The organism is Candidatus Melainabacteria bacterium, assembly GCA_003963305.1.
Classification (GTDB): Bacteria; Cyanobacteriota; Vampirovibrionia; order Obscuribacterales; family Obscuribacteraceae; genus PALSA-1081.
On sequence record RXJR01000017.1, the window covers coordinates 57,672 to 115,342 of the forward strand.

Sequence of the window (57,671 nt, forward strand, 5' to 3'; positions counted from 1 at the left end):
TCGCGTGCTTCTTCTAACTTTTTCTGGTCAGTGTATTGTCGGCCCAGTTCCAGGTATGCGGCTTCGTTGTATTTGTCCAACTGAATGGCAAGTCGTGCTTCTCGTTCGGCTTTCGGGTAATCTTTTTGCGCAAAATAAATCGATGAAAGAGTCTGATGAGCGTCTGATGACCAGGGCTTTCTTTTGATCAGTTCGTTGGAGATTTGCAATGCTTCTTTGTAGCGGTGTTCATTTCGTAAAAATGTGATGGCGCGAGCGCAGGCCCGTCCTGAGAAACGCCCCTGTAGAGCTAAATTGTATTGTTCTACAGCAGCACGTTTGTCACCTCTTGCGGCATAGCAATCGGCGAGATCATAGTGCCATCCGGGCTCATTTGGTTTGAATTTTCCAGCTTGCTTGAGCAACTCGATTTGTTTGTCAGCATTGGCTGCGATACGCTGTAACGTCGCAAGCAAAAGCGTTTTGATGTATTGATTGGGCATCTTCGCTGCTGCTTCGCCGAACTGAATTCTCGACTGTTCAGTTTGTCCGGTCTTACTCAAAATTTTTGCGTAAATGTAGTGCAGGTACGGATCATCCTTTCCGCCCGGTTGCGCCAGGGCAATTTCCATATAGTTTTTTGCGCTGTCCATATCTGCTGTTTTTGCCGCTTCCAGAGCCAAAATTTCTAGAGTGGTACGGGTTTTGTTTTTCTGCGCTTTCAACCACTGGTAATACGGCACTGACTCGGCCCTTAGCCCGCACCGGGTCAGACTGTGGGCCAGATAGGCGGTCGCCACCTGATCGTCCGGGTTCAGGGCGTGAGCAATGGAGAATGCCTGTGCTGCGGCTCGTTCGTTTTCATCGTATTGAAACGACCGGCCAATGAGAAGGAATATTTTCGATTTGGTGCTGTTTGGTGCCGATCTGACTGCAAGAAAAGCGCGGGAAAAATTGCTGATTGCCTTGCTTGGTTGGAAATCGTCTAAATCTTTCAAGCCTTTACTGAAGTAAGAGTCTTTCTCAATGCCATCGCTTTCGGTGCTGGTGGGTGCAGGCGGTGCACTTAATGCGTGGGGCATCGAAGCCGATAACATCAGCAGCAAGGACCAGATAACAGAGCTATTGTCGAATCGGGTTTTCATCGGTTAGTTTTGCGGGCGAAATAATCGACAAGTAGTTTGCGGCAAGCATCCTCTTCGACTCCTGCCAGTACTTCAGGAAGCGGGTAGATGCGCCCTTTGCAGAAAAGATTGAATTTCGAGCCGAGCGCTCCCGATACGTTGTCGTATGCGCCAAAAACTACCCGAGCGATGCGCGACTGAATAATGGCTTCTGCGCACATAGGACATGGCTCCAGGGTGGTGTAAAGTGTGGCGCCGGAAAGCCGCCACCCGCCAATTGCCTTTGCCGCCTGTCTGATTGCGACAATTTCTGCGTGCGCGGTCGGGTCGCCCGCCGACTCTCTTTCATTATGCCCCTGTCCGATGATTTCTGAGTTGAGAACGATTACGCAGCCCACAGGCACGTCATCGCCGCTTTGCTTTGCTTCTTGCAAGGCCCGGGACATGTATTGCAAATGATTTTCTGACTGATTCATAAAATGAGTAATCGTTAATCTAATTCGTGTCCAGAAATCAGATGCCAAGTATATAAGCGTACGTGAACAGGATGAGGTGAGGCGCAGACGAAGAATTCAAGGCAAAGGGGTGTTGCTAGTCTTCTTAAGAGTGCCAAAAACATCGAATCCACCATGTTCCGGACCTGACAGGGGTGACAGGTCGATTCTAAATCAACAACGTGAGAGTTAAAGCTAACCAGAGGTACAGATATCGAAACAACAATTTTGAAATTTTTTGCCACTTAATGGCTAGCAATCTGCTTTCTAAAAAGAGACCGAGAAATCGGTCTCTTTTCTTGTGTGCAATATACTTGTTTTGCGTCTGCTCTTGCGGCGGTTCTTTGCGTGGAACGATTCGGAAAAGTGCATCTTGGAAAGTTTTGACGGAGTCATTGATCGCCTCGATATCGCACCAGGCGGTAGGGGTGCGCTGAACGGTTTGAATTTTGCCGTCAAAGATATGTTCGACTTGAAAGGTCGCACTTGCAGTTTTGGTACACCTGACTGGAAGCGCACTCACGCACCTGCTGAGGAGACTGCACCTGCTGTACAGCGATTGCTTAACGGTGGCGCTCATCTGAAATACAACGCTTGTGCCGATGAACTGGCGTGCAGTCTCGATGGAATTAACATTCACTTTGGAACGCCGGTCAACGCTCAAGCACCCGACCGCATTCCCGGCGGTTCCTCTAGCGGTTGTGCATCGCTCGTCTCTCGTGGTGAAGTCGACTTTGGGCTCGGCACTGACACAGCAGGCTCGGTGCGTGTGCCGGCAAGTTATTGCGGCATCTTCGGTTACCGGCCTTCGCACGACTATATTTCTGCCGATGGTGTCTGCCCGCTTGGTGTCTCGTTTGACACGGTGGGTGTTTTCACTCGAGAGGCAGAACTTCTGGAGCGAGTCGCTGCTGTCTTATTGAAAGAAGAGATGGATTATTCCAATTCAGAGATCATGCCGACTAATCTCATCATTCCGTCAAATTTTGCATCAGTACTCGACCCCGCTATTGCACCGTATATGATGGCATTTGTGGACGAGGTGAAGAAGCGCTTTGTCACCGTAAAAGAACAAAATTTCTATCAGCATGCTCGCGATGTGTACGACATTTTCAGTGTGGTGCGGGCGCGCGAAGCCTGGCAGGCGCATGGTGAGTGGCTGGAAGCGGTAAAACCGAACCTGGCTGTTACTATTCGTCAGCGCATTTATTCCTGTCGAGAAGTCAGTGATGCCGCGTATCAACGCAGTCTTGCTGCCCGGTCTGATTTGCTCAGTCGCAGTGATGCAGTTGTGGATAGCAACTCCTTCGTTTGTCTGCCCACGACCTGGGGCTACCCGCCCCTGACGAGTGCCGGTGAAGGTGAACTGCAGGATAATCGCAACCGCAATATCGTCATTACGACCCTGGCCTCCTGTTACGGATTTCCTCAGATAACCATTCCCATACCGGCTGGAAAAATGAAGGCAGGCGTGTCGATTATGGGTGCTAAAGGCTCAGATAAAGCACTCTTGCGCTTTGTCAGAGATCTGACCACTTAATTGCGTCAGATCTGATCGGCTAGTTCTGACCACTTATTTACGCCAGTGCTGACCGGCTAACTCTGAAAAGTTAATGGCGGACGTCTTGGTCGCTACAGATATTTCTTGGTCACGCCCAGCTCGAGCGCATAGCGATAACCGATTAACTTGTAGAGCAGTTTGGCAACCAGAAAGTCTGGCGCGTGAAGATTGGCAATGGGCGCCAGTTCTACGATGTCTGCGCCGACTACGTTTTTGCGTATGCACAACACTTTGATCAGTTCGATCAGGTGATACCAGGTCATGCCGCCCGGTTCCGGAGTGCCTGTGGACGGCATAACAGATGAGTCGAGCCCATCTACGTCGATAGTCAGATAGACATTATCCGAAAGGGTATGGATGATTTCGTGGAAATTCCAGCGATCTTGCTGGCGCGCCCAGAATATGTTGATGTTTGGCTTTTCTTCTTCCAGCCATGTCACTTCGTCCTGGCTTATGTTTCTGATGCCGACTTGCGTTATTAGAGGCTGAGGCAGTGCCTTGTAGACGTGATAGGCGACCGAGGCGTGGCTGTAAGGGTTGCCTTCGTAAGACTTACGCAGGTCTCCGTGCGCATCGATCTGTAGAACCGAGAGGTCAGGATAACGCTGAGCGCAGGCCTTGATGGCGCCCAGAGAAAGAGAGTGTTCGCCTCCGATGACGATAGGAAATTTTCCTGTCTCAATGATTGGCGATATGGCATCTTGCAATGGCTGGAATGCTGTCGGGCTTTCTTCACCACCGACCGGTTCCATGATCACCGGCTCGTGAGTGTGGATGCCTATTTTGTGTGGCTCGATCCAGAGTTCATCGTCGAACAATTCCACTTGCTGGCTCGCTTCCAGAACTGCGGCCGGACCTTTGCTGGTTCCTTTGCCGTAGCTGACTGTGGCCTCGTAAGGAACGGGAACGATAACAACCTTTGAATTCTCCTTGTTGGAAAATTCGTCAGGTAAGCCAAAATAATTGGAGCTGTTGGTTTCTGCCATATTGCCAAGTGCTTTGAAGGGGCCGGTTGGCTGTTTATAGCATTTATTCAGCTAAGAATTAAACTGGCACAAAGAATCTTCAAGAGACTGTTTTGCGCTCACTGACGGATCACGACGGTTGATGATCAGTGGTGTTTGCAGTACATATTCTCGGTCGCCAAATTTTTTAGGTCTTCCGCCCGGCACAACTACTGCGTTTTCAGGCACTCTGCCGAAAAATTCTTCGCCTGTCTTGATGTCCACTATCGGCGTGCGGGGTGTGATGACTGTGCCCGCGCCGATGACAGCGTTCGCTTCTACTATACAGCCCTCGTAGATGCCGCAGCTGCCGCTTATGAAGGCATTGTCTTCGACAATTACGGGAGTGCCTTCAGGCGGCTCCAGAACGCCACCAATTATGGTGCCTGCGCCGATCTGCACATTCTTTCCAATGCGAGCGCATGAACCGACCAGTACGAGTGAATCTACCACGGCGCCCTCATCGACGTAAGCGCCTATGTTGACAAAGCTGGGTGCCATAATCACTACTTTCGGCGCTACGTAAGCACCTCTTCTCACGGAAGAATAAGGCACAATGCGGTGTGCCTCAGCTGAGAACGTGCGCAGTGGAATTTTGTCAAAGAAATGCCCCTCATCCATTTTTTTTACTGGTGAGATGCGGAAATAAAGCAATATAGCCTTTTTTACCCAGGCATTGGTTTCCCATTTGCCTTTGATTTTCTCTACTACTTTGATCGTGCCCTGGTCTAACCCTTCCATGACCATGTCAATCAGCATCGTTGTTTCAGGTGGTGTAGTTCTGGCTTCGAACAACTCGTCGATGCGTTTGGCAAGATCCGTGGGATCCTTTTTCACTTCCGGGTCTCCAGATGTTTGATCAATCTCTTCGCTGTTTCGGCTAGCACCGCTGTTCCAATCCACAAACCTGATTCGTCCAGGTCGAATGTGTCGCTGTGATGACTGCGGCGGTCGCCTGCGATTTCTCCACCGAGGAACATGAAAGCGCCCGGCACTACTTCTGCAAACATCGAGAAGTCTTCGCTCCAGGTACGTGGTTTGATGGCCAGGACATTGTCTGCACCAATCAAGTCGACGGCGGCCTGGCGCATTACTTCGGTTATCTCAGGGTCGTTTACGGTGGTCGGATATCCTAATTCATATTCGATTTTGTAGTCGCCACCCAGAACACGAGCGATCGAGCAAGCACGTTCCAGCTCTTGTTGAATAAGATCGCGCACTTCTTTGCTGAATGTGCGGAATGTTCCTTCCAGAGTAACCGAGTCAGAGATGATGTTGCCTCTGACGCTCGAGCTGTGGAAAGAGCCAACGGTGACGATAGCAGGCTCGAGGGCCGATATCCTGCGGGAGACAATTTGTTGGATGCAGCCGACGACCTGCGCTGCTACAACCACTGCATCGACTGTGGTTTCGGGATAGGCTCCGTGCCCACCGCGTCCCATGATGGTGATAACGAAACTGTCGGCTGCTGCCATGACCGGTCCAGGAAGTATCCCAACTTTGCCCGCTGGAATCGTGGCATCCATGTGCAAACCGATGATCGCCTCGACGCCATTGAGCGCATCGTCTTCCAGCATCTTGTACGCGCCTGATTTGCCGTCTGAGTCGGCAAATTCTTCAGCTGGTTGCATGACCATGCGGATGCTGCCGCCCAGGTCTGCACTTTGATTGGCCAGTATCTTGGCTGCGGCAAGCCCACAAGAAATGTGCGCATCGTGCCCACAAGCGTGCATCACACCTTTGTTTTTGGAGGCGTAGCTTTTCTGATTTGCTTCATCAATCGGCAAACCGTCCATATCGGCGCGAATCGCTACTCTGGTGCCTTTGCCGATGTCGCCGATGACGCCTGTTTTGCCGACGCCGCGCTTGATTTTGTAACCAAGAGAGTCGAGCTTGTTAGCGGAAAGCTCCGCAGTTTTGGTCTCGTAGAAGCTTAATTCCGGCTCCGAATGCAGATGTCGGCGCAATTCGACAATCTCGCCTTGCAATTTTTTCGCCTGGTCGAGCACTGAGGAGTTTGACATTAGTTGAACCTCAAAGGCATTTTTGTGTGTTGATGAGAATAGCTGATACGCACGCGGACTTACCGATTTCCGAAGATAGATTGCGCAGTGTCCCGGCGTCGAATCATCGGCGCGATCAATTTTCAGATTGAATTCTGTGTGCGCGAGATCGGTGTATTACCGGTGCCCGCCGCCGCCCATACCGCCGCTCGGACGCCACTGTGCGAGAGCTTCTTCAACCGTTGTGATGGCTATTCTGCTAACAAGCAAGCTCAATGCGTCGATTTGTTCTTCAGTAAATTGTGCGCCGGTTTCTTCTAGAGCGCGCCGTATTACACGTTCTGCTTCAGACTTGAGCATAACTTTCCTCCAACTGCAACTAATAACCTGCGGTCGAATCAGAGATCGCCGCGCCATGTGACGAAAGAGTTTAGCGCGAATTGCTGTGCGGTAGCGTACCGGTAGCTATGCTTTGCAACCAGGCATGCGTATTTAGACTTAAGCGCGAACCCAGGTTTTGCCAAGCTGTGAGAATTGATTGACCAGGCGATTTAGCCATTGTTTAGCTGAAGCCAGAACGCCTGGCTTGTCTGATTCATCTGACTCTGCGTTTGGTTTGAATGCTTGTGTTTTCAGAGTTATGCGTTGAGCTTCGCGGTCCATAGCTTCTTGCAACAGCTCGCGCAGAGTATCAACTTCGACTGTCGACTTTCTGTTTTTTGCTCTGAGCGCGGGAATTCTCGACAAGCTAGGCTCCTTGCTCCAGACTCGGGGAGCGTGGCTGTCTGCTGAGCGTCTTGGATACTCTGGTCTTGCGTATTCGTCTTCGTCTAGAGCGGGCCAATCGAAGTTGCGTTCCAGGCTTCTTGTGTCGACTGAGCTGGCGCGGAAATCCCAGGCAAATGGAGTTCTGTCTGGTGTCGTTGTCATTTCAATCTCCTCGCTCGTTGATTTTGCAGTGAAAGCTGGTTTGAACTCTCCGTTTTGGAAGAGTAGAGGTCTGGCGCAGGTTTCAGCCTGGCTGCCCAGGTTGACGAAAAAGCGATTGCCGTCCGCCAGTTCGACACCCTGTAGCGAGAGTGGGCGTTGCATCATGCGGCGTGACTGGTTCATCAATGTGAAGCCAGCCAGTTCGGGCACTCTCGCCGCTGTCTCTGCCTGGCTGTCGGATGACTCATAGAGCTCACTCATGCAATCGCTGAGATAAAGTCTTGTGCCGCGCAAATCCTTGAGTACGGAAGGAAGGGTCGATTGCATCTGCCATCACCTTGGAAGAAAAATCTTGTCGGGACTCTTGTATCTAATCCATGCCCTACTGACATTTCTCGTCAAACGTTGAAAAGCGGCAAAGGCGCCATATTTGATGTCAGTAAGGGGGTAGCTTGTGCTTGACTAGGGGTAGCATTAGACGCTGATAATAAATGCTCCAATTTGGCGATTGAGCTCGGTGTGGAATTCTTCGTGAAGCTGCGCCAGTGGTTGCGTCACTTGCTGCGAACTGCCTTCAATTGGCATTGCTAACTGCAAAATCCGCAACACTTCGCGCCTCTTGCTTATGTTGACATCGCGCCTGAAATGCTTTAGGGCAATCTTCATTGGCGCTAACGTCGCTATTTATGATTTCCTTATGATCCTGCTAATCTGCGTCCGATGGGGTTTTAAAGCATGTCTTGCCTGCCTCGTGTCTACCCCAAAAATATCTTTCCGAAATCCCGACAGGTATACGCTCGCAGCGCCCTGCCCGCGCGTCAGCCTGTGGTGATCAAGAGACAGTAGCTATTTCTAGCTCTATTAGAAGCTTTGTTGGCTTTCCAAGTGTAACTATGTATGTTTTAGACATTCTCTTCTAACTCAACTCAGGATTACGTACTCCACACAGGTAGCTCTCCCTTCTCCTCAACACATACGGCACCGCACCTCTTGCAAAGGAAGTATGCGTTCGCCCATGTGATTGAAGCATTGAGACAGCTAACGTAATCTTGAACAGACGGTGGTCGTTAACAACAACTCACTCGTCTCAGAAAGGAGCAAGTCATGACTAAAAGGCGTGTAAGCCTGGTTTTTCGTTCTGCTTTCCGCCGGCTCCCCAAGATGTTGAGGCGAGTTTTCGGTCGCAGATGCCGGGATTGCAAGAAGACTCATCTGGAAGTCGAACGCAAGTTCAAGATTTCCGCCGACGAGTTTCGCGCTCTCCCTGCCCGTCTTCTCTCTCAAGGCTTTCAGTTGAACGGTCAGGTGTTCATGACGGACACGTTCCTGCCCGTTCAGGTTGAAGGCGACATGATGCGTATCCGTGTCGAGACCATGAACGACATCACCAAGACGATTCTCACGCGCAAGCAGTGGGTGACCGTCGGTGGTGAGCGTGAACGGCAGGAGACGGAACGCGAGACCAACGAGCTTGCTGCGGGATGTTTGCTGGAACTCGGCGAACGGCTCGCAGGTGCTCCGCTTCCGTCGTTCAGCAAGGACCGCGACATGTACAGTCGCCTTGCTGAGGACGAACACCACCAAATCGTTGTCGCGCTCGACACCGCGGAAGGGCTGGGGGACTACTCTGGTCACTACATGGAAATCGAGCTTCTGGTACCCGTCGATGGCGATGTGCAAGCCGCAAGGCAGCAAATCGCTACCCTGGCAGCCAGTTTGCTTGGTGAAGAGCGTGCGTTCGAGCAGCTTTCCTACCAGGAGATGCTGAAGCGTTCCACGCGCTAACCAACCAAGTTCTATCAGGCGACTGGGTGTCGCCAATTCCCTGGAGCCGCTTACGTTAGGCGGCTTCTGTGTTTCATCGGCCACTACGGCCTAGGCGGCGCTCACAGCGTTGCTGATTCTAAACCGCCGGATCAGACCGGCACAAAGGAGTCTGTTATGTCTACTACCAAGAAAAGCAAGATGATCTTGCTCGACACCGAGCAAGTCAGTCCCCGTACCGAAGCCTTCATCGAGTACTTCGGTTCTCGCGTCATCGGTCAGCCTCAGGCGAATGCCATGGCTCAGATGATCTTCGAACGTTCCAACAGCCGTCTGCGCAACAAGAAGCAGCCGATCGCCGTCTGCGTCGCCATCGGTCCTTCGCGTACCGGTAAGTCGTACTCCGGCAAGGTGATTGCCGGCTTCATCCACAACGACGAAGACGCCGTCACCGTGCTCGAAGGCGCTGACTACGTCGAGAAGCACCAGGTGCTCGACCTCAAGGGCGCGCCTCCCACCTACGTCGGCGGTCTGTCGGCCAAGGAGAAGGCGGAGCTCAAGCCGGAAGACACCGACCCGCGCTCGCGTATCAGCACCCACAACCTGCGCCGCGTCCGTCTGAACTCGAAGAGCGACATCAACGTCGTCATCATCAACGAGTTCGAGAAGGCGCACCACGACTTCTACAAGTTCTGGATGGGCGTCTTCGACAACGGCTCCGCTGTTCTCGGTGACGGCGAAATCGTCGACTTCACCAACACCATCTTCATCCTGACCATGAACCTGGGCATGGACGAAGTGGAGCGGCTGGAGGAAGGCGGCATCGGCTTCATCGACCGCAAGCACAAGGCGACGCCCGAGGAGATCGAGGGCATCGTCACCAAGGCGATGAAGCAGCTCTACAAGAAGGAGTTCCGCAACCGTCTGGACGCCGTCGTGGTGTTCAAGCAGCACACCCGTGAAGACCTGCTCGGCATCGTCGACACGGAGCTGTCTCTGATCCAGCGTCGCAAGGAAGGAGCGCTCGAGGTCGGCGAAGCCTTCGAACTGGAGGTGGAAGCTTCGGCCCGGAAGTTCCTGCTCGATACCGCAATGGCCGACGGCGGCAGCGTCGCTGAGCTGAAGCGTGTGATCGAGAAGCACCTGGTGACGCTGGTCGACCGCGTCATGGACAACGGCCTGGTGGACTGCGGCGACAAGCTCGTTGTGTTCCACACCGAGGGCAAGGACAAGCTCTCGTTCGGGCTGCTCAAGGGCGAGGGCGACGTGGCTGAGGTGGACCGTATGGCTCAGCGTGGCGAGAGCCACAGCAAGGGCGATGCGGCTTCGTTCCAGCGCCGTCTGCACGCTGCCACCAGGGCGCACAAGAGCGGCGACAACCTGGCTGCCTACGCGGTGACTCTGGTCAGTGACTCGGCTGAGAAGCTGGGTCGGGCTGCCATCGCGCTGCAGCATGACCTGAAGGAGGTTTACGAGTTGACGATCGTGAACCAGTTCCTGCAGATGTCCGAGGCGCCGTTCATGGTCTCGGTCACCGTCCGCACCACCCCGGAGATGGCAGCGCTGATTGCCGAGAACAACCCGAAGGTGCAGGTGGTGAAGAAGGAGCGCAAGGGCTAATCTGTGAATTCCCAGTCCGATTTACCTTCTCGAGCTGGAGGATTGCCCTTGAAAGCTTGTTTAACTGCATTGGCTCGGCTCCGACCGCGCTCTTGCTTAAGGTCACGTCAATGGCCGGAAGAAGAGCGCGGCGGGGTCAAACCCGCTGCCTTTTCTTCTTGATTTTTATTACTATAAAGGGTAGTGATAAATGCGATTCGTGCAAGATTAAAGCTGCGGAAGCGGTGGCGTGTAGGGTAATTCCCGGTCTCAATAGCATGCGATTCATGCATATTCAAAGCAGCGATTTTTTGAGTTCGTATCGCGGAGGTGTAGAGATGACATTAGAACGCCGCAAATTTCTTCAACAGTTTACTGCAGCCTGTGGTGCGGGATTGGCTCGAATCATGGGATTTGGTATTGGTTCCGGGCTGATGTCGTCTTTGTCTGGTCCTAAGGCCGCGGCAGCCGAAGCTGTGGCACTGGGAGCCGGTTCCACCACGGTTCGAGCGCAGGTGCTGGCAGTAGTTGCGCGGCAGGCAATCAATGGAGCCCCCTGGAAGGAAATTTGTGCGGGTCCAATGCAGGTCAACAATATTTCGGTGGCGGAAGTGGAAACTGAGATTTTGCGACTCAAACGCCATACAGCTGACGGAAGTTGCTGGTGCGATTCATGTAGAGAAAAACGAGAAGCAGTTGTGGCTCGTCACGAGGAAAAGCTGAACAGCGTGGCTCATTCGCAGGCGGCACCGTGTGTTTGTGTTGAGTGTCGTTCATTTGTCGGAACTTTCAACGTTCAACAGAGACAGGCGTTGGTCGAAGAGTTGAAAGCAAGTGGTTTGTATGTAACTGGTCAACTGCCCACAAGGTGGGGCGGTCCGTAGTTTTCTTATATGCTTTAGTAGAATTCGTAAAAGTGAAAGGTGACAGAAATCTCGCTTGTTTGCGAAATCGCTGTCACCTTCACTCTGCTGTGTTTCCTGCGATCAGGAGGCGGTAGAGGTCTTCGTAAGACCGGCTCGCTTCCCGGCAGAGTGCCAGCTTGTCACCGCTGAGGAGACCTGACCTGGCCAGCTGATCGACTGCAGCACTGAAGCCCGAGAGCACAGCCGCTTCCTTCTGCTTGCGAGTCAGAGAGAACTCCAGCGAACCTCCAAGGTGTTCAACCCGGGGCGCGATGAAGATTTCAGCAGTGCGATTGTTCGGGTTCAGCTTTTGCGAGATGCGCCCCGAAATCAGTCGACCAACGGCAAAGAGCGCGCGACGCTGACGGGTCATTCCGCCTGAAACGTCGCAAGCAACGATGCGATTGGCGGGCGCCATGAAGTGACGCTGAACGATTCCAGTCGGGCAGTCACCGTAGTCGCTGAGCGCACCATCGAACAGTTGGCGTCCGCGGTACTCGATCGACTCCATAATGCCCGGCACAGCACAGCTGGCTCGAATTGCCAGACCGAGTGGGGCGGGCTTGTCGCTGATGCGAGTGGTGCGTCCCTTGTGAATCTGGAAAACACCGTGCGCGGTGAAGAGGATGTGATACTTGCCGCTCACAGCCATCGTCCAGAAGTTCTCGGGCCAGTCGGGCACGTGCTCATCGATGATGGCACCTAGCCCATCAGACTTCATGATTCCTTCGCGAATGGCGCGGCGCTCGATGGTCTTGGGGCGACGCGGCAGGTTGCTGCGAATCAGTTCGTAGAGAGTGCGGGTCTTGCTGAACAGTGTGGCGAAGTCGTAACTGATCACTTGTTCGACGAGCACTGGGGCTGGCATTCCGCCGGCGTAGAGGGCGCTGATGATCGAACCACCAGAGACACCGCCGATAGATTTCCAGGTCTTCACACCGGCGGTATCGCACGCGAGAATCGCACCGGCTCCGGTAAGGAACGCCCGAGTGCCTCCGCTGCCACACACGAGGTGCAGATTGGAGAGATTCGTCGCGTTCTTGTCGTGGTCTTGTATCGCGTTCATGACGAGCTCCTCCAATCTAGAGTGGTTGAATGAACGAGAGCTGCCCGTGTTAATACGTGACACCATTAGTGGTATCAATCGAGTGTTTGTGCTTGGGCAGCAGGGTTGTTTGAAGTTGTGGGGCTAAGAGAAGTTGTTGTGAATAGAGCAGGACATAAACTTAGCGCATGGCGTATATATCTCGAAAGCCGGAAACGCCCTATTTACGGGAGTTATCTCTGGCAGAAGGTTTGTTACTTCTGGCCAAGTTTGTGCAAATATTAAGCGCTCTTGACTTCCGGGTCAAAGTGTCACTGTTCTGGTATCTGGTTTGCCGTTGAAGTCGATTCGTAAGCTGTCAGAGTTTTCTTCGACTCAGCGGTCCAGAAACACAGCTGTCGCCGCAACACTTTGCACCGTTGCTGGAGAGACTCGAAAGTGCGAAATTCGCTGGGCCGGGTCGAATAATGTCACTTTTTAACGGCTTTCCGAATCGTTTTGACGAATTGATTGAGAACCGGATTTGTTTCATCAATCCAGATTGCTTTTACGCTAATGGATGCATTCAAGTCCGAAACCGGGATCAATACAACATCTTCTGGTTTTCTCGTCTTTGCTGTTTCGGTGATAAAAGTGGCGCCGATTTCGGCTGACACCAGGCTGAGGAGAGTGCTCTCATTAGTGCCTTCCTGAACCACATTGAGAGCGCAGTCCTTTTGTACGAAGCGAGAGAGGATCAAATCGTACAGAGATGGACTGCTGCTTCGCGCAATCCAGACCATTGGATAACTGTCCAGATCGGCTATACGGATGGACTTTCTGGATGCCAGCTGACTTGACTTGGATACTGCCAGCATCAGTTTTTCTTCTTCAAGTTCGATTGTGTTTACTTGTTGCTCGCGGGGCAGCCAATAGACAAATCCCAGGTCTAGCTCGCCTTTTGTAATCAGTTCTGCTTGCTCAATCGATGATGCCGGTACGAGATCGGTTACGACATTTGCGTTTACCTGGCGAAAGGTTTTCAGAATTTGTGAGAACGTTTTGTTGAACGTCACCCCATCAGCAAAGCCAATGCGCAGCAATCCAGCCTGTCCTTGATTGACGAGCTGGGTCAGTCGCACCATTTTTTCGCATTGAGAGAGCAGCTCTTTGCTCTGCGCCAGAAATACTTTTCCGGCGGCAGAAAGTCTGACTCCTTTAGAGAGCCGCTCGAACAGGCAGACGCCAAGCTCATCTTCCAGTTGCTTCATTTGACGGCTGAGTGCCGGCTGAACGATATTGAGTCGTTCAGAGGCTTTTCCGAAGTGTTCCAGTTCTGCGATCTGGACGAAGTACCTTAACTGTCTCAATTCCATGATTGATACCTTTTTGCTATCAATATGGCTTATTTTAACTATTGGACGTTATCAATGGCAAGGCGCAAAATGGTGGCATGTTCATAAGGGAGTGCAAGCGCGTGATTACAGTGAGTTCAATCGTTGTTAAACCATTTGAGTCCATTCACCAGGCATCTGTTGAAGCCCTGGTATTGCCGATTCAGCAAATCGAATTCGGTGTCAAGATCACACGGGAAGAGCAGCCTGATTTGATGTACATCGCTGATACGTTCTTGAGTGGCGGCGGCAATTTTTGGGTTGCACTCGATGGTGAGCGAGTTGTCGGCTGCGTTGGATTGGTCAATATGGGCAATGCCCAGGTGGCATTGAAGAAAATGTTTGTCGCTCGTGAGTATCGCGGTAAAGCAACAGGAGTTGCTCAAAGTTTGTTGGACACTGCCGTTCGCTGGTGCAGGAAAGGCGACATTGGGCAGATATTTCTCGGTACTGTAGAGCAGTTGCATGCAGCGCATCGCTTTTACGAAAAAAACGGTTTTGTGCAGTTGGCAAAGTCTGCATTGCCGGCGACGTTTCCGTTGGTTTCCGTCGACACCAGGTTCTACAAGTTGGATCTGGAGTGATAGCACGGATGTCCATGGAGCGCGCCCGTCCCGGGTGCACATGGCTCCGTCTGTCGTCGTGACCTGCACGGTCTGAACGACTTCGCGTCATACTATGTGATGTAGCAAGTCGAGCGAAAAGAAAGGGCGCTCTGGTTTCAGCCAGAAGTCGCCCTTGAGTAAAAATCGCCGTTTGTCTTGTCGAAGATGCCGCAGTGCTTTGCGCCGCCGATGTTACAGGCGATGCATCACTTTACTGTGAGGCATCCGCGTTACTTGCGATGCACCAGCGTGGCGAATACGTCGTTGATCGCCTTGATGCGGCGCTTGCTCTCGCGGTACTGCTTGTCGCTCAGCGTCTGGATGAGCGCAGGCAGGGCGTTCAGAACAGGCTGCAGCGCGGGCGTAAGTGCCTGCGTCGGTGTCGCCAGCGGCAGACCGGGACGATCGGGCGGCGGACCGTAGGTGATCAGCGCAGCCGACCGGCGCGCGTAGAAGATCGCCTTCGCCCAGTCAGACGGCAGGAGCCAGCTCAGTTCGTAGGCCGAGTTCGACATGGCGTCAGCGGCCGCGATGATCTTCTCGTCGGGCGTGAGCAGATAGAGCTCGGGCGCGCCGATCAGACCGGAGGCGTGAGTGACGATCGGGTCCAGGTGCTCGAACACGTCCTGGATGGACGAGGTCGAGGTGGGCAGCTCGTCTTCCGAGATCTGAGTGACCCGTTCGCGCAGGATGTTGGTGAAACCCTGGATGGCGAGTGCCACCATGAGCGGTATCTCGTTGCCGTCGCGATAGCTGTTCACGAGGCAGTCGGTCGATTCCGCGATGATGTCGGCGAGGGTCTTGTGCGCATGGGTGATGTTGCCGCAGTGCAGCGTCATCGCCTCGAACTTCGACGAGCAGACGAGGATGAGGGCGACGAACGACTCGCGCGACGTGGTGACGTTGGCGTGATCGTTGCTGGCGGCGGCGAGCAAAGCGCCCTGCTTGGCCCATACCAGCGCCTGTCCGAGAGAGTTGGTGCGCAGCAGCCCGTGGAAGTTGCGCATGGCGATGGTGAAGTGTGCAGAGGCGGCGGCGGGTTGATCGGTTTCGGTGGCAGTGAGCACGCCGTTGTTCAGACCGGAGCCAGTCGCGAGCACGTCAGCAGGCTGTCCGGAAGTAGAATCCGCAGAGGGAGTGCGACCTTGAGTCATGGAGAATCCTCAGGTTGAGGTTGATCATGCAGACTTCATGTTGACGATAGTCAACACGGAAATAAGGCTGAACTTAATTGAAATTAGAACTTTCGGTTAGTTGGCGACGCGGGGAAGAAAAAAGAAATTGCAACTGACGTTAGCAAAGGTCAGTGCTGCATTCCAAGCTTTCAAAGACAAAGAAATGTTTAGCGCAGTTCGAGGCAGATTAGGTGGTGCTCAGAAAGAACCGTATATGGTGCGCGAGGTTTCATGATTTACCACTATTTTTCTCTTGATAACCTGTCGTCTATATACACTCGTGTTGACTCGCGCAATCTGCGCTAGAAAGCTTTTCTTCCAGAGTAGTACCTCTTGAGAATCATGAGTTTTATTGAACGAAAGTCTCTATGGCAGGCGTTGTTAGCTTGTCAGGGTTTCCAGTAGCTTGGTAAGAGTATTTATCGCTTATTTCTACAAAGAACAAAGACTCTCTGGTTCAAACTCCTCTTTAAGTTCACCTCCCAGAAGTTTATTTGCGGAATTCATTCCGCGCGATTTGGTATCGCTTGCCCGACTGCCGCCGCCGCTCTCAGAGCTGTGCGCAGTTAGGTCAGGTGATTGTGACAACGCTTGTGTCAACGCAAGCTAAACGGAGATACCTATGCTCAAGTCACTCTCTGGAGTTTTTCGGAAGCTCTTTCCGGGAATTGTTTTGCTCACGCTGGCGTATCTCGCTGGAGGCACCGATGTCTTCAGCTCGACCGTCCACGAGCATTTTTCCAGGGCTCTGTCGGAATACGGCAGCAGCCTCGGTCCGTTCGCAGCGAACTTCCTCGCCGGCGCGCTCTTCTTCTGGGTGTGCTGGGCTGCGCATCCGCTGTTGAAGAGCTGGTACGAACGACTGCTCAATCGCACCGCGGCGTCAGATCGGCTCAAGGCTCTCGTCTCTCAGACGCTGAAGCTCAGCTACTGGTTCATCGCGGCCTTCGTGTCGCTGTCGTTCGTCGCACCTGACCTGCTCTCCAAGGTGTTCCTTGGTGTCAGCCTGTTTGGTGCGGCGATTGCCCTCGCTTTCAAGGACATTGCGCGAGATGGGATCTCGGGTTTCTTCCTCACCTTCAGTCCGCACTTCGGTCTGGGAGACACCATCGAGCTGGTTGGCACGACGATCAAAGGCAAGATCAGCGCCATCAGCTATGTCCAGACGAGCATCGAGACCGAAGAGGGCACCATCGTCGTACCAAATGGCGACATGTGGTCCAAGTCGGTCAAGGTGTACAAGGCGACGTCGGAGGCTGGACCTCGGTCTTAGCAACCGTTCTGAGCTTCGACCGTAATGTTATTCCGTGGGTGGTCTGCTAGAGTAAGCGCATGAATAAGCGTTTGAAAAAGCTCCAGAAGTCACTGGACACCCACGGAATCGACGGTCTCCTCGTTCGCACCGATGAAGGCGACAACCAGAACGTAGCTTACTTGAGCGGCTTCGGTGGGAGCACAGGCGTGCTTCTCATCACCGCCAAGAAGGCTTACATCATCACCGATGCGCGTTACTACACCCGTGCCACGGCTGAAGCTACCGACTTCAAGCTGGTGAAAGTGTTGCGCGGGAAAAAAGTGACAGAGCACATCAACGAAGCTCTCTCTCTGGCTGGTCTGAAAAAGGGCTGCAAAATCGGCTTTGAAGCCGCACACATACCTGTGCAGATAGCCAAGATCTGGAAAACTGATTTGAAGGCTAAGCTCGTGCCGACGGTGCATGTCGTCGAGAGATTCCGTCAGTACAAAGACGAGCACGAAGTGGAGCTGCTGCGTACGGCTTGCAAAGTCACCAGCCGTGTCTACAACGAAGTGGCGGCTTTGCTTGCTCCCGGGTTGACAGAAAATCAAGTCGCCTTCGAGCTCGACATGCGCTTGCGCAAGTATGGTGCTTTGACGAACAGTTTCTCTTCGATTGTGGCCAGTGGACCGAATTCGGCCGTACCTCATCACTCCACCGGCGATCGCAAACTTAGAGCTGGTGAGCCTGTGGTCATGGATTTCGGTGGTCTCTTCCCGGGCGGTTATTGTTCCGACATTACCCGCACTGCTTTCGTGCCAGGCAAGAAGCCAGACCCGAAGATGCAGGAGATTTACGAAATCGTTCTAAAGGCCAACAAAGCGGCTCGAAAAGCGCTTAAGGTGGGCATGCTCTATCGCGATTTCGACAAAGTCGCTCGCGATGTGATTCAGAAAAGCGGCTACGGTCAGTACTTCACTCATGGTCTGGGACACAGCCTCGGGCTGGTTGCACACGATCCCTACGACTATGAGAATGACCCATTCAAAGAGGGTATGGTCGTCACCGATGAGCCTGGCATCTACATCGATGGTTTCGGTGGAGTGCGCATCGAAGATGATCTTGTCGTCACCAAAGACGGTGTCGAATGTCTGACAAACGCCCCTTACTGGAAGTTTTAGACCGAGAATTCGGGACTAGGCTGGGATCAGTGAACGGCGCTCGCGCAGTTCCTGGACGAGTTTAGGTATCAAGTTATCGACGGGTCCGACTGTAGTGCCCAGGATGCCTCGGCGCCGCCGTTCCACAAGCCATTGTAGGAACAGCAGCCGACTCAATGTTTCTGCGTAAGGCAAAAGGGAGCGAACCTGGTCTGCGTTTCTGCCTGATTCATAGCAGTAAGAGTCGATTAGCTGCTCCCGGTAGTTGGCGAATTTGCCGTTCTTGTGATGGGTCATTGCCAGCGTGGCAAGGTCCATCAGAGGAACGCCAAGCACGGTGAACCAGGACCAGTCGATTATGAAAAGCCGCTCGTTGCGCACGATGATGTTTTCTGCGTAGAGGTCACCGTGCACGAGAGAGGTTGTTTCACCAGCTAATTTCGAGGCTAGTAGCGCTGCCAGTTGCTCCAGGAATTGCTGGTCAGCCTGGCTGGCGATACGCCATTCGTTCAGCAATCTGACCATGTCGCCCGTTAGTCGCTCGTAATCTGAGGGCAGCAACGTGCGCAACACATTGGTGTGAATAAGTTCGGCAGTTCTGTAGCTATATGCACGATGCAGCTTGGCAAGCTCTTCTCCGACCCGCCCGGCTAAATCGGATGTAGCTAATGTCTCCAGAAAACCGGTGCCGAGATCTTCCATGAACAGCGCTGTGAGCGGCCCATGAGTGGCTGTGAGATAGAGCTGGGCCGAATTGGAAATCGACGGTATCAGAATCTTTTCGTGCAGGTCCTGCTCGACATCCCACGGCGGCAGAACTTGCTTGTAGATGAGTGAGGAGGGCAACGCATCGTCGATGTTGAGCCTTTCCACATAAGACAGGTCTCGATGCCGCAGCAACTGTCGGCTCGAGATTTGTACAGGCTTCCCATAAAACTCAGACAGCCATGCGTCGAGCTTGTCTTCGGGCGCAGGCGTCAGAAGTGTGAGGCTTTGGTCTTCTTCTTGCTGAGTCAAACGAGTCACCGAGGTTGGTTTCTTCATTGTACTCCCGCATTACAACTCGGTTGCGGCGGGAGCGATGTCGACTGAGGTACTCGAACAACTTGGCTACAACCCGAGCGCAAGCTCGATTGGATTATCCGGGCAACTGCCCTAACAACGGAGGATTTTCTTATGGACGGTGATCACGGACATGGGGGTGATGGACATGGGCATAGTATGTCCCATGGTCATGTAGCGCACCATGCAGGCGGTGATGCGCATGGTGGACATGCGACTCACGAAGCGCTGCTCGTGGCCTTCAGCCACGGCGGCGATCACTCGGGTGTGCACAGCTTCGGTCATCATGCCAGCCATGCGCATCCTCACAACATGCAAGTCGTGCACATGGGTATGGGTCGGGAAGACACCAAAGGTGCCACCGATTCCAAGAGCGATGAAGAGCATCCTGGCGAGATTCGCACCTTCGTGGTGCACGTCGCGAACCACGGGCAGCCCAACATCCTCGAGGCGATCCAGCGCATCGCCCACAGGCACGACATGCTTCGCATCGACTTGTTCCGGCCGAACTTCGATCCGCTCGACGTTCTGAAGTACGAGCTGGCGGACTGGTCGGCGTACAGCGAGCCGTACCAGCACATCAATATGCCCGAGGGCTACTTCCCTGGAGCCACCGGGCGCACTCGCATCATTCGCCAGTACTGGCAGGTGGGCAAGCGTCCTCGCATGTTCGCGCTCAAGACCCTGCCTGTGTTCGACAAGGATGCGAGCACGTTCATCGAGCTCTCGGTCGTCCAGTGGCGATATGACTTCACTGGCGACTACGAGACCAAGCTCGTTCTCACCATCGGCTCTCTGCCCGTCTGGGACGAGGTCGCCTGTGCGTGGGGTTACAAGCGCACCCCGTTCGAGCTGCATCAGCGCGTCGCCATCAAGGTCTGCAATTACATCTTCGACTATCTCTCGGGGCTTGCTCCGACGAAGGCGTCGCAGATATTGCGGGCTCATGTGCGCGCGAAGTATCCGCCCGCGCCCGAAGACGACCGCCCTGACGGCGTCGTGGTCGGCACTCCGGCGGATGACGCTGATCTGTCGCACGGACGTCGAGAAGACCCCGAGAAACCGCCACCGCCTGCGACTCCGCCGGCTGACGATGGTGGCGGCGACGACTCTGATGGAGGTGAGGGAATCGCAGCACCGGAAACGGCAGGATTCGTCGCTTCAGGCGCGAACCTGGATGCAGTGGTCGGCCGCTCAGACGCTGTGCCCGCGAGCAAATCGCGTGCAGATGCGCATGGGAAGTCGGCGCTCGTCATCGAGCTCGATGACTGATTTGTCGGCGGAGACAGGAGTGCACCATCATGGTTGCGCCTGTCTCCGCCGTCTTTTTTTCTTTTTTCAGGCAGATAGCCTAAAATGTTTTTTTGCGCTATTAAATATTTGCGGTTCGGGACTTCTCTTCGCGTTCTTTCTTCAGTCTCTTGTTTGGCGCTTTCCTGCTTCGACTGAAAAATGTTGGTCAAACAGCCGAGATGAGAATACGAATGCGAAACATCGGCTTCAAGAAAGAGAACATGTTTTTCGCTCTGGAAGATTCTTCATGCTCCGATTGGGCTTTGGATCTCACCAGTCGCTCCAGTTCGTTGATGTCAATTCTCTGGAAATTCTTTTGAGTTGCTTGCTTTGTCATCGTTTTAGCCCTGCGCCACCGTTGATGCATTGAAGATAGCCTCACTTTTGTAAATAAAAACGGAATGGATTGTGACAACTTCAAATCGCTGGAACTAATCAAGAGCTGGAAAAGTGCAGAGGGAAGTGTGAATAATGGTGTCGAAATGACATTCATTGCCTCGACCTTAGTGCCCGCGGTCAATTACGCTCAGTGCATTCATGAATCCATTTCTAACCGAGCTACAGCCATATCCATTTGAGAAGCTCGCTGCCCTGAAAGCGGGAGTGAACCCGCCTGCGGGCAAAAGTGCCATCGTGATGTCTATCGGTGAGCCCAAGCATCCGTCGCCGAAGTTCATCAAAGACGCGCTCAGCGCCAATCTGGACGGGATCGCTGGTTATCCCACGACTGCCGGGCAGCCTGCACTTCGCCAGGCTATCGCCAACTGGCTTTGCCGCCGCTTCCATTTGAAGCCCGAGACGATGGACCCCGAGCGCAATGTATTGCCCGTAAATGGCACGCGTGAGGCACTTTTTGCCATCGCTCAATGTTGTATTGATGCGAAATCGGCTCCATATGTCTTGATGCCTAATCCTTTCTACCAGATTTACGAAGGAGCAGCTCTACTGGCCGGCGCTAAGCCCTGGTTCATCAACGTTTCGGAAGAGAGCCTCTTGCCCGATTTCGATGCCGTACCTGAAGATGTTTGGAGGCAGTGCCAGCTCCTTTATCTGTGTTCGCCGGGCAATCCAACAGGCGCAGTCATGTCGTCTGAGCTCCTCTGCCGGTTGATAGACCTGTCGCATAAATACAACTTCGTGATTGCATCCGACGAATGTTATTCAGAGCTTTATCCGCTTGAAGAAAATCCGCCCGTGGGAATTTTGCAAGCTGCCGCGGCGATGGGAGTGCATGATTATTCAAATTGTCTTGCCTTTCACAGTTTGTCGAAACGTTCATCAGTGCCTGGATTGCGCTCTGGTTTCGTGGCTGGAGATGCCAAAATCATCGAGCGTTTTCGCTTGTTCCGCACTTATCACGGTTGTGCCATGCCGCTGCCTACGCAGATGGCCAGCATCGCAGCCTGGCAAGACGAAGAACATGTTGTGGAAAATCGCGCTCTCTACCGTGAGAAATTCGCGCGTGCCATAGAAATTTTGCAACCTGTCACCCAGGTCGCCGAGCCTGAGGGCGCCTTTTACCTCTGGTTGAAGACCGGCGGCGACGATACTGCTTTTGCCCGTGATATGTTCGCAGAGCAAAATGTTACCGTTCTGCCTGGAAGTTATCTTTCTCGTCCCGTTTCAGGTATAGACCCGGGAGCCGGAAGAGTGCGCATCGCGCTTGTGCCTGGCAGAGACGAATGTCTCGAGGCAATAAGGCGAATCGCTGAATTTGTTGGGTCGCGTTAGAGCCGACCGGGCGCCTGATCTGAGATTCAGAAGTAACTAGAGTGTTCGACTAAGCAAAGTGAGGAGCAATGCAGAAGACAGAAACTATACAGGGAATCATTGAAGAAGCGTTCGAGAAGCGCGCGGAAATCACCCCGACAAAAGTGGACGCGCGGGTCAAAGATGCTGTAAATGAAGCCATTGCATTGCTTGATAGCGGAGCCGTTCGTGTGGCGGAAAAGCAAAGCGGCGAGTGGATTGTTAATCAATGGCTGAAAAAGGCTGTACTTTTGTCTTTTCGCATTCAAGACAATATGGTCATGGATGGCGGATATACCAACTACTTCGATAAAGTGCCGGCGAAATTTGCTGCTACCTCTGATGCGGAATTTCGTTCGGGCGGCATGCGTGTCGTGCCACCGGCAGCGGTGCGTCGCGGATCTTATGTGGCGTCAAGCGTCGTGTTGATGCCGTCTTTTGTGAACATCGGTGCTTATGTCGATGAGGGCACCATGGTAGACACCTGGGCTACGGTCGGCTCTTGTGCCCAGATTGGCAAAAATGTGCATCTCTCGGGTGGAGTGGGGATTGGCGGCGTTCTTGAGCCGATGCAGGCGAGCCCGACTATCATTGAAGACAACTGTTTTATTGGCGCAAGATCGGAAGTTGCCGAGGGTGTGATCGTCGAAGCAGGCTCTGTTATCTCGATGGGCGTCTATCTCGGGCAGAGCACGAAGATTTTCAATCGTGCTACCGGTGAGATTACCTACGGCAGAGTGCCTGCAGGATCGGTTGTCGTAGCAGGCAATTTGCCCGCCAAAGACGGCAGTCATTCTCTTTATTGTGCGGTAATCGTCAAGCAAGTGGACGAAAGAACACGCGGTAAAGTGGGAATCAATGAGCTTCTGCGTGATGTCTAGGAGAGTATTGTGTCTGTTCTCGAGCTGACAATTGATTTGATTAAACGCCAGTCTGTGACGCCTGAAGACGCTGGCTGTCAGGAATTGCTTGCGTCGCGTCTGGAGAAAATCGGATTTGTAGTCGAGCCGATGCAATTCGGTGATGTCAAAAATTTCTGGGCTCGTCGCGGAAAAACGGCACCTCTTTTCGTTTTTGCGGGGCATACAGATGTGGTGCCGACCGGTCCGAGCGAAGAATGGAAGGTGCCTCCGTTCGAACCAGCGGTTGAAGATGGGTATCTCATCGGGCGTGGCAGCGCTGATATGAAGGGCGGGCTCGCCGCGATGTTGCTTGCTGTTGAAGACTTCGTTGCGAAGAATGGGGACCATCAGGGCTCAATAGCATTTTTGATCACGAGTGATGAGGAAGGTCCAAGCGTTGACGGCACTAAGAAGGTCGTCGAGCGCCTGATCGAGCGCGGCGAGAAGCTGGACTATTGTCTTGTGGGCGAGCCGACCTCGGTGAACACAGTTGGCGACATGATCAAGAATGGGCGCCGCGGCTCGCTTACCGTGCATCTGACCATTCATGGCGTGCAGGGTCATGTTGCCTATCCCGAGCGAGTCGTCAATCCTATCCATCGATTTGCACCTGCTCTGACCGAATTGTGTGCGCAGGTTTGGGATAACGGTAACGAATATTTCCCGGCTACAACGATGCAAATGTCGAACCTCAATTCTGGAACTGGGGCAGATAACGTCGTTCCCGGGCATCTCAAGGCTGTATTCAATTTTCGCTTTTCTCCTGAAGTCACTGCTCAAGAGCTGGAATCAAGGGTTCGCGCTATTCTCGACAAACATAATTTGCAGTATGACGCTGTCTTCAAGCTCTCGGGCAATTCCTTCATGACTCCTAAAGGCACGCTGGTTGACGCCTCATGTCGTGCGATCAAAGAAGTTGCAGGCATTGATACTGAGCTTTCTACCACTGGTGGAACATCGGACGGTCGCTTTATTGCCCTGACGGGAGCACAGGTCATCGAGCTTGGACCGGTCAACGCGACCATTCACAAAATCAACGAATCAGTCCGCGTTGAGGATCTGGAGGCGTTGCGCAAGATCTACGCGAGAATTCTTGATTTGCTGCTCTGCCACCCGATTCAAGGTTGATTGTTTTAATACATCGCCGTGCGCATCTTTCACCATGGAGCGCGCGCGTCTCGCGTGCACTAATCTAGGTTTCCAATCATCTGCATTATTGCCCAACCAGGTGCCATGTTAGAGCGCTTAAGACCGGTGCGCTCGGTGTATAAGTCCCTCGGGACCCCGACATGAGCTGTTCAAGTGAGGTCGACAGGATGCACTTTTTTGTCCAGAGTTGGTTGCGTGAGCAGACTGAAGACGAACAGCTCGAGGTTTATTCCGTAGATTTGGGCGAGAAAGACGCACGGGACAGGCGTGAGTATTTAGTCACGAACGGCCTGGGCAGCTACGCTTCGGCGAACATCTGGGGAGCTAACACCAGGCGCTATCATGGGCTGCTGGTTGCTGCTTTGAAGCCGCCTGTGCAGCGAATGGTCTTGTTCTCTCGAATTGATGAGGTGGTCACTGTTCGGGGTGTTGAAACCAGTCTGGCCACGAACTACTGGAAATCAGGGGTTACATCTCCAACTGGATACGAGACGCTCAAGGGTTTCTCTCCCATACCTGTGCCTACATGGATTTATCAAGTCGACGGCGGGTTGTTGATCAAGCAAGTTGCGATGATGCCTGAAAAACAACAGGTGGCGGTCGGGTATACCTGGCATGCCGATCCGGTTCGTGGCACTGAGGCTGAATCCGCTCATCTGCGCCTGCATCTCCTCGTCAACTATAGAGACTTCCACAGTGCCACAGTGGGCTCGGATAGTTGGCAGTTCTCGCAACATCAAGACGGCGACCGGGTCCGCATATCAGCTTTTCCAGGCGCGCAGCCGCTGGACATCTACTTCGACAGGGGTACTTATACGCCGCTTTCGGATTGGTATAGGGATTATTACTGGCCTCGTGAGAGTGAGCGCGGGCTGGAGGATCGCGAAGATTGTTTTCACGTTGGTATGGTCAATGTTGAGCTGCGACCAGGACAGTCTGTCACCATATTTGGTGCTGTGGACAGCGTATTGTTGCGCAATATCGATGATGTGGTTAAGGTAAGCTGGGCTCACAAGAAAAGCCTTCTAGCATCTGCTGGGGCAGTTTCCGCGCCTATCGAACAGCAGGCGCTGATTCTGGCGGCTGATGATTTTGTTGTGCGCAGGCAGTCGACGAGAAGTAATTCGATAATTGCCGGATATCACTGGTTCTCCGATTGGGGACGCGATTCGATGATCAGCCTGCCAGGGCTGACGCTATCAACCGGTCGCCCGCAAGTTGCTCGCAGCGTGCTTGAGACTTTCGGTGCTTACTTGAGTGAGGGCATGCTGCCCAACTATTTCCCTGACGCGGGAACGGCTCCTGAGTACAATACAGCGGACGCGACGTTGTGGTGGGCTTTTGCCTTATTGCATTACTATCGCGAAAGTGGCGACGCGAATTTTATTCGTGAGCAATTACCGTTGCTCGAGAGTGTTGTTGAGTGGCATCAGAAGGGCACAAGGCATGGCTTGCGCATGGATCCCGTCGATTCATTGATTGCCGGTGGTAATGCTGGTGTTCAGTTGACCTGGATGGATGCGAAAGTTGGCGACTATGTCGTCACGCCTCGTTCGGGCAAGGCGGTGGAAATCAACGCTCTCTGGTACAACTTTTTAAAGACGATCGAGTTTCTCTACTGTGCCGTTGGTTCGGCGAGTCTTCTCGAAAACCCTCATGGGAAGCCCGGCTTGCTGGGGTCATCTAAGAAGTCGGAATACTATGCAGAAATTGCCGAACGGGTTCAGTCGAGTTTCAGTAAGTTCTGGAACGAGAAAGCAGGCTGCTTTCACGACTGCATACGCGATGATGGCACCACCGATTCATCTATTCGACCAAATCAGCTGCTCGCCGCCAGCCTCACTTTTCCTGTCGCTACGAAGGAACAAGCTCGGTCAATGTTGAAGATCGTGGAAGAAGAGCTGCTCACTCCCAAGGGCTTGAGGACGCTGTCTCCACACGACGCAAGGTATGCGGGAATCTATGGTGGTGGAAAAGTGCAGGCTAATCAGTACGATCGCGATATCACCTATCACCAGGGAACGGTCTGGCCATGGATGTTTGGACCATGGGTAGACTGCCGTATGTACGCTTATGGAAACGAGCCGGGGAATCATGAGCTGATTGCCGAAAAATTGCAGACCATTGTGCAACACATTTTTGGTGAGGGTTGTCTTGGTTCGATTTCGGAAATCTTTGATGGTGACGCGCCGCATGCGCCGCGAGGTTGCGTCGCTCAAGCCTGGAGTGTTGCAGAATTATTGAGAGTTTTGCGCACTTACCCCGAGCTTGTTGTTATTGATACCGCTTGTCATGAGAACTGCGAGTCAAGCGCTCGTGCTACATAGTTCAATCATTGCAATATTGCATCTGAGTGAATTATCACGTGCTGTGTAACTCGCGCAGCTGCGTCTATGGCAACGTCAACAGTTGAGAGGGCGTTCTGACGACACTTTCTGGCGAGGCTTGAAACACAACGTCATATTTCTGTTGATATTCCTTCACGCGCGAGACTTGTCTTGGCTTGTTATCAAACTTTAGGTCTAAAGATACTGTTTTGTTTCTTTCTTCATATCTTTTTCGAGCTTTTTAAACCTTTTGTCCCACTATCTCTACTGCTCTTTGATGCAATTGCGCATCGAGCACACTGACGTTCTCGAGCTTCTGGGAAATGATTCCCGGAAGGTCTACTCGGAGAGCGAATATCGGTCTAACTAACGAGAGACGACCATGACTAAATTCGCATCTGCAAAAAGAAAATCGCACCGCGTCAGAGACGAAGCCGTTCTCGAACGAGTGCAGCGAGCCACGTTTCAGTGGTTCGTCGATTGCCAGAATCATGACACGGGTCTGATCTGGGATCGCAGCCGTCCGGGATGCCCTGCCACCATTGCTGGTGTTGGCTTCGCCTTGACGGTATATCCGGTGGCGGTCCGTCGCGGTTGGATCAACCGCGATAACGCTGTTGCATATGCCGTCAAAGTTTTGCGCGTTCTTGCCAATGCTCCTCAGGGCGAAGGTAAGAGCGGCTACAGCGGTCATCGCGGCTTCTTCTATCACTTCCTCGACCCAGCTACAGGTTTGCGGGCTACGGCTCCGCAGTTCTGGGATTCCGAGCTTTCCACCATCGACACGGCATTGCTCATGGCTGGTGTGAGCTTTGCTCGTACTTACTTCAGCAAGCGAAACGGTCTCGAGAAGGAGATTCGCAGCCTCTGCACGGCGCTTCTCGAACGCGTCGAATGGTCCTGGATGATTCGGGCGGACAAGAAGATCCACCACGGCTGGACGCCGGAGAACGGCATCATCCCCCACGTTTACGGCGGCTACAGCGAGGCGCTCCTGCTCTACTTGCAAGCGCTGGCGCCGAAGAACCACCCCGCACCGGCGGAGTGCTGGACTTCTTTGCTGGACGGCGTGAAGGCTGAAAGCTTCGGCGGCAAGCCCTACATTGCCATGCCGGGCACGCCTCTGTTTTGCTATCAGTATCCGCATTGCTGGATTGATTTCCGGGGCATCGCCGATGATACCAATCGTCGGCTCGGCTTCGATTACTTCCAGAACAGCGTTCGGGCTACGAAAGCTCAGTATCGTTACAGCGTGGACAATCCAAACGGGTGGCGCGGCTACGATGAGCTCGACTGGGGGCTGACCGCCTGCGACGGTCCGGGCAACGAAACCAAAGTTGTCGACAATCGCGAGCGCACATTTCGCGGCTACAGCGAGCGTGGTTGCCCGCGGGGCTTCGATGACGGGACGCTGGCGCCGACGGCTGCAATCAGTTCGATCGTCTACACGCCGAGGCGATCGCTGCGCACCATGCGATTCTGGCTCAAGCATCGTCCCGAGATCTTCTCGGAAATGACCGGATTTGCTGATGCGTTCAACCCGACGTTTGATACGTCCAGATCGTCTGGCTGGGTCGGTTCGGACCGCGTCGCCATCGACCAGGGACCGATCATCCTGATGATCGAGAACTACCGCAGCGGCTTCGTCTGGGAGGTGATGCGCAAGGATCGCTCTCTGCGGCGGGCGCTGCGACGTGCAGGGTTCAAGGGCGGCTGGCTCGAGAAGTGAGCCGCCTGACGAGAAATTGAAGCTACGAAAGTCGTGCCCGATTGCGGGCGGCTGGCTGGAACAGTAAGGAGACCAGCATGACAAAAACAAGCTATGAAAAGTCGCGCCGGTGGAATGGCGCGCATAGCCCGGTGCCGGTGCGCAAGTTTGGCTTCGCGCCTGGTTTCGTATACGGTGCATCAACATCGGCTTACCAGATTGAAGGAGGCGTCGGCCCGGAGACTGGTCGCGGACCTTCGATCTGGGAGAAATATTTCGCCGATCGCCCGCACCTCGACAACGGCGATGTTTCCTGCGATCACTACAATCGCATGGAAGACGACGTGCGCATGATGAAGCGGATGGGTCTGAAAGCCTATCGCTTCTCGATTTCCTGGCCACGCGTCTTGCCGCTCGGCAAGGGGCGGGTGAACGAGAAGGGTCTCGATTTTTACAGCAGGCTCGTCGATGCCCTTCTGCGGAATGGCATCGAGCCTTACGTGACGCTGTATCACTGGGACTTGCCGCAAGCGCTGGAGGATCAAGGCGGCTGGTTGAACCGCGACACTGCGCACTATTTCGCTGATTACGCGGCTGTTGTCGCCCGGCGGCTCGGCGACCGCGTCAAATATTTCGGCACTCTCAACGAGCCCGAGGTAATTGTCGCGGGCTACATCGGCGAGGGTCTGGCGCCTGCGCTGCAAGACAACAAGCTGCGCGTCAAGGTGGCGCACAACTTGATGTTGGCGCATGGTCTGGCCACTCAGGCGCTGCGTGCCATCAACCCTGACTTCCAGATCGGTGTGACACTGAATCTGGTGCCTGCGGAACCGTCTGACGCGGGCAAATCTGCAGCTGTCGCGGCTGCTCGCCGCCACTGGCAGAGGAACTATGCGCTCTATCTGGACGCGATCCTCAAGGCTCAATATCCCGATGTGGTGCTGGATGAAATGGCAGAAACCGGCGTGGAGATTCACCCCGGCGACATGGCAATCATCTCGCAGCGCATCGATTACCTTGGCGTGAACTGGTATCTGCGGCACGTTGTCGATGAGCACGGCTCTGTAATCGATGTGCCGGGTGCGACCAGGACGCTGATGGGTTGGGAGATTCATGCTCCAGCCCTGACGCGCATGCTGGTCAGCATGAACGACGAGTATCAGTTGCCTCCCATCTTCATCACCGAGAACGGCGCAGCCCTGCCCGATACGCTGGCGAAGGGGCGCGTGCGCGATCTCGGTCGCATGACCTACATTCATGACCATCTCGTGGCGCTGGAGTGTGCAGTCGCTCTCGGCGTCAATGTTGCCGGCTATTTCGCCTGGAGTTTGATGGACAATCTCGAATGGTCACTTGGTTTCAAGATGACCTTCGGTATTGTGCATGTTGACCGCAATACGCTCAAGCGCACTGTCAAGGACAGCGGCTTGTGGTACCGGGATGTGATCAAGCTCCACCACGACGGATAGACCGGGAGATCTCTAGAAAAGGAGACATCCTATGTCTGCGAAACCATTCGTTCAGGCGGATGCGGCAAGCGACCAGGCGGTTGTCTTGCCTTCGCCAACCAAGCCCGACCTGACTGCACCCAGGCTGGTGCTCAAACAGGGCGGCACGATGGTCATGATCAACCCGCAGGGTATCATGACCCGCTCTCCTGACCATGCGCTCGGCATGTTCGCTGACGACACGCGCGGTCTACGCGAACTCGATTTGCGCGTGGATGGAAAACCGCTGCTCTTCGAGTCGGGCGGCGCTGATTCCAGCTATCATGCTGGTTTTCGCTACCGGGCACCGCTCGGTGGTATCGAGAACGGTGCCCTGAGTGCCGGCAGCGCTCTTGTCGTCTATGAAGACGATCTTTACTACAAGCTCGTCTTCAGCAACGATGGACTCGAAGCCGTCAGGTTTGATCTGGCAGTTTTGTTTAGCGCCGGATTCGAAGATGTCTTCGAGGTGCGTGGGTCGGATCGCAAACAGCGAGGTATTTTGTTGCCGCCTCAGGTGCTCGACTCTCACCGAGTCGAGCTTGCTTACGTGGGTCTGGACGGCGTGCACCGGTCGGTTCAACTCGATTTTGCCGGTCCGCAGCCGACGCTCCTGGCCGGGCATCAGGCGGTGTACAACATCGACCTTGATGCCGGTGCAAGCTGGCAGCTCGAATTGCGCGTCAGTTACAAGACCGACCAGAAGCCGCATCAGTGCCGACTCTCGGCGTGGTCGTTCGGTCAGGCACTTGCCTCAGCACAGAGCGAATTCAATAACTGGCTGACAGGCAACGCCGGCATCGAAACTTCTCATGCCGCGCTCAACAACGTGCTTCGCCGCGCCGTCGAAGACATCAACATGCTGCGCCTGGGTCATCTCGGTATCGCTGCCGGATTGCCTCAGTTTGCCGTGCCTTTCGGTCGCGACAGCGCCATCACCGGGTTGCAGACCTGCTGGCTCATGCCGGGGCTTTCGCGTGACATCATCGTTGCTCTGGCCTCGTACCAGGGCACCAAATACGATGCTGTAACGGCAGAAGAACCGGGCAAAATCATGCATGAACTGCGCACCGGCGAGATGGTCAAGACCGGTGAAGCGCCGTTTGGTCCGTATTACGGCACTGTCGACGCCACTCAGTTGTGGCTGATGCTGATCTCGGAATACACCAGGTGGACTGGCGATCTGGCTCTTTCGGCGCGCTTGTGGCCGCAAATCCAGGCGGCGGTATCTTTCTTGCGCAGACGCTCACGGCGCACCGGCTTTATCACCTATGGTGGACGACCCGGTGAAGCTCTGGCCAATCAGTGCTGGAAGGACTCGTACAACTCGATCATGTACAGTGATGGCTCGCTGGCTATCGCTCCGATTGCGGTGTGCGAGGCGCAGGGCTACATGTATGCGGCTTTTGTCGGCGTTGCCGAACTGGCTCGGAAGCACCGCAAGAATGCGTATGCTCGCCGCCTGGAAGCTCGTTCTTCGAAGCTCAGAGCGGACTTTCAGCGCCGCTTCTGGATGCCGGAGCGTGGTTTTGTTGCCCTGGCGCTCGATAAGCACCACAGGCAGTGCGATGTGATTTCGTCCAATCCCGGTCATTTGCTCGGGCTGGGAATTCTCACATCAAGGCAGGAGAAGCTCGTCGCAAAGCGGCTGATGGCGCCGGACATGTTCAACGGGTGGTTCATTCGCACGCTGGCAAGTTCGGAGGTCGCCTACGACGACTCTGACTATCAGCGTGGTTCCGGCTGGCCGCACGACAATGGATTGGCGGCTGTCGGCATGCGTCAAATCGGTCAATACGAGGACGCCATTAAGGTCTTCGCTGCTCATGTTGACATAGCCTCGGCGGCGAGCGACTTCCGTTTGCACGAGTTGTATTGCGGAAACGCGAGAACGCCTGAGTCCCGCGAACCAGTGCACTACAAAGTTGCATGCGTGCCTCAAGCCTGGGCAGCCGGTAGCATTTTGCACATGCTCAGGGTATGCGTGAATCCAGTGCCTCAAGGCAATACGGTGAGCATAGTCAATCCGCGTTTGCCGGATTGGTTGCACAGTCTCTCTATCAGCAGATTGCGTGTGGGTGGTGGGTCTGTTGATCTGCAATTCACGCGCAATGCTGACGGTACGACCAGCTCTGTTGTGAAATCTGCCAACAACGCGAAGGTTAAGCTGGTGCGTAAGCGCTAGTGGAGTCACCGTAAGTCGGGTCACCCTAAGTCGGGTCACCCTAAGTCGGGTCAGTGAGTGGTCTGGGGCAATCTTGTTCCAGACCACTTTCGACTTTTCAGCGTAGAAAAATTTTCCGCCGTTATACTACTGCATGTCGCACTTGGTTGATTCGCTCGGTTGTCTCTCGTGCGTTCGCGGAATCTAATATCCGCCCGGGCGACTAGCCACCTTCGCAACTCCCGACATTCCGTGTCCTCCATATCTAGCCTCTGCGTAACGGATTCCAGCCACGAGATTAGATAGCGGGTCGTGAATGTTGGTGTCGAGTCCTGGAAGTGCATACCGGTGAAAGGTGGATGGAATAGTCTGCATCAATCCCGTAGAAGGGTGTCCTTCTTTGGCATTGATGTCCCAGTTGTTGGTAATGTTCGGGTTCCAGCTGCTTTCTCTGGTGACGATTTTGTTTACGGCAGCTTCGTTTTCAGGCGTTACAGGAATACCAGCCAGTTCAAGCGCCTTATCAATCAACTCTTTTCGAGCGCCCACGGGGACATTGTCGCCTACAGCATGTGAGTCGAATCCGCCGTTTGCGCCACCACCGGCCTCAGCGCTCTGGTTGAAACCGTTGTAGTGTCCGTGATTGTAGTGCATGCTGCTATAAGCTCGTCTCAAGCGCTCGGATTCGTGCGGCGCATGTCGGCTCGTGCTGACTACTGTTTTATTACCGTTGGGATTTTGGCTGTCGTCCGAAACAACCTCATAGTCGTGCTGAACATGGTGGTGTTTGTCCAGATGTTCGTCTTCTACGAGTTTGAGATGTGGAAGAAATCCCTTTTTGTGGAGGTCATCGTTGATCTTTTCCAGATCTTTCTGGAACTCATGAGGGTGCTGTCGGCGCAGATGTTCAATGTCTTCATAGACGTGTTTGAAGTCGTGTGGATTGTGCTTTAAGTGTTGCTCGATGCGTCGCTCGGTTTCGTTGACGTGCTGCGTGTGCAACTGCTCGGCATTAGCATGCGAATGACTGTGATGGGGATGATCATGGTGATGATCATGGTGATGATCGTGGTGACGTTCTGCCACGGACGGGACTCCGTTATTAGTAAGGGTTCAGGGTTATGGGGTGAGAGGTGGTTTCGGGCTGATGGGCTTGAGGACGGCTGGAACTAACAGCGTTCAGGGTTCAGGGGAATGTTTCTTTCGTTCCTACAAGATAACAGGCACCTTGTGTCGTAGCTGTGGCAATCCCGATCTATTTTGACAATTTCTAGAGAGTTCGATTTGTTGAATCCAATGCAATTAGAGGAAATTCGCGGGATTCTCAGAACCGGCCCTTGTCGATTAGCGCGCGGGCCGCGTGCGTTCCATGACTTACGAGCCCGGGAAGAAGAATCGGAAGTCGTTCTCGTCGTTGCCCGGACGGATTATTGCCAGTTTGCCTTCGCTGCGTTGCGGTCTGCCTGAACGGTTCAGTTCCATGAACATATTGGCCACGATATCGTCAGGCACGACTCGTTCCCGACTGGCGTTTCGTTTTAAACAGACATCCAGGGGAACATCCAGCAGCCACAGTTGGATGTCTGTGTAACCGGCTTTCTGAGCACGCTCCAGCAGTGGTTTGCGTTGGCGCGGATTTAGATTTGTGTTGTCGACAATGATGTCCAGTTCTTTCGATAGCGCATCTTCCAGGCGTTCGAAGAAGATTCTAAAGACCTCTTCTTTGTCGCCTTGTTCCGCGGCGTTTCCATACAGTTCTTCTCGTATTGGGTCAGCACTGAGGCAATGGAATCCCTTCTCAACGATTTTCTTCGCCAGCGTCGTTTTGCCCGAGCCTGGGATGCCAACGAGTAGTATCAGTCGTTTCAAGATTCCTTATCCTCCGTCTTCTTGCCTTGTTCTGCCTGTTTTTGCTTTTGTTCTAGTTCTTGTTCCTGTTGTTGTTTCTCAGCGGCGTCTTTTTCCGCGTCTTTCAATTTATTGTCTTCATGTGCCCATTTGACCCAAAATCCCGACACAATGAGCGCCATGAACAAGTAGATGAAAACTAGAACCAGGCGCCCGATATAGCGCGAAGGCGTAGCGTCTGTGGCGTATTCTTCAAGCCAGGTGTTGCAGTAGAAAAATAATCCGACCGAGCAAAAGAACGCAGATGTGGCAAAATTAGCCATTTTTGCCCACTTCGAGTAAACACGCCATGACCAGATTGCCTGCATGACATAGCCCATTCCGAAGAGAAAAATGGCGATGCCCACGTGCTGGTAGCGTGTCAGTGAGATGTAGTGCTGCAGGGGTGTCTTGAACGCGACGAGGGCAATCAAACCCATGGTAAGTATGAATCCGTACTTACTTACTCGTCTCCATAGCTTATTGAAAATGGAGTCACCGCTCATGATTTTGAAAATCAGTTTGACTTGGAATGGCTTGTAGAGAGCGCCGGCATATGTTGCAGGTCGCAGTAGATCTGGTTGCCCTGGTATATAGTGAGCAGATTTTTGCCGGTCATTTTGCGTTCGTTGAACGGTGAATTTATGCTCTTAGAAAATCCGTCTTTGGTTTGATAAGTCCATATAAGCTTTGGTTGGAGCAGTGCGAAATTAGCTGTGCTGCCCTTTTCGAACTTGCAAGTGCGGTTCAAAATGTGTGCAGGTTTTGAAGTGAGGAGTGCCACCAATTTGTGCTCGTCCAGTTCACCTGACAGGACCAACCGTTCGTAGCAAAGCGCGAAGGCAGTCTCTAAGCCGATTACACCAAAAGGTGCCTCGTCAAAAGTTTTTGCTTTGTCTGAGCGACTGTGCGGTGCATGATCTGTAGCGATAGCGTCGATAGTGCCGTCTTTCAGCCCGCGCACGCATTCCGCTTGATCCGCTTTTGAGCGCAAAGGTGGGTTCATCTTAAAGGAAGTGTCGAAGTCTTTGATATCTTCATCCGAAAGAACGAGGTGGTGCGGGGTGACGTCTGCTGTGACGCGCAGTTTGTCTGCCTTGGCTCCGCGAATCAAATTCACCGAAGCGGCAGTTGAAACATGGGCGAAGTGCAGGCGGCCACCTGTTTGACGAACAATTTCTATCTCACGAGCGATGCAAGCTGACTCGGCAGCGGGCGTGATCGAAGCAAGTCCAAGTCTTGTGGCGGTTGGCGATTCGTTGATGCATCCGCCTGCAGCAAGATCTCTGTCTTCAGCGTGGCTGATGATGAACCGTTCCGCCAGCTCGGCGTATTCAAGGGCGCGGCGCAGCACCGCTAAATTACTGACTGGCAAACCGTCGTCTGAGAAAGCGGCAACGCCCATGGATGCCAGCTCTACCATTTCGGTGAGCTCGTTTCCTGCCATTCCTTTAGTGACGCACGCGACGGGCAGCACTTCGATGCAAGCACGCTCTGAAATGAGCTGGCGAATTCGCGACATGACAAGAACGTCGTCTGTGGGCGGGTCGGTGTTGGCCATGGCGACCACTGTCGTGTATCCGCCGCAAGCAGCAGCTCGCGTGCCTGTGAAAATGTCTTCTTTGTTTGATTGTCCCAGGTCGCGTAAATGCGTGTGCAGGTCAACAAATCCGTGCGACAACCAGAGTCCCGAAGCGTCGATGATTTCTTCGTCTGGCGATTCTTTGGCACTGTCGATGTGTTCGGCTAAATCTACTATTTTTCCGTTTTCGACGCGCACATCCAGCCGATGTTTTTTCGAATCATCAACGAGTAAACCATTCTTGATCAGCAAAGATCTAGCCACCGTTTGCAGTCCTTTGTTTGGATTGGTTGTGCTCCGACATAAGAAGGAATAGAACAGCCATACGCACAGCGATGCCGCTGGCCACCTGGCGACTGATCAATGACACATTGGGATCGTCCATCAATTCGTCTGTAATCTCGATGCCGCGATTGACTGGTCCTGGATGCAGCACATGCACGCCCGGTTTTGCCAGGCTCAAGCGTTTGTGATCGATGCGATATAGTCTCTGGAATTCACCGATGCTTGGTATCAGCCCCTGTTGTTGGCGTTCCATCTGCAATCGCAAGGCGATGATGAAGTCAGCGTTTTCGATGGCTGGTTCGAGGCGGGAATGCACAGTGGCGCCCAGAGTATCGAGATATTTAGGAACCAGGGTAGGTGGACCGGCAACGTGGATATCTACGCCGAGCTTCTTAAGCAGCGAAATGTTCGAACGCGCTACTCGTGAATGGGTGATATCGCCAATGATGGCAATTTTGCAGCCGGTGACGCTCGGACGTATTTCGAGCATGCTGAACAGATCGAGTAAAGCTTGCGTTGGGTGTGCGTTCCACCCGTCGCCGGCATTGATGACATGAACCTCAGGTGTTAATGCTTTGGAGAGTTTGTGCGCTGCTCCTGAAGAAGAATGCCTCTGGATTACCGCGTTGACACCCATTGAGACGAGCGTCATGGCTGTGTCTTCGATTGTTTCGCCTTTTGTTACCGAGGAGGTTTTGATGTCCAGATTCAATACAGAGGCGCCGAGCTTCTTCGCTGCCAGCTCGAAACTGCTGCGGGTGCGCGTTGAATTTTCGTAGAATAAGTTTGCGACAATCTTGTTGTTCAGCACCGAAAGTGGTGCGCGTGTTGTCTCGTGCAATTTTTTGCACTTCACGGCAAGCGCCATCAGGCATTCGATTTCGGGCACTGTCAGGTCGGCCGTATCGAGTAAATGTCGGCGTTTTGCCCAGGCTTCCACGCCCGGCGTATCGAACGGAATAAGCAAAGTGCTTTCTTTGTCAGAACAATTCGGATCTGCGACTGAGAGCTGATCTGCCATTTGCAAGCCTGCGAAACTTAGCTTTGTCAGTGAGTATCATAAGGCATTCGCCAGTTAATTGCGCTTAAGAAGGTCGTTTGGGGGTTGCCAATATATATCCTTTCTACTAACATCTTGATGCGTTTGGAATCCACAATTGGCGCTGGTGCTGATGAAAGTCGGTGCGAGATTTGTGCTTGCAATCGTTTACATGTTTGAAACGGAGGGCTGCCACCCATGTCAAATGACAACTCTACCGATGATCTGCAGCGAAGCAGTTTTGCGAATAACTACGCAAGCCGTTTGCTCAATCGGGTTCTGACCGATAGGAAGAAAGCCGACACGAAAGTGACTACGGCTGATGCAGCCAGGTTTGCCTCCCGCGCCGAATCGAAAGAACTGGTTTCTACCAAATAAGCGGGTTTCGGCTGCTAACTATTTTCACTTGTGAACTGACAGCGTCAGCGCGAAATTCAACCGTCGTTCAAACTGTTCGATTAAACAAGTCATCAGCCCTTCCATATAAATAGAAGGGTCGATATCATTTCCTGCAATACTGATTTTTATCCGTGATGCACGAGGTGGTGACTGTGGCGGCTGTTTTTTCTGCTGAAGAAATTATGGATATTACGGGTGCCAGGCTGGCACTTGGATTGATGCCTGACGAATCTGCCGAGGTTCATACAGACACGCGCACGCTGCCTGAAGGGGCGTGGTATGTGGCGCTGTCTGGAAAAAAATACGATGGTCACGATTTTTTGGGCGATGCCTTCTCCGAAGGGGCTATCGGTTGCATAGTCGGCGAGCGGCCCGCATATGCGATTGCGAGCACTAGTTTTCCTCTTCTTGCAGTGATAGATCCTCTCGATGCCCTGGCTAAACTGGCTAAACACTGGCGAGAGCATGTATCACCAAAAGTTCTGGTTGTGATGGTAAATCGCTCGGAAGAACGCTGTCCGGCCGGCAAATTTTGTTATGACGATTTGCAGGTGAAGCATCGTACGGAATATTTGCGCCTCGCCAATGAAGATACCGGTGCAGTACTAAATGCGGTGCTTGATGTGAATGAACCAACCGAGCGGCTGATTGTGGAAATTTCGCCAACGAGCTTCGATCACATCAGTAAAGCGCTGTCGGTGCTGGACCCTGATGTTCTTGTAATTTCGAAAGACGGTTACGATCATTTCCGCATGTCTTGCACTCAACAGGAGTTCAACGAAGGGCTGAATGCAACGTTTGCCTGGCCGGATGCGAGCAAATGCACGTTAATCATTGCGACATCTGCTCAAGATGTTGTGATTCGTAGTGATGCCTTCTCGGGAAAGAAAATCATTCATGAGGACGACGATCACTCCGAAGATCCAGATATCTGGGCGGCGCGAAAGGCTTGCGCAGCTATTTAGCAGGAGTTATTGCGATGTGTCCTGCTAAAGTCGAGAAAGTCGTGTATTTGGGTGATTTCACCGTTTCTGATGGAAATGTCGCCGCTGCAGATCCATGTCGAAAGACTTTGGACGATGGTGGTAGTGCTTTTTTTTCTAACTGCGCTGTTGGCTTGTGGCACGCATTTGTTTTGGATGACTCGGCGGACGCTTATAAACTGATTGCAATTTACTCGAGGGCTGATGCTGAGCTGGCTTCGTGGACTATTTCGCTTGGTGATTCGGTCAGTGTCTTGTCTGGTCAGGCCGGAATCTTCGACAGGTCGCGTTATCGGTACGATCAGGAGTTTTATGAGCGGCTGTGTGATTTGACTGCTCGGGGCGTCGCTGACTCCGTTCAAAACAAATTAGCTGGTCTGGAGGCATGGTGTTTTGACTGGGGCGCCGTGACAGCCACCGCGCTGGGTGATGGTAACTTCTTGTGCTACACGCTTGTGGCAGCGGGCGGCACTACAGTCGGTGTCGCAATCGACTTCTATCCTTCTTATACTTCATGGGCTGATATCAGCCTCAATAAAGTCATGGGTCGACTGTCCTAGCGCGATAGGGCGAGTCACGGTAATTGGTGAGGACTGGTGAACTGCGACGCCTGAATGGTGACGGGGCGACGGCTGGTGTTCCCTGCAGATCACTCGTTTACCAGTAACGTGTAAAGGCTCAGGTGGGTTGTTGAACGAATCTGCGGCGGTTGCGAGAGACCAGAAGATAGAGCTGTCTGGTCAGCCACATGGTGCCTGGTAAGCAATAAAAGACCACGGCTATTTTGCCACCGGGCAAATTTTTCAGGATGATTGGAATCGCCTCAGGACCTTCCCATCGATAGTTCATATCGTCGAAAAGAACGAGGCTCCATGGGCTTGCATCGAACTGATTCAACAGGCGGGCATCTTCCGGCGCTGTTGATTCACGGCTGATGAAGTTGAATTTTCCTGTCCGATCCCAGAGTTTGATAATCGCTGCAAGCTTGCCAACGAGTGCGCATCGTTCGTCACAAACGATTCTGAACGTATAAAGTTCTTGGCACTGTGTGGCAAGTTGTTCCATAGTTTCAAACCTATCCAGAATGAGGTTTCAAGTTGATTAAGTTTAGCAGAACTTTACCGTAATGGCATATCAGAAAACCCTAGATCTAATCATGGTTTTTGGCTTATTGCTGCACCTGTCGAGTTCGCCCATTAGAAGAGTTCTGTTGACGAATTTTTTGTTCAGGTTGTCAAGAAATAGCAAACTGCTATGCCACCGAATCTGGTTCGCGATTCTCTTCGCTGCTTCCGAGCCACTTTTGGATCTTGTTCTGTAGTTGCTCGAGAGTGAACGGTTTGGACAGGTAGTCATCCATGCCAGCGTCGAGGCAGCGCTCTCGATCACCGCTCAAGGCGTGAGCTGTTACGGCTATGATGGGAACTCGATGTCCCTGCGCATCTTGCAACTCGCGAATTTGCAACGTGCACTTCAGTCCGTCTGTGACCGGCATTCTCCAGTCCATCAAGATGATGTCGAATGATCCCTGGCGGAGCAGATTCAGCGCTTCACCGCTTGTTGTTGCAAATTCAACTTCGATGAAGAGGTGGTCGCTTATGAGTGACATGAGTTTCTGATGAGCCAGGTCGTCGTCGACGACAAGCACTTTGGGGCGCCTGTCCTCGTCTTGCTCGTTTTGTGATTCGGGGCGCATGGATTTACCAGCAGACTATCAACTACATTATTATGCCCGAATTTGCAATGGTTGACGTAGACTTTGAGTAGCAAAACTCTTTTACTTGCAGCAGGTTCCGGCTGATTTGCCTTCTTTCAATTTGTTTGCCCCGGGCTTTTCCGCTGATGATTTATGGGATGAATCGCCAGCTTTATCAGACGCGGAAGACTTCACCCCAACTGCCATCGCGCGGTATTTTTTCAGGGCCGGGCTTTCTTTTTCGAATGGGTACTCATTGGCATACTTGTCGTCGACAACCTTCTGGATCTCAGCAATTAGCTTGCCCTCTTTCTTCATTCGGGCTGCGATAACTGCTTCGTCTGTACAAATCTGGCAGTCGGCACCATGAGTGGTAGTGAAACAATCGAGCAATGAAGTGTGCTGATCGGTTTCGTCGCAACCGCAATAACAGAAAAGCTTTTCGATGATTTCAGGGCATTGTTGCGCGGCTTGATAGCCGACCGCTGCCTGTCCGAAAAACTGCCCAGCCGGGAGCACCGTTCGTGACACGCCCGGAACAGCATGTGGCGTTTCGCTCGCTTTTGTTATTTCGCTCCATTCCGACCAGGCCAACATCCCGCCGATTGCCAGCGCAACGGCGAGTCCGCCAAAGATTGTTTTGATTCCCGAGTCCATCAGGTGATTCTGTTCCTGTTGACCTTCTGTAAACTGGAATAGGCGCGCTATCGCTATGTTTGATATGATGGCACACTTAAGCTGAGATTGGTAACGCGAAATGTTGCCGATGAAGCGCCTGTCACATTTGTGCGCGGCGCGAAGAGACGAACCATGACGCAGAAGTACGACGTAATCGTTATCGGTGGAGGGCACGGCGGCTGTGAAGCTGCTAATGCCGCGGCAGCCCTGGGCTGTTCCACTTTGATGCTTGCCGTAAATCTGGATACGATCGGTGCGATGCCGTGCAATCCGGCCGTCGGTGGTCCTGCTAAGTCTCACCTCGTTAAGGAGGTGGACGCGCTCGGCGGAGTCATGGGCATAGCGGCAGATGCCACTTACTTGCAGATGCGCATGCTGAACATGAGCCGCGGGCCGGCGGTTCAGTCGTTGCGGGCTCAGTCGGACAAGCGCGAATACAGCGCCTGGATGAAAAATTATATGGAATCGCTGCCGAACGTCACTTTGCGGCAGGGAATGGTGAAGAACTTCCTGGTTGAGAATGGCAAAGTTTCCGGTATTGAGCTTGCTTTCGGTGACCGCATCGAGGCGCGCGCTGTCGTGCTGTGTGCGGGTACTTTCCTGGAAGGCACAATCTGGATTGGAAAAGAGACTATGCCGGCTGGGCGAGCCGGTGAGTTCCCCGCGATTGGTTTGTCTGCCTATCTGAAGTCTCTCGGCTTCAGGATGGATCGCCTTAAAACCGGAACCCCGCCACGTTTAGACGGACGCACAATCGACTACACAAATCTTCCTGTGGTGCCGGGTGATGACAGTCTGCAGTTTTTCTCATTCCTGGATAATCGTCCGGTCAGAGAGCAGATGCCCTGCCATCAAACGAGAACAACCGCTGTTACACATGAACTGATTCGAAATAACCTGCATGAGTCGCCGATGTATTCAGGAATGATTCATGGTGTGGGACCGCGCTATTGCCCTTCTGTGGAAGACAAGGTAGTGCGTTTCGCAGACAAAGAGAGTCATGCGTTTTTCCTTGAGCCGGAAGGGCGTTCAACTTATGAAGTCTATCTGCAGGGATGTTCTACTAGTTTGCCTGTAGCTGTGCAACATCAAATTGTGCATTCCCTGCCGGGTCTCGAAAATGCCATTATGGTGCGCCCGGCGTATGCCGTTGAGTATGACTACTTACCGGCGATTCAGTTCACGCACGCACTGATGTCAAAAGATTTGCCCGGGTTTTTTGCGGCCGGTCAGATGCTTGGCACCAGCGGTTACGAGGAAGCCGCGGCACAAGGTATCATCGCCGGTATCAATGCGGCGCACTATGTGCTTGATCGTGAACCGTTCCAATTGCTTCGTTCAACGAGTTACACAGCTACTTTGATCGATGATCTGGTTACCAAAGAGATTGGTGAGCCTTATCGGATGATGACCTCTCGTTCTGAATATCGTCTTTTGTTGCGTCAAGACAATGCTGATGAACGGTTGACCCCGCTCGGACGAGAAATCGGCACAGTCAATGATGAACGTTGGGCGGTGTTTGAACGCAAACAGAATGCGATTGGTGCTGAGCGCAAACGCTTGAGCAAAACCCGCATTCAGCCCTCCGCAGAATGGGATGAAGCACTTGCTGAATATAACGAACAGCTGAAGCTCTCGGTGACGCTGGAGGAATTGTTGCGCCGCCCGCGGGTTCCATATTCTGTGATTGCGAAGATGAGCCCTGCGCCTGAGGGCTTTGACTACGCGCTGGAATTGGAAACTGAAATCAAGTATGCAGGTTACATCGAGCGCCAGAAAAATCATGTTGCCCAAACTGAAAAGTACGATTCTGTAAGGCTTCCCTCGGATCTGGATTATTTGTCTCTGGGTAATTTGTGCAAGGAAGCGAGGGAAAAGCTCAACAAGGTTCGTCCCGAGACACTGGGTCAGGCTGCACGCATGGGTGGTGTCAGCCCCGCCGATATTTCTGTATTGCTTGTGACGCTGGAAACTGCTCGTAGAGCCGCGGCCGCAGCCAGGGTGTAATATTTATTCCGTCGGCACCGGCGATGTCACCGTATTTGGTGGCTCGGTGTTGGACGCAGGAATGACTGGGGCGGTTAGATTGGCGTTGCTGGGATGAGCTTGCGGCACAACCTGGTAAGCGCGCCGATGTGGGTACACCGGTGGATTTTCTGGTGTTGTATAAGGCACGATCGGTTTGTTTTCTACGACAGGCTGGGTAATTGTTATCGTGTTTGAATCCGCCGGGTGAGCGGCAGGTGCACTGCGGCGAGCTACCGGCGCCCGGTAGACCGGCGCGCTCCTGGCGGGTCGGTCAGGCGCAGCCGCCTGGTGTTTCGGTGACGGGGGCGGTGCGAATTTGAAGTTTCGTACCATGGGCGACAGGATATTCCAGGCTTGATACAACACTGCAATTGCTATCAGTGGAAGTATGACCGGCTTGGCCAGGTTTCTGATAACGTGCATGGGCGCCGTGTACAGGCTGTAAAAGAAATAGCCGATGCGTTTGAGGCTTTTGTAGTACCAGGGCTTTTTCTTGCGCACTTTGGCACCGCTCGGCGGTCCAAGCTCCATAAGAGCGCGCTCTTCCATCGTGGTGTATCTGATCTTTGGTTCTTCTTCTTCTACCTCTGGTTCGTCCTCTTCCTGCTCGGCGAACACTTCGGATGCGATGCGCACGGGCATCGAGTGCCAGGTCGACTTCTTTTTGGGTTTGCTCGCCGCAGGATCGGGCACTTCAACCGGTTTAATGACTGGAATTTCGTCACTGTCGAAAACCCGGTCAAGTAGTGCATCGCTGTCCTGAAGTTCGGAAGGCTCTGCGGGCAGCTCGGGCAAGCAGACCAGCAGTTTTTCGATCGGAATATTGAGCGTCAGCTCGGTGTTTTCAAAAAATTCCGGCGGAGCCGTAATGTATTTGAAGTTGGCCGAAACCAGTCTGGCAATCTCTTTCAGGGCTTCGTAGCCTGTGCTGATTCGCTCAAATTGTCCATTCTTCAGCTCTGCGCCACAGATGTATCGGCTTTGAGAGATGCAAATCGTTCCGTGGCGCCCGTTTTGCTCATCATTCAGCAGAAGGGCACTGAGCGGCTCAGGTTGTCCCTCCATCACCCTGCGGAGGACTTCGGAGAGCTGCAGTTGGTATCGGAGCGTGCCGGCAAATTGGACGTTCACTTTTTGAATCTCAATGCGTCACTTCTGATTTTCCCAATGGATGGGTTTCCTAACTGCGTTCACTGACAGCAAGAATAATTTTTGTGCCTCTCGGAGCCTAATTTTCACGCGACGGCGGTGATGAGGTTAAATGTATACTTGAGGCCATTCTTATCAGCTGGCGAGAAGGCGACAAAGTCATTGAGGAACCAGGTGTGTTTGGTCGAAAAAGCCTAGTCGGTTTAGCTTTTACCGTAATGCTCGGGTTTAACCTGGTCGTCTCGCCCACGGTAGTAGCCGCTGACAGTAATGCCGGAATCACAAGCCCTGTCGATGATGACGGGTCTAAATCTCTGTTTGGCGGAAAGTGGCGCAGCAGTCTGACCGCCCCCACCGTTCCTGCCCAGCCGACACCTACAACTTCCTGGCTGCCGCAGTCAGGCAAGCCGCGAGTTGCAATGCTCTGTATCCACGGATTCAGTCTCCACAAGTTTTGTTTTGATGCATTCGGCAAGGAAATGGCGAAAGACGGCATTGCTGCCTATGCAATAGACCTGCGCGGGTTCGGTGAATTGAAGAAGAAAACGGAGCATTCTTCGTTCGATATCGACGGCTGGCTGGTAGATATCAAAGCTGCCCTGGAAAAAATCCATCAGGAACAACCGGGTGTGCCGGTGCTGCTACTTGGCGAATCGATGGGAGGAGCCGTTGCTTTAAGAGCGGCAGCGCTTTATCCCGATCTTGTCGATGGTTTGATTGCTTCTGTGCCTGCTCGTGACAGGTTCGGCATGAGTGAGGGAGAGAAGAAAGTTACCCTGACGGCTGTGACTCGTGCTATCACGGGTGATTTCGATAAACCCATCAGCGGTGCCGCCTTTGGCGCTGTGCAGAAGATTTCCGGTCAGGAGTCTTTGCGAGCTCAGTGGAAAAACGATCCGCTTATGCGAACTGATTTTTCAGCCAAGGAATTTGTGCAGTTCGATGAGTTCATGTCCGGCAATTTGAATGCTGCCACCTACATCAAGAAATTGCCTGTGCTCTTCATTCAGGGCACTGATGACAAACTGATTCGCCCCGAGGGCACCTGGAAGCTCTACGAAAAGCTTGCTACCGCTAACCGCCAGCTCGTTTTGAGCAAAAATGCCGAACACCTTATTTTTGAAGAGGGGCAGTTCAAGCCCGAAGATCTGAGTTTCGTTACAACATGGATCGACCGCAACGTGGCACCGCTTGACCTGGCAATTGCCGGCAACGCAGACAAATTATCAGTGGTGGCATCTTCGAAAAACGATGCGACTATGCAGGTTGCTACTACAGGGAACGCTCAGAAAACTGGCGCGGCTAATGGAGGTAATCTTTCCGTTGACGACGTAGCCCGGCAACTGGCTTCTGTTCCGGCACCTGCGGCTCAAAGTGAGTTCAAACACAAGATAGTGGCGACATCACCTCAAATCAATTTCTGGATTGAATTAAATCGTGGCAATAAGATCTACCGCTGCAACAACAAAACTGAATTCAAGACAGGTGACAGAATTCGCTTTCATCTGATTCCCGAGACAGATGGTTATGCATACCTGGTCATGAAGGCAGGCACAACCGGAAAGAGCGATGTGTTATTCCCGAATCCGAAATATGGAACGCAGAATTATCTCAATCACGGCATGGATTATCCGATTCCCGCTGTAGGGTGGATGCAATTCGATCAACACCCCGGTACGGAGCAGTTGGGTCTTGTTTTTGCCAATGTGAAAGTGGATGTCACACCGGAAAAACTGAAAAATCGAACTCTGACTGCTTTTGTTTCGCACGATCAGACCGGTTCGAAAGACCTATGTCCAACGCGCATGAAGCTCTCGTGGGATGACCCGATGCCGGTGATTTTGCCGGATGATTTTTCGGCTATTTCTCAGGTGCAAAATTCAGCCGACAGTAGTCTTGTTCGGCTCGGAGCGCAGAATGGCGGTATGGTTTCGGCCAGCATTTCTCTCCTGCATAACAGCGGACGATGAGGATAAGAATGGGTCGCAGCAGGTCGTTTTGGTTTTCGCAAATATCAGCTGCCATTGTTCTTGTTAACGTTCCGCTATCCGCATTTGGCCAAGCTGGTGGAAACCCCGCTACCAGTGCAAACTCTGCGACCAGCTCGAATACCGCAACCGGCTCGAATGCCGCGACCAGCTCGAACAACGCAACTGGTGCTAATGTCGCTGGCGGTGCTTCATCTCTGGATATGGCACCAAAGGCGGTGCGAGGAATCGAATTCACAAAGATTCAGGACCTCGATCCAAAGTCGCGTGGTGCCAACAGACCCATCAAACAGAAATGGGCTGTGGTTATAGGCATGTCCAAGTTCAAAGAAGCCCGTCTGGCTCCCACTGATGCCATGGATATGGCGCAATCTGCCAGGGAATTCGATAACTATCTGGTCGATCCTCACGGGGGTCGATTCGAGCGCAGTCACGTTAAGTTGCTTACGGACGCAGGCGCATCGAAGCAGGCGATCTCCACGGCACTTGGACCAAGCTTTCTGGGGAGCGCCGGTAAAGACGACATGGTCGTTGTATACCTGGCTACGAGTGCGTTTCCAACCACCGATGGGAACACTTATTTGTGTACTTATGATTGTGCGCTCGATAATATTTACGGCACCTGCATATCAATGCAATCAATAATGAGCACGTTGAAAGAGAGTATTCATTCCGACCGCATTTTATTGGTTTTGCAAGCTGGATACAGTGGTGCGGCTGAATTAGGCGGCGCTGCAAAAACGACCGAAACTACTGCGGCAGCTAAATCTGCATTTAATTTCGACTTGCAGAAAGCCGTCCTGGGAAACGGTTTTATCATTCTATCTTCCAGTCAGCCCAATGAAATGACCTGGAGTACTGCCTTTTCTCGCAATCTGACAAAAGCACTACGAGAGGAAGATGGACTGATTTCGCTCAACAAAGCATTTGAAATTGCAAAAGGTAAGACTGAGGCAGAAACGGCTGCAGCTGGACCTGGGCGTAAGCAAATTCCAGTCATGAAGTCGTCGTGGACAGGATCGGATCTTGTCGTTGGGGCACTACCCGCGGAGCGTGTTGCTGATTTGCCGGCATCCGTCAGTTCCTTTCTTTCAGCTGAAGGTTCCTATCTAAAAGCCAATCAGGCAGTCGCTGAGGGTAAAATCGACGAGGCTCTGGAGCAGTATAAGCTAGCTGTGGTAGCTGATCCAAATTACGCGGACGCTGTTGCCGACTGGGGCGCCGCGTTGACTATGAAGAATGATTGGAAAGGCGCAGCTGACATGTATAGCAAAGCGATTGCGATGCGTCCGCTCGACGAACTTTTCCACTTGAATTATGCTCGTGTGCTGGACAAATTGGGTGACAAGGATGCCAGCTTGCAAGAGCTGAACACCGCATATAAATTGAATCCTAAAGACATGTCCGTGCTCTTAGCGCTTTCCAATAAACTGTTGATCAACAATCAGGCGTCCGATGCTGTGAATTATCTGGAACAGGCAGTCGATTTGTATCCGGCGCGTTCTGATTTGCGAGAGCGCTTAAGTTATGCGTTGATGAAGAGCGGTGATGTCGATCAGGCTTGTGCTCAGGCGAAAGAGGCGGTGCATTTAGATCCCAAATCAGCATCGGCGCATACAACCCTGGGTTCGGTTCTCATGGTGCAGAATTTCGTCACGCCGGCAGTCGAGGCTTATCAGGAGGCTGCCAGGCTGAGCCCGCTAGACCCAAATATTTGCTGGCTTTTAGGAAAGTCTCTTGAAAAAAATGGAGAGCGTGATGCTGCTATCGCGCAGCTGCAAAGGTTTCTAAGCCTGTGCTCGCCCGGTGATCCGCGCGGCGAACAGGCTAAAGCGCATCTTGATGAATTGAAGGCACGCAGGTAAGACGTTCAGAGAATCTTGTTGCAAGCCAGCCGTTGGTTTCTCCGAGTACGTAATAGTTTCGTCAGAGTAATTAATTTCGCAGATTATGTGGAATGAATTGCATCGTTTGCCTGGATTGGGGAAAATTGGCAGACGGTGTGCCGTGGTTGTTAAGTGAGGAAGAAATGAAGCAAATAGATCGCCTTGCGCAGCGACGCAGTCGAATTGTTCGAAGTGCCCTGGTGCTGGTTATCGGTTTGTTTGGCTGTGGCGGCTGGCTGGCTGCTAAGAGCGCTCCAGACATCGGTGAGACCATCAACGGTTTGGCTCCGGCACGAGATCCCGATTCGGGGCTGACCTATATGATGCCTCCCGGATTTTTCAGTCGAGAAAGACAGGACGGCTCAACGGCAGTTGGTGATGTCAATGGAAGCCACTTCAGTGTCGATGTGCAGAAAGTCGATTTCAAAACTGAAGCTGACATGATTGCAGCTATAGAGGTTGAGGCTCAGCGTTTATCAGATCGCAAGAGCGAGAAGAACCTGAAGGTGCATGGTTGCATGGCGCGGCAGTGGTACTACACAAACAAACTTGGTGCAACGAGATTACTCGTCATTGCTACGCCCAAGTATCTGATTGATTGTTTGTGGCATGCAGATATCGAAAACGACGCAAGCAAGAGGGCTTGCGACACTTTTTTCAACAGCATTAATCCGAATTGTCCGAAGTGCAATTTGCCTAAAAACTAAATCGAACCTTTCATTCCTGTCTAAGACGCGCTATCTTTACTGCGTTTTCTGATGAGATGGGAGATCGCGTATGAACAGAGTTTTGATGGGTCTGGTTGCTCTTACCGTGACCGTAAGCGTCCAGTGCAGCCAACTTTGCCTTCCCGCGCAGGCGCAGTGGTCTAGAGGGCAACTGGGAAGTTCCATCGATAACCTGAATTCGCAGATGGATACGCTGGTGAAGACCGTGCAGATTTTTCTGCAAACGCGTGGACGTTGGTTTCCGCAGCCGCAGGGCGCTGATATGCAGCTTTGCTATGCCTTGAAAGATATGAAAGATCAAGTGGCGAAGCTTGATAAGACGAAGCGCGATTCTGATATTCCTTCTCAAATTCAGCGTATCAATTCCAGCGCATCGGGCGTGCTCGGGCTTTTGCAGCAAACGGGAATGGATGCGAGTGTCATGAGTCAGTGGAGTATGGTCAGTAACTCGATTCAACAAATCAGCGGTGGATACAGCATCAATCCTATTCTCAACCCCGGCACATGGAATCCATCACCGGGATGGGAGCGACCCAACTACAATCCCTGGTCCCCAACGCTCATCTCCAGCAGTTATATGGCGCCTAACAGCATTGTTGCCACCTGGAATGATGGTGGGCGTGTCGTAAACGTCACATCTGTGTTGGATTCGTACGTGATTAACAACGGTCGTCGTACTCGACCAGCAAAGGGCGACGAGGTGCATTTGCTGCAAACGGCATATCAGCGAGCTCGCGAGCAGAATCCGGGATTTGCAACTCCGATAAATATTCGTCAGAGAGGGAATGGTACTTTCTATCTGCAGGGGCAACCGCCAGTGCGCATTTCTCAAGTTGAGATTGTTAGCCCGAAATGGTCGCCAGATGTCACTATCAATATTATTGGCGACCATGGGCAGCAGTTCAATGTGAATGGCACTTTGACGAACTTTAGCCCGGGTGGGTTCGGCGTTAACATGCAGAGCTCAGGCATAGGTGGTGCAGCTGGTTCGCTGCAAGCAAGCACTGGAGCTTTCAGCAGGCTTTCCTCGCTGGTCGGCAACGGCAGTCTCGGCGGACGACCTTTCAGCTTGCAATTTACGCAGTAACGTTCGGGCTCGGGTTTTGCTCAGTTTTTGTGGGCACTCGGCTTTTGTTCGCGTCTTTGCTCCGTGTGGCACGGATTTTGCTCGCGCTTGGCCGGGTTCTTGCTAGTTGATTTGCACTATATTTGGTGCTTGGCTGCTTCGATGCGGTTACGCGGATTCGACTGGATCAGATTTGATTACACCGCTCTTGTACAGCCATTTCCCGTTTACCTTCTCAAAGGTGCTGGTTTCAGTAAAGCTGGCGTCCTGGTCTGCTTGCCTGAGATAAGCTGTGAATTTGACAGTGGAAGTGTCTTGTCCGTCTTCGGAATGTAGAACTTTCAGTCGATCGAAACGCGTGTGTTTGACGAAGTTTTCGATTTCCTTTTGCCAGCGCGGTCTGTCTGCTGTGAATTCCGGATGCTCAGGATGCGTTGTAGCCATGATGTACTCGCTTAATCCCAGAGCGTAGGCGCAGTACCTTGAACGCATCAGCGCCTCTGCTCTGGCAGGCAACGCGCCTTCGTGATATTGCTTGCAACATTTCTGGTACAACAGTTTACTGTCGCACGGGCATTTTGCGAACTTGTCCATAGTCATCCCAATTATCTGTGCTGGTTTATTACAGCAGCAAGCGCTTCTTCGCTTCTCGGTGGGCTGGCATTATAGAGAACATTGCCGCTTGCATCAAGCATTATCATTCGCGGAATACTTTCCACATTGTATTTGCTTGCCTGATCCTTGCTCGTATCGAGATCTAATTTTTCGAAGGTGATGTCTCTGAATTTTGAAGTTGTTGCGTCAAACACGGGCGCAAATGTTTTACAAGCCCCTCACCAATCGGCGTAGAACTCGATTATCTTTTTGACTTTTGCGGTTGCGACGATGGGCGTCGATGATGCGGATGTTGCCGTGTGAGAAGGTGTCGCTGTGGCAACAGAAGATGAAGAACTGCCTGAATACTTTGCTTTAGAAAGCTGATCGAATCCTGATTGCGCCATGCCTCTCAATCGAGCGTCGCCGTTCTGTGTCACCCAGAGATATTCCGCCTTCGCGCCTTCGATATGACCAAGCGCCTGCTTGCACAGTGCCAGATAGTAGTGAACCATGGCGTTTGTTGGGTAGGCTTGCTTGTAGATTTCGAATTCTGCGTTAGCCTGACTGTATTTGCCTGCCGTGTAATCGGCAACCGCTTGTTGGAAGCTTACGGGCGCCGCCTCTGAGCATTGATTTGAAAGTGTCGCAACCACGGCAACTAACAGCAATGAGCCACTGGCAAGTTTTCTCACACTGTTTCCTCCTGAAGCACGGCTATTATTTGATAAGTTAGCATTTCACTTGAGTTCAATTCTATTCCGAAACCAGTTTGAACAATCGGAACTAAAACCCCGAGCCCATGCTCTTATTGACGGATGACAAAAAGTATGACAAACTGGCATACAGAGAGGGATGATGTTATGCCTGCAACCAGAGAAAGAAAGACTAAGTTCACGGCTAGCGTAAACGAAAGTGTGGTCGCAAGAGTCGACGAACACGTAGTAAAACTCAAAGTGACTCGCAGTGACATCGTCGAAGAAGCAATGGAAATGTGGCTGCGAAGTAAAACTGAGGAGGAAGAAGAGCGTTATTTCACCGCTGCCGCCGCTGAAATGAACGCAGACGCAAAGGCTTGGAATGCCTTAACGAGCCGCTCTGCTAAGAATACCTGGAAACGCTAATGAAGGAATCAGCAGGTGTTGCTCCTGCGTTTCCCCGCCGCGGGGAAGTGTGGTTGCTGAATGTAAATCCAATCACACCGGGCGATCCGCATTTACCTAGACCGGTTGTAATAGTCTCGACAAACCCACGCAATCGTAATTGGGATAGTGTCATTGTTGTGCCATTGAGTACAGGATTGCAGCAGCCCAATGCGAACTTCCACAAACCGATTCCAGCCGGTCAGGGTGGTATAAATTTGGACTCGCACGCTAGATGCGATCTAGTCAGTAATTTAGAAAAGACTTGTCTGGATTTGGCCAGGGGCCCTCTTGGTAGCGCTCTTTCGGATTTACACATGTGGGAAATAGTGAAGGGAATTCGCGCGTCTGTTGGAGACACAAACTAGTTGTGCGAAGCTTATGCTCCGCTGTCGGGGCAGCTTTTAGAGCCTGGTGCAAGGTGGAAGACTGGCGAGAGCTAGAAAACTACGTGGTAAAAGTGCGGCATGAGAAAATTGATTCTGAACTTGGCATTGTCTCTTGATGGGTTTATCGAAGGTCCAAATGGCGAGTATGACTGGTGTTTTACCGACCAGGACTATGGGCTTTCTGATTTCCTGGACGGTATCGATGCTTTGTTAATGGGTCGAAAGTCATACGAAACGTTACAAGCGTCAGGCACAGACCCGTTTTCTGCAAAGCGTAAGTATATCGTTTCGACCAAACTGGCTTTGACTAATTCGAGTGAGATGATCATTGGCGGCGACTTTGTAACAGCTATTCGTCGATTGAAAGAGGAAAGAGGTAAAGACATTTGGCTATTTGGCGGTGCTCAACTCACTGATGCATTGTTGAAGGAGAAGCTCGTTGACGAGTTTCAAATCGCAATTCATCCGTTACTCTTGGGGGCAGGCACTCGATTGTTTCAGAAGCTAGATAGCCGGTTGAGTCTGGAGCTGGCTGATTGCAAGCAGTATGGTAGCGGTCTTGTTCAACTTTTCTATCGGACTAAATATTAGGCAGGTCGGAGGCGTGATACTTTGTGTCATCAAAGCGCACGCGCACTAATAGGCGATCACCGCAGAATATATGAGTTGTTCTCCAACAGATTATTGTGTTCGTTTGCCTGTAACAACAGTCGTTGTAGTCGTTGAGAATTCGCCGTTTGGAGTTGGTTTGACCGTGGCTGTATCCGGGTTAGATGTCGAACTAGATGCCACGCTGCTGCTGTTGCTCCGCGCGGCGGCATAGGCTTCCACCTGTGATTGATATTTTCGGAATGGCGGCCACCATGTTTTCTGGTGATGCGCTTTGAATTCGTCGGCGACTTGTTGTGCACTCCAGTGTAAGTCGACCATGCGATGCGCGGCTATGTAGACACCGGTGCGGTCCATATTTACTTCGCACGAGGTGTATACCGGCTGCATTTTGGGATTGTTTACGATTGCTCGAAATTGGTCCATCTGTTCGAATGTGGGAACCTTGAAGACGCCTGTTTTGATGACGCACCAGTTCATGCCGAGCTTCTTGCAGAGCCTTTCTTTCTGCTTTTGCGGATTGGTGCGCAGGGAAACGATCGTTTTGAAGCCTTTGTCGTGCAGCGTTTCAATCTGTTTCACCTTTGGATCCATGCCGCGCCACAGTGTTGGTGTTATCTGCTCCATTGGGGTGTGGACAAAGGGTGCATACAGAAATGCAAACTGCAAAGTCAGATTATGAATGTCCAAAGTTTCCACCTCGCGAAAGACTGTCAGCTTGACGAAGCAGGCGTCCAGAAAGTTGCAGGCACTCAGATTTGCGTAGAAGGTTGCGAGGAGCGTTTATTGGATGGTTTCTCCGCAACCTGCGATGGTTCGTGACCGAATTGCCAGGCGCATCCTGCCAGCACTCTTAATGGAAGCATATAACGAGTTCCCTGGAATGGGCTACCCAGGTTGGTGGGATAACGTTGGTTGAGAAGATTTTCTATGCGCACGTCGAATGAGGCCGGGAGGAATCGATATTGTTTTCGCAGTGCTAGAGACGTGTTGTAGCCCGCGCTCAACCCCAGGTTTGTTATCACTGGTGTACGGGACGGGTGCGGACCGTAGATGGCGACATCGCGTCCATCCTGCAGTCCCGTGCTGACTTGTGCGTCGCCCAACACCCACCAGTTCGCTCTGCCCTTATATCCCAAACCTGCAGTGCCCTGGAAGCGGCGGTCGTGGTCGGGATACTGAGCTAAAGGTGGCTCTGGGAAATCATAGAAGCCTCCCGAGACTCCGTGCGTTCCGCGCAAATAAGCTGCTTGTACAGTGCTAGAAAGGAATCCATTCAAACCGTAGCCGTCGCGTTTTGGTTTCAAGTCGATGCGAGTTTCAACACCGTACGCTTCTTGCGCGCTGTTAGTGAGGCGATTGTAGATTGGTAAGTTTCCGATAACGCCGGAATCGCCAAAATTTCGCAAGTATTTATAGAAGAGGTTCGTTCTTGTTACAAACCTTGGTCCGACTTGTTGCTCGATACTGAAGTCTACCAGCTTTCCACGGGTTGCCTGTAGGGGGCGTGGCGTGCCCGGATAAATACCGTTCACCGGGTCGACTCCGGTCACCAGAAATGGCGCGATAAAAGTGTCGACCGGAGTTGGTGTGAAAATGTCCGAGTAAGAGGCTCGTACCACTGTATTTTTAGTGACTACGAAAGAAGCTCCGTATCTGCCGCTTGCCTGTGCGTCAGTAACGCGCTGAGTCTGGTATGGTTTTAGGCTGAAAGGCTGAACGTCGGGCACAGAAGCGACCTGTTCCGCAAGTGCCATGCTGTTGCCGAAGACGCTGTGCTGTAAGTCAAAGCGCACACCGCCGTCGAGGGTTAGTCGTTTCCAGAATCCGGTTTTGGGTGTCCATTTATCTTGCAGATAGGCGCTCTGTAGCCAGCGGAACCCGGTAAATGTGCTGCCTTTGAATTGCGGTCCGTCGGGGGTTCCAGTAAATGGGCTGATCACTGCGCCGAATGGCAGCGGATTCAAATTGACCTGTGATGCTCCGACGTAGTCGCCCGCTGCCTGCAACTGGCTGACCTGGTCAGCTGCTTCTGCACTTGCGGCCAGGGAGCCTGGCAAGTCTGCATTGAAATATGTGGCACCAAACTTGGTGCGCACCGGGCGAATTTCTGTTAAAAAGCCGGTTTTTAAGTGGTGGGTTTTGTGAACGACTTTTGAAATGTCTCCCTGCGCCGAGAAAATATAATTGAACCTTCGCGCCGTCGCGGCAAGAGACCAGATTGGCTGCTCTGCATTGATTACGGGGGCAGGGTCGAAGGCAGGGCTGGATTTGAAGCTTTCTGAGTAAAAGCCGTTTAGCAAGTGCAGATTTAGTTCGTCGAAGAATTTCTCCCCTTTTCTTTTCCAGCTGGCGATGAAGTAGTCTTGTCGATCTTGTTGGAAACCACGCACACCGCTGTTTCGGGAGAATTTTGAAAGAGGCGATTGTAAAAAGCTTTCGTTGATTGCCAGGTCAAATTTAAATGTATCTTTTGGGGTGGCTTTCCAAACGAGGCTGGAGAGGGTATTAATATCGGCTCCAGCATTGCCTACGAAATCTTTGGTTCCGGGTGCCAGTCGCAGCGAGGTACCGCGAAATTGTCCGGATGAGCTGAAACGTAAGTTGTAGAGCTTGCTGTCGGGGTTCTGGCTGAAGGCACCGCTTGTGTTGTAGTAAATGCTTCCCGCGAGCGGACCGCCGATTTGCTGGCCGATTAAGAAGTTTGGTTTAGTATCGATCGGCAATGATTTCATTCGAGCGATAGCGCCGAGAGGACCGCCACCGTCACTGGCTTCGTAACCACCTATGTCGACTTTCATGTTCTGAAGAGAACGCGGGCTGACCGGTTGGCTTTGCTGCAATACTCCTGCTGCTTCTGGAATTACCACGCCGTCCAATTCATAGTTGATGGCGTTGTGTTCACCACGGGTGATGACATTGCCGTAGCTGTCGTTCATGATGCCAGGCGTGCTTTCAATCAGCTGTCGCAAGTCATTTCCAGACTTGTATTCATAGATATAGCGGTGATCGATATTAGTGGTGGCACCGATTGATTCGGGGTGGATCAGTGTGCGCTTACCCGTGATGCGAAGTGTTTCCACCGGCTCCAGGTCTTCCATGGCAATGTCGAGTATCTTCGACTCACCCGGGGCAATGGCAATTTTCTGATTCGTGGAAAGCATCTCAGCAGCTGAGATTGTGAAGTCGTACTCCCCTGGCTCTACGTCAGGGAAGGTGTAAGTACCATCAGCTCTGCTTTCTGTGTGGTAGCGTTTGTGTTCTTCGCCAATTTTCGACAAGACAACACGTGCATCTTTAATGACATGTTCTTTGGTTTGATCCGTGATCTTTCCATTGAGAGCCCCCGCCTTCTGACTGGTTTTCGCTGGCTCAGCATTAACAGATTGGGCTAGAAACGTAGATCCGGCACTGGAATTTAAAAGTTTCGCGTTCAGACTTTTAGACGATTGTGACTTCAGACCATCGCTTGAGTTCTTAATTTCGATTGGCGGACTGAGCGGAATGGAATCTTCCGCCAGTGCTGCGCTGCCGATTGTAGTGCTGGCGAAAATCGATAGACTTAGGGCCAGTTGGCGGTTTATAGACATGGGTTCCCTTGGTTATGGTCTTGGCAGGGTTTGACTCTGCGGCAAAATTGTAAATGGAAACCGTTTTCATTTTCAATTCTTGATAACGCTTGCCTATACTTTTTATGCGGGATTTATATAGCTTTCCCACTACCCGGGTTCAGTGTTCTTAGATATGATGGATTTAAGTGTTCGCACGCACCACTTCGCGAGCACGGTCAGGAGTTGATACGATGTACGACGCTCCGCACGGTATCCTATTGTCCTATCCCGCTCGCAAGGTCGTGCGCAGCCGGAGCGGAAGCATGCTGGTTCTGATTGTTGCAACAATGGGAATTATTGTTGCGCTTATATTTTTTGGACTCAACTATGTGCGCTTGCTTGGTAGCAACGCTGAACAGAAGAAAGCAATCGAGTCTGCTGCTCTTGCGGCAGCCAGTGATCTTGCCGGTCTTGTAGTAAATACTGATGAGTTCGGTTTCGTTTCTCTTTCTGATGCCGCTCCCGTTGGCACCAGTACTAGTGCCCCCGACCAACTCTCTATGCCGGTACACGGAATCAATACAATCATTGGAACCGCTCGTCTCGACTTGATTATTGCTGATCAGCTTAATGACGAAACTATGCGGCAGTTTGCCATCCTCGACGCAAAGAATGCGAAAAAGGCCGCCAAAACTCTGGTCGATGCCCTGAATGCTGCTATTTTGCCGGGCGGCAAGGTAGTCGACAAGGATGGCAGGTGGCTGTATCCGTATGTCGACGCTATCAATGCTTATACCGCAAATGATATTCGCATGACCGGAGCTTCTTACTATGTGCCTAATTCCATGAAGCTTACCCTGGGCACTGTAACTGGTGGCATTGCGACAAACACTCCGGTGCCTCAGCCGGCGGCTTCAGCGCCTGTCGATCCTTCTCAGCAAGTAGAGGGCTTCTATCGTTCTGACATGAACATTAAGTATTTGAATACAGATTTTGTATTTGCTTCTGTTGGAAAGAACTCGGCACTAGCCGATCCCAAGCTTTTCGTGCCTGGTGGCGACCAGTCACTTCCTTACTGCATACCGGCAATTGTCAAAGCTGAAGCCAATCAGTTCATTTCTACTACGATGAATGGCGATCAGGTTCATGCCGAGTCCTGTGCCGTTCCCTCCAGCTTGTACGATCCTTTGCCGGCGCCTGGGTCTCTTTCATTGAGTTTCCCTGACGGACCCGTGCCTGAAATCAAAAAGTTCGCCGACATTCTTACCAATGCTCAGCTCAACGATGTGAGCAGACCGTCTACTTTGCTTACTCCCATCAACGGCGATTTCCCCTGGGATAGCGGCTCCATGATGTCGGCCAGTCAGTGGCCTCTTGATGCTGCAATCAGCCCGCCGATCGGAGTCGTCTGGAGAGCGGCATTTTATGATTGGATTCGTCGAGCCGGCTGTAAAGCTAAGATTGACCAGGTGCTGGCGGTGCCCAATGCTCCCCTCGCCTCGCCGAATCCTGCTACGGTTGTGTTTGCTCCTGTCACTACTGCCGGTGGCACTACCGGAACTCCGTTGGGACCGGTGCCGGCCGGCATCATTCATGTATTCAAGTTTGATTCTTCTGGCTCTGTACTGTACAAGAGCGCACCACTTAAGCCCTATCCTTACTCTGTTTCAAGTAACAAGCAATTGTACGCCGAGTCTCTTGGTGCTATCAAGAACAGCAGCGTGCCTTTGTTCAGCATCACCCCGCCGTTGCTGCCTGACTTGAAGGGCGTGAAGAACGTGCCTGGTCAACTGGATTTTACCAATACCTGGGATGTCTATATTCGTGACGAAGTGCGCCAGCCTGGTACCAATCTCGGTGGCAAGCACGGCGGCGAGCCACTCGATAATAATCAGGTGGCGATGGATGTTGGTGATGTCTTGCGTGCTAACCGGCGTGCTCCTGTGACAGCGCAGACCACAGTCGGCATGACCGATACATCGAAGCTACCCTTCGGACTGGAGCTTGACTTGAATTGAAAAGCTATAAATTGACCCGTCTAATTCTCACTTTCGTAAGCATTTCATTTTGTCTGCAAGGCGATGGTTGCGGCGGAGGTTATGGCGGCAACGGCGGCAACGGCGGCTCAGGCGGTACCTCGGGAACATCTGGGACCGGCAGCACTGGTGGGCCGGGCGGTACAGGCACGACGGG

Annotated in this window: 54 protein-coding genes (2 of these 54 cut by a window edge); 28 read left to right on the forward strand and 26 right to left on the reverse strand. The window is 52.5% G+C overall.

Annotated features, from left to right (window positions below; all coding sequences use genetic code 11):
• Together EKK48_16990 and EKK48_16995 are read right to left on the reverse strand one after the other, a co-directional pair.
• Positions 1–1,124, reverse strand: the 5' portion of a protein-coding gene (locus EKK48_16990) for a tetratricopeptide repeat protein (GenBank protein RTL40149.1). The gene continues 646 nt to the left of window position 1, outside the view; 1,124 of the gene's 1,770 nt are visible here — the first part of the coding sequence; its start codon is at positions 1,122–1,124; its stop codon lies off the left edge, out of view.
• A complete protein-coding gene (locus tag EKK48_16995; protein RTL40150.1) occupies positions 1,121–1,579 on the reverse strand; it encodes a nucleoside deaminase in 459 nt (152 codons plus the stop codon). Before EKK48_16995 ends, EKK48_16990 begins: the two co-directional genes overlap by 4 nt.
• A 391-nt stretch (positions 1,580–1,970) precedes the next feature.
• Here EKK48_16995 and EKK48_17000 point away from each other — a divergent pair, with 391 nt between their 5' ends.
• On the forward strand, positions 1,971–3,137 hold the full coding sequence (locus tag EKK48_17000) for a hypothetical protein (protein ID RTL40151.1): 1,167 nt from the start codon (positions 1,971–1,973) through the stop codon (positions 3,135–3,137).
• 92 nt (positions 3,138–3,229) lie between these two features.
• Here EKK48_17000 and speB read toward each other — a convergent pair whose 3' ends face one another.
• The 5 genes from speB to EKK48_17025 form a co-directional block, all read right to left on the reverse strand.
• The gene (speB, locus tag EKK48_17005) at positions 3,230–4,144 is read right to left on the reverse strand and encodes an agmatinase (GenBank protein ID RTL40152.1); all 915 of its coding nucleotides are present in this window, start codon (positions 4,142–4,144) and stop codon (positions 3,230–3,232) included.
• Positions 4,145–4,195: 51 nt separating this feature from the next.
• Positions 4,196–5,026 carry a 2,3,4,5-tetrahydropyridine-2,6-dicarboxylate N-succinyltransferase gene (locus EKK48_17010; GenBank protein ID RTL40213.1) on the reverse strand — a complete coding sequence of 277 codons (831 nt, stop codon included), beginning with the start codon at positions 5,024–5,026 and terminating at the stop codon, positions 4,196–4,198.
• Positions 4,996–6,186, reverse strand: a complete 1,191-nt coding sequence (locus tag EKK48_17015) for an amidohydrolase (GenBank protein ID RTL40153.1) — start codon at positions 6,184–6,186, stop codon at positions 4,996–4,998. The genes EKK48_17010 and EKK48_17015 overlap by 31 nt, the downstream gene beginning before the upstream one ends.
• Positions 6,187–6,342: 156 nt before the next feature.
• A complete protein-coding gene (locus EKK48_17020) occupies positions 6,343–6,525 on the reverse strand; it encodes a hypothetical protein (protein RTL40154.1) in 183 nt (60 codons plus the stop codon).
• A gap of 138 nt (positions 6,526–6,663) precedes the next feature.
• Entirely contained in the window at positions 6,664–7,422 is a 759-nt protein-coding gene (locus tag EKK48_17025) for a hypothetical protein (GenBank protein ID RTL40155.1), read from the reverse strand.
• 777 nt (positions 7,423–8,199) lie between these two features.
• Between EKK48_17025 and EKK48_17030 the strand changes: the two genes are divergently transcribed.
• The 3 genes from EKK48_17030 (at position 8,200) to EKK48_17040 (ending at position 11,342) form a co-directional block, all read left to right on the forward strand.
• Positions 8,200–8,880: a CYTH domain-containing protein gene (locus tag EKK48_17030; GenBank protein ID RTL40156.1), complete on the forward strand. Its 681-nt coding sequence runs from the start codon at positions 8,200–8,202 to the stop codon at positions 8,878–8,880.
• Positions 8,881–9,036: 156 nt separating this feature from the next.
• A complete protein-coding gene (locus tag EKK48_17035) occupies positions 9,037–10,479 on the forward strand; it encodes an ATP-dependent Clp protease ATP-binding subunit (protein ID RTL40157.1) in 1,443 nt (480 codons plus the stop codon).
• Positions 10,480–10,796: 317 nt separating this feature from the next.
• Positions 10,797–11,342, forward strand: a complete 546-nt coding sequence (locus EKK48_17040) for a hypothetical protein (GenBank protein ID RTL40158.1) — start codon at positions 10,797–10,799, stop codon at positions 11,340–11,342.
• 79 nt (positions 11,343–11,421) lie between these two features.
• On the opposite strand, the gene EKK48_17045 is transcribed toward EKK48_17040, so the two are convergent.
• Both EKK48_17045 and EKK48_17050 read right to left on the reverse strand, forming a co-directional pair.
• A complete protein-coding gene (locus EKK48_17045) occupies positions 11,422–12,495 on the reverse strand; it encodes a hypothetical protein (GenBank protein ID RTL40159.1) in 1,074 nt (357 codons plus the stop codon).
• 383 nt (positions 12,496–12,878) lie between these two features.
• Complete coding sequence (locus EKK48_17050; protein RTL40160.1) at positions 12,879–13,763, reverse strand: LysR family transcriptional regulator; 885 nt, start codon at positions 13,761–13,763, stop codon at positions 12,879–12,881.
• 77 nt (positions 13,764–13,840) lie between these two features.
• On the opposite strand from EKK48_17050, the gene EKK48_17055 reads away from it, so the two are divergent.
• Entirely contained in the window at positions 13,841–14,365 is a 525-nt protein-coding gene (locus tag EKK48_17055; protein RTL40214.1) for an N-acetyltransferase, read from the forward strand.
• Positions 14,366–14,616: 251 nt separating this feature from the next.
• Here EKK48_17055 and EKK48_17060 read toward each other — a convergent pair whose 3' ends face one another.
• Positions 14,617–15,540 (reverse strand): hypothetical protein, encoded by a 924-nt coding sequence (locus EKK48_17060; protein ID RTL40161.1) that lies wholly within the window; start codon positions 15,538–15,540, stop codon positions 14,617–14,619.
• A 643-nt stretch (positions 15,541–16,183) separates the two neighbouring features.
• On the opposite strand from EKK48_17060, the gene EKK48_17065 reads away from it, so the two are divergent.
• Positions 16,184–16,834 (forward strand): mechanosensitive ion channel family protein, encoded by a 651-nt coding sequence (locus EKK48_17065; GenBank protein ID RTL40162.1) that lies wholly within the window; start codon positions 16,184–16,186, stop codon positions 16,832–16,834.
• 59 nt (positions 16,835–16,893) lie between these two features.
• Positions 16,894–17,979, forward strand: coding sequence for an aminopeptidase P family protein (locus tag EKK48_17070; protein RTL40163.1), 1,086 nt, complete (start codon positions 16,894–16,896; stop codon positions 17,977–17,979).
• 15 nt (positions 17,980–17,994) lie between these two features.
• Here EKK48_17070 and EKK48_17075 read toward each other — a convergent pair whose 3' ends face one another.
• Entirely contained in the window at positions 17,995–19,002 is a 1,008-nt protein-coding gene (locus EKK48_17075; GenBank protein RTL40164.1) for a hypothetical protein, read from the reverse strand.
• Between the two features lie 111 nt (positions 19,003–19,113).
• Entirely contained in the window at positions 19,114–19,317 is a 204-nt protein-coding gene (locus EKK48_17080) for a hypothetical protein (GenBank protein ID RTL40165.1), read from the reverse strand.
• Positions 19,318–19,353: 36 nt separating this feature from the next.
• On the opposite strand from EKK48_17080, the gene EKK48_17085 reads away from it, so the two are divergent.
• From EKK48_17085 to EKK48_17120, 8 genes are all read left to right on the forward strand, one after another.
• Complete coding sequence (locus tag EKK48_17085) at positions 19,354–20,292, forward strand: hypothetical protein (protein ID RTL40166.1); 939 nt, start codon at positions 19,354–19,356, stop codon at positions 20,290–20,292.
• A gap of 558 nt (positions 20,293–20,850) precedes the next feature.
• Complete coding sequence (gene dapC / locus EKK48_17090) at positions 20,851–22,044, forward strand: succinyldiaminopimelate transaminase (protein ID RTL40167.1); 1,194 nt, start codon at positions 20,851–20,853, stop codon at positions 22,042–22,044.
• Between the two features lie 68 nt (positions 22,045–22,112).
• On the forward strand, positions 22,113–22,943 hold the full coding sequence (dapD, locus tag EKK48_17095) for a 2,3,4,5-tetrahydropyridine-2,6-dicarboxylate N-succinyltransferase (GenBank protein ID RTL40168.1): 831 nt from the start codon (positions 22,113–22,115) through the stop codon (positions 22,941–22,943).
• A gap of 6 nt (positions 22,944–22,949) precedes the next feature.
• Positions 22,950–24,092, forward strand: a complete 1,143-nt coding sequence (locus tag EKK48_17100) for a succinyl-diaminopimelate desuccinylase (GenBank protein ID RTL40169.1) — start codon at positions 22,950–22,952, stop codon at positions 24,090–24,092.
• Positions 24,093–24,253: 161 nt separating this feature from the next.
• Positions 24,254–26,440: a glycogen debranching protein gene (locus EKK48_17105; protein RTL40170.1), complete on the forward strand. Its 2,187-nt coding sequence runs from the start codon at positions 24,254–24,256 to the stop codon at positions 26,438–26,440.
• A 382-nt stretch (positions 26,441–26,822) separates the two neighbouring features.
• Complete coding sequence (locus tag EKK48_17110; protein ID RTL40171.1) at positions 26,823–28,169, forward strand: Tat pathway signal protein; 1,347 nt, start codon at positions 26,823–26,825, stop codon at positions 28,167–28,169.
• A 77-nt stretch (positions 28,170–28,246) separates the two neighbouring features.
• Complete coding sequence (locus EKK48_17115) at positions 28,247–29,617, forward strand: beta-glucosidase (protein ID RTL40172.1); 1,371 nt, start codon at positions 28,247–28,249, stop codon at positions 29,615–29,617.
• 31 nt (positions 29,618–29,648) lie between these two features.
• Positions 29,649–31,820, forward strand: a complete 2,172-nt coding sequence (locus tag EKK48_17120; protein RTL40173.1) for a hypothetical protein — start codon at positions 29,649–29,651, stop codon at positions 31,818–31,820.
• Positions 31,821–32,003: 183 nt separating this feature from the next.
• Here the strand turns inward: EKK48_17120 and EKK48_17125 are convergent, their stop codons facing one another.
• From EKK48_17125 to EKK48_17145, 5 genes are all read right to left on the reverse strand, one after another.
• Positions 32,004–32,453, reverse strand: coding sequence for a hypothetical protein (locus EKK48_17125; GenBank protein RTL40215.1), 450 nt, complete (start codon positions 32,451–32,453; stop codon positions 32,004–32,006).
• Positions 32,454–33,173: 720 nt separating this feature from the next.
• Entirely contained in the window at positions 33,174–33,671 is a 498-nt protein-coding gene (locus EKK48_17130; GenBank protein ID RTL40174.1) for an AAA family ATPase, read from the reverse strand.
• Complete coding sequence (locus EKK48_17135) at positions 33,665–34,192, reverse strand: hypothetical protein (protein ID RTL40175.1); 528 nt, start codon at positions 34,190–34,192, stop codon at positions 33,665–33,667. Before EKK48_17135 ends, EKK48_17130 begins: the two co-directional genes overlap by 7 nt.
• 11 nt (positions 34,193–34,203) lie before the next feature.
• On the reverse strand, positions 34,204–35,601 hold the full coding sequence (locus EKK48_17140) for a dihydroorotase (GenBank protein RTL40176.1): 1,398 nt from the start codon (positions 35,599–35,601) through the stop codon (positions 34,204–34,206).
• The gene (locus tag EKK48_17145) at positions 35,525–36,574 is read right to left on the reverse strand and encodes an aspartate carbamoyltransferase catalytic subunit (protein ID RTL40177.1); all 1,050 of its coding nucleotides are present in this window, start codon (positions 36,572–36,574) and stop codon (positions 35,525–35,527) included. The genes EKK48_17140 and EKK48_17145 overlap by 77 nt, the downstream gene beginning before the upstream one ends.
• A gap of 216 nt (positions 36,575–36,790) precedes the next feature.
• Here EKK48_17145 and EKK48_17150 point away from each other — a divergent pair, with 216 nt between their 5' ends.
• From EKK48_17150 to EKK48_17160, 3 genes are all read left to right on the forward strand, one after another.
• Positions 36,791–36,970 (forward strand): hypothetical protein, encoded by a 180-nt coding sequence (locus tag EKK48_17150; protein ID RTL40178.1) that lies wholly within the window; start codon positions 36,791–36,793, stop codon positions 36,968–36,970.
• A 152-nt stretch (positions 36,971–37,122) separates the two neighbouring features.
• Entirely contained in the window at positions 37,123–37,956 is an 834-nt protein-coding gene (locus tag EKK48_17155) for a hypothetical protein (GenBank protein RTL40179.1), read from the forward strand.
• A gap of 14 nt (positions 37,957–37,970) precedes the next feature.
• Positions 37,971–38,534: a hypothetical protein gene (locus EKK48_17160; protein ID RTL40180.1), complete on the forward strand. Its 564-nt coding sequence runs from the start codon at positions 37,971–37,973 to the stop codon at positions 38,532–38,534.
• A 118-nt stretch (positions 38,535–38,652) separates the two neighbouring features.
• Here EKK48_17160 and EKK48_17165 read toward each other — a convergent pair whose 3' ends face one another.
• The 3 genes from EKK48_17165 to EKK48_17175 form a co-directional block, all read right to left on the reverse strand.
• Positions 38,653–39,039, reverse strand: coding sequence for a DUF393 domain-containing protein (locus EKK48_17165; protein ID RTL40181.1), 387 nt, complete (start codon positions 39,037–39,039; stop codon positions 38,653–38,655).
• Between the two features lie 187 nt (positions 39,040–39,226).
• Positions 39,227–39,670: a response regulator gene (locus tag EKK48_17170; protein RTL40182.1), complete on the reverse strand. Its 444-nt coding sequence runs from the start codon at positions 39,668–39,670 to the stop codon at positions 39,227–39,229.
• 81 nt (positions 39,671–39,751) lie between these two features.
• The gene (locus tag EKK48_17175; protein ID RTL40183.1) at positions 39,752–40,327 is read right to left on the reverse strand and encodes a hypothetical protein; all 576 of its coding nucleotides are present in this window, start codon (positions 40,325–40,327) and stop codon (positions 39,752–39,754) included.
• Between the two features lie 153 nt (positions 40,328–40,480).
• On the opposite strand from EKK48_17175, the gene mnmG reads away from it, so the two are divergent.
• A complete protein-coding gene (gene mnmG, locus EKK48_17180; GenBank protein ID RTL40184.1) occupies positions 40,481–42,355 on the forward strand; it encodes a tRNA uridine-5-carboxymethylaminomethyl(34) synthesis enzyme MnmG in 1,875 nt (624 codons plus the stop codon).
• 3 nt (positions 42,356–42,358) lie between these two features.
• Here mnmG and EKK48_17185 read toward each other — a convergent pair whose 3' ends face one another.
• On the reverse strand, positions 42,359–43,507 hold the full coding sequence (locus EKK48_17185; protein ID RTL40185.1) for a hypothetical protein: 1,149 nt from the start codon (positions 43,505–43,507) through the stop codon (positions 42,359–42,361).
• A 194-nt stretch (positions 43,508–43,701) separates the two neighbouring features.
• Here EKK48_17185 and EKK48_17190 point away from each other — a divergent pair, with 194 nt between their 5' ends.
• The 4 genes from EKK48_17190 to EKK48_17205 all read left to right on the forward strand — a co-directional run bounded on the left by EKK48_17190 (position 43,702) and on the right by EKK48_17205 (position 49,214).
• A complete protein-coding gene (locus EKK48_17190; GenBank protein RTL40186.1) occupies positions 43,702–45,495 on the forward strand; it encodes an alpha/beta fold hydrolase in 1,794 nt (597 codons plus the stop codon).
• The gene (locus EKK48_17195) at positions 45,492–47,378 is read left to right on the forward strand and encodes a tetratricopeptide repeat protein (protein RTL40187.1); all 1,887 of its coding nucleotides are present in this window, start codon (positions 45,492–45,494) and stop codon (positions 47,376–47,378) included. Before EKK48_17190 ends, EKK48_17195 begins: the two co-directional genes overlap by 4 nt.
• Before the next feature lie 164 nt (positions 47,379–47,542).
• Positions 47,543–48,106, forward strand: a complete 564-nt coding sequence (locus EKK48_17200) for a hypothetical protein (GenBank protein RTL40188.1) — start codon at positions 47,543–47,545, stop codon at positions 48,104–48,106.
• Positions 48,107–48,176: 70 nt separating this feature from the next.
• Positions 48,177–49,214, forward strand: coding sequence for a hypothetical protein (locus EKK48_17205; GenBank protein RTL40189.1), 1,038 nt, complete (start codon positions 48,177–48,179; stop codon positions 49,212–49,214).
• Between the two features lie 147 nt (positions 49,215–49,361).
• Here the strand turns inward: EKK48_17205 and EKK48_17210 are convergent, their stop codons facing one another.
• Genes EKK48_17210 through EKK48_17220 form a run of 3 tightly spaced genes read right to left on the reverse strand, consistent with a single transcriptional unit; the run spans position 49,362 to position 50,482 of the window.
• Positions 49,362–49,787 (reverse strand): hypothetical protein, encoded by a 426-nt coding sequence (locus EKK48_17210; GenBank protein ID RTL40190.1) that lies wholly within the window; start codon positions 49,785–49,787, stop codon positions 49,362–49,364.
• 11 nt (positions 49,788–49,798) lie between these two features.
• On the reverse strand, positions 49,799–50,002 hold the full coding sequence (locus EKK48_17215) for a hypothetical protein (protein RTL40191.1): 204 nt from the start codon (positions 50,000–50,002) through the stop codon (positions 49,799–49,801).
• Positions 50,003–50,026: 24 nt separating this feature from the next.
• Positions 50,027–50,482 carry a hypothetical protein gene (locus tag EKK48_17220; GenBank protein ID RTL40192.1) on the reverse strand — a complete coding sequence of 152 codons (456 nt, stop codon included), beginning with the start codon at positions 50,480–50,482 and terminating at the stop codon, positions 50,027–50,029.
• A 123-nt stretch (positions 50,483–50,605) separates the two neighbouring features.
• Between EKK48_17220 and EKK48_17225 the strand changes: the two genes are divergently transcribed.
• The 3 genes from EKK48_17225 to EKK48_17235 all read left to right on the forward strand — a co-directional run bounded on the left by EKK48_17225 (position 50,606) and on the right by EKK48_17235 (position 51,909).
• The gene (locus EKK48_17225) at positions 50,606–50,911 is read left to right on the forward strand and encodes a ribbon-helix-helix domain-containing protein (GenBank protein ID RTL40193.1); all 306 of its coding nucleotides are present in this window, start codon (positions 50,606–50,608) and stop codon (positions 50,909–50,911) included.
• Positions 50,911–51,297 carry a type II toxin-antitoxin system PemK/MazF family toxin gene (locus EKK48_17230; protein ID RTL40194.1) on the forward strand — a complete coding sequence of 129 codons (387 nt, stop codon included), beginning with the start codon at positions 50,911–50,913 and terminating at the stop codon, positions 51,295–51,297. The genes EKK48_17225 and EKK48_17230 overlap by 1 nt, the downstream gene beginning before the upstream one ends.
• Before the next feature lie 99 nt (positions 51,298–51,396).
• Positions 51,397–51,909, forward strand: coding sequence for a dihydrofolate reductase (locus tag EKK48_17235; GenBank protein RTL40195.1), 513 nt, complete (start codon positions 51,397–51,399; stop codon positions 51,907–51,909).
• 90 nt (positions 51,910–51,999) lie between these two features.
• Here EKK48_17235 and EKK48_17240 read toward each other — a convergent pair whose 3' ends face one another.
• Complete coding sequence (locus tag EKK48_17240) at positions 52,000–52,617, reverse strand: hypothetical protein (GenBank protein ID RTL40196.1); 618 nt, start codon at positions 52,615–52,617, stop codon at positions 52,000–52,002.
• Positions 52,618–52,679: 62 nt separating this feature from the next.
• Entirely contained in the window at positions 52,680–55,517 is a 2,838-nt protein-coding gene (locus tag EKK48_17245; GenBank protein ID RTL40197.1) for a TonB-dependent receptor, read from the reverse strand.
• Positions 55,518–55,729: 212 nt separating this feature from the next.
• Here EKK48_17245 and EKK48_17250 point away from each other — a divergent pair, with 212 nt between their 5' ends.
• Complete coding sequence (locus tag EKK48_17250) at positions 55,730–57,496, forward strand: hypothetical protein (protein RTL40198.1); 1,767 nt, start codon at positions 55,730–55,732, stop codon at positions 57,494–57,496.
• A protein-coding gene (locus tag EKK48_17255) for a hypothetical protein (GenBank protein ID RTL40199.1) crosses the window boundary here: on the forward strand, positions 57,493–57,671 show its 5' end (the start). Its footprint extends 274 nt past the window's final position; 179 of the gene's 453 nt are visible here — the first part of the coding sequence; it begins with the start codon at positions 57,493–57,495; its stop codon lies off the right edge, out of view. The genes EKK48_17250 and EKK48_17255 overlap by 4 nt, the downstream gene beginning before the upstream one ends.

Excerpts from the sequence above, each read along its gene's own strand:
- EKK48_17170 (RTL40182.1), bottom strand. The coding sequence starts at position 39,670 with ATGCGCCCCGAATCACAAAACGAGCAAGACGAGGACAGGCGCCCCAAA.
- EKK48_17035 (RTL40157.1), top strand. The coding sequence starts at position 9,037 with ATGTCTACTACCAAGAAAAGCAAGATGATCTTGCTCGACACCGAGCAA.
- EKK48_17055 (RTL40214.1), top strand. The coding sequence starts at position 13,841 with ATGTTCATAAGGGAGTGCAAGCGCGTGATTACAGTGAGTTCAATCGTT.
- EKK48_17230 (RTL40194.1), top strand. The coding sequence starts at position 50,911 with ATGAAGGAATCAGCAGGTGTTGCTCCTGCGTTTCCCCGCCGCGGGGAA.
- EKK48_17245 (RTL40197.1), bottom strand. The coding sequence starts at position 55,517 with ATGTCTATAAACCGCCAACTGGCCCTAAGTCTATCGATTTTCGCCAGC.
- EKK48_17145 (RTL40177.1), bottom strand. The coding sequence starts at position 36,574 with ATGGCAGATCAGCTCTCAGTCGCAGATCCGAATTGTTCTGACAAAGAA.
- EKK48_17115 (RTL40172.1), top strand. The coding sequence starts at position 28,247 with ATGACAAAAACAAGCTATGAAAAGTCGCGCCGGTGGAATGGCGCGCAT.
- EKK48_17165 (RTL40181.1), bottom strand. The coding sequence starts at position 39,039 with ATGGAACAACTTGCCACACAGTGCCAAGAACTTTATACGTTCAGAATC.
- EKK48_17250 (RTL40198.1), top strand. The coding sequence starts at position 55,730 with ATGTACGACGCTCCGCACGGTATCCTATTGTCCTATCCCGCTCGCAAG.
- EKK48_17040 (RTL40158.1), top strand. The coding sequence starts at position 10,797 with ATGACATTAGAACGCCGCAAATTTCTTCAACAGTTTACTGCAGCCTGT.
- EKK48_17015 (RTL40153.1), bottom strand. The coding sequence starts at position 6,186 with ATGTCAAACTCCTCAGTGCTCGACCAGGCGAAAAAATTGCAAGGCGAG.
- EKK48_17045 (RTL40159.1), bottom strand. The coding sequence starts at position 12,495 with ATGGTGTCACGTATTAACACGGGCAGCTCTCGTTCATTCAACCACTCT.
- EKK48_17050 (RTL40160.1), bottom strand. The coding sequence starts at position 13,763 with ATGGAATTGAGACAGTTAAGGTACTTCGTCCAGATCGCAGAACTGGAA.
- EKK48_17120 (RTL40173.1), top strand. The coding sequence starts at position 29,649 with ATGTCTGCGAAACCATTCGTTCAGGCGGATGCGGCAAGCGACCAGGCG.
- EKK48_17135 (RTL40175.1), bottom strand. The coding sequence starts at position 34,192 with ATGAGCGGTGACTCCATTTTCAATAAGCTATGGAGACGAGTAAGTAAG.
- speB (RTL40152.1), bottom strand. The coding sequence starts at position 4,144 with ATGGCAGAAACCAACAGCTCCAATTATTTTGGCTTACCTGACGAATTT.
- EKK48_17150 (RTL40178.1), top strand. The coding sequence starts at position 36,791 with ATGTCAAATGACAACTCTACCGATGATCTGCAGCGAAGCAGTTTTGCG.
- EKK48_17030 (RTL40156.1), top strand. The coding sequence starts at position 8,200 with ATGACTAAAAGGCGTGTAAGCCTGGTTTTTCGTTCTGCTTTCCGCCGG.
- EKK48_17085 (RTL40166.1), top strand. The coding sequence starts at position 19,354 with ATGGGTCGGGAAGACACCAAAGGTGCCACCGATTCCAAGAGCGATGAA.
- EKK48_17125 (RTL40215.1), bottom strand. The coding sequence starts at position 32,453 with ATGCACTACAATCACGGACACTACAACGGTTTCAACCAGAGCGCTGAG.
- EKK48_17205 (RTL40189.1), top strand. The coding sequence starts at position 48,177 with ATGAACAGAGTTTTGATGGGTCTGGTTGCTCTTACCGTGACCGTAAGC.
- EKK48_17060 (RTL40161.1), bottom strand. The coding sequence starts at position 15,540 with ATGACTCAAGGTCGCACTCCCTCTGCGGATTCTACTTCCGGACAGCCT.
- EKK48_17210 (RTL40190.1), bottom strand. The coding sequence starts at position 49,787 with ATGGACAAGTTCGCAAAATGCCCGTGCGACAGTAAACTGTTGTACCAG.
- dapD (RTL40168.1), top strand. The coding sequence starts at position 22,113 with ATGCAGAAGACAGAAACTATACAGGGAATCATTGAAGAAGCGTTCGAG.
- mnmG (RTL40184.1), top strand. The coding sequence starts at position 40,481 with ATGACGCAGAAGTACGACGTAATCGTTATCGGTGGAGGGCACGGCGGC.
- EKK48_17235 (RTL40195.1), top strand. The coding sequence starts at position 51,397 with ATGAGAAAATTGATTCTGAACTTGGCATTGTCTCTTGATGGGTTTATC.
- EKK48_17020 (RTL40154.1), bottom strand. The coding sequence starts at position 6,525 with ATGCTCAAGTCTGAAGCAGAACGTGTAATACGGCGCGCTCTAGAAGAA.
- EKK48_17080 (RTL40165.1), bottom strand. The coding sequence starts at position 19,317 with ATGGCTGGCATGATGACCGAAGCTGTGCACACCCGAGTGATCGCCGCC.
- EKK48_17070 (RTL40163.1), top strand. The coding sequence starts at position 16,894 with ATGAATAAGCGTTTGAAAAAGCTCCAGAAGTCACTGGACACCCACGGA.
- EKK48_17025 (RTL40155.1), bottom strand. The coding sequence starts at position 7,422 with ATGCAATCGACCCTTCCTTCCGTACTCAAGGATTTGCGCGGCACAAGA.
- EKK48_17065 (RTL40162.1), top strand. The coding sequence starts at position 16,184 with ATGCTCAAGTCACTCTCTGGAGTTTTTCGGAAGCTCTTTCCGGGAATT.
- dapC (RTL40167.1), top strand. The coding sequence starts at position 20,851 with ATGAATCCATTTCTAACCGAGCTACAGCCATATCCATTTGAGAAGCTC.
- EKK48_17225 (RTL40193.1), top strand. The coding sequence starts at position 50,606 with ATGACAAAAAGTATGACAAACTGGCATACAGAGAGGGATGATGTTATG.
- EKK48_17075 (RTL40164.1), bottom strand. The coding sequence starts at position 19,002 with ATGAAGAAACCAACCTCGGTGACTCGTTTGACTCAGCAAGAAGAAGAC.
- EKK48_17175 (RTL40183.1), bottom strand. The coding sequence starts at position 40,327 with ATGGACTCGGGAATCAAAACAATCTTTGGCGGACTCGCCGTTGCGCTG.
- EKK48_17160 (RTL40180.1), top strand. The coding sequence starts at position 37,971 with ATGTGTCCTGCTAAAGTCGAGAAAGTCGTGTATTTGGGTGATTTCACC.
- EKK48_17105 (RTL40170.1), top strand. The coding sequence starts at position 24,254 with ATGAGCTGTTCAAGTGAGGTCGACAGGATGCACTTTTTTGTCCAGAGT.
- EKK48_16995 (RTL40150.1), bottom strand. The coding sequence starts at position 1,579 with ATGAATCAGTCAGAAAATCATTTGCAATACATGTCCCGGGCCTTGCAA.
- EKK48_17195 (RTL40187.1), top strand. The coding sequence starts at position 45,492 with ATGAGGATAAGAATGGGTCGCAGCAGGTCGTTTTGGTTTTCGCAAATA.
- EKK48_17200 (RTL40188.1), top strand. The coding sequence starts at position 47,543 with ATGAAGCAAATAGATCGCCTTGCGCAGCGACGCAGTCGAATTGTTCGA.
- EKK48_17110 (RTL40171.1), top strand. The coding sequence starts at position 26,823 with ATGACTAAATTCGCATCTGCAAAAAGAAAATCGCACCGCGTCAGAGAC.